Annotated in this window: 55 protein-coding genes and 2 tRNA genes (2 of these 57 cut by a window edge); 27 read left to right on the top strand and 30 right to left on the bottom strand. The window is 63.4% G+C overall.

The features are described from left to right. Positions 1-65, bottom strand: partial view of a Gfo/Idh/MocA family protein gene (locus AC07UX_RS09850; protein WP_495191712.1) — the 5' end (the start) only. The gene continues 862 nt to the left of window position 1, outside the view; the window shows 65 of its 927 coding nt (coding positions 1-65); the start codon lies at positions 63-65; its stop codon lies off the left edge, out of view. Positions 66-75: 10 nt separating this feature from the next. Next, positions 76-1,068 (bottom strand): AraD1 family protein, encoded by a 993-nt coding sequence (araD1, locus tag AC07UX_RS09845; protein ID WP_495191711.1) that lies wholly within the window; start codon positions 1,066-1,068, stop codon positions 76-78. A 204-nt stretch (positions 1,069-1,272) separates the two neighbouring features. Here araD1 and AC07UX_RS09840 point away from each other — a divergent pair, with 204 nt between their 5' ends. Further along, positions 1,273-2,043 (top strand): FadR/GntR family transcriptional regulator, encoded by a 771-nt coding sequence (locus tag AC07UX_RS09840; protein ID WP_495191710.1) that lies wholly within the window; start codon positions 1,273-1,275, stop codon positions 2,041-2,043. A gap of 58 nt (positions 2,044-2,101) precedes the next feature. Here AC07UX_RS09840 and AC07UX_RS09835 read toward each other — a convergent pair whose 3' ends face one another. Beyond that, on the bottom strand, positions 2,102-3,412 hold the full coding sequence (locus AC07UX_RS09835) for a sugar MFS transporter (protein ID WP_495191709.1): 1,311 nt from the start codon (positions 3,410-3,412) through the stop codon (positions 2,102-2,104). Positions 3,413-3,535: 123 nt separating this feature from the next. On the opposite strand from AC07UX_RS09835, the gene AC07UX_RS09830 reads away from it, so the two are divergent. Then, on the top strand, positions 3,536-4,681 hold the full coding sequence (locus AC07UX_RS09830; protein ID WP_495191708.1) for an aldose epimerase family protein: 1,146 nt from the start codon (positions 3,536-3,538) through the stop codon (positions 4,679-4,681). Then, positions 4,681-5,538, top strand: a complete 858-nt coding sequence (locus AC07UX_RS09825; RefSeq protein ID WP_495191707.1) for an SMP-30/gluconolactonase/LRE family protein — start codon at positions 4,681-4,683, stop codon at positions 5,536-5,538. Before AC07UX_RS09830 ends, AC07UX_RS09825 begins: the two co-directional genes overlap by 1 nt. Positions 5,539-5,850: 312 nt before the next feature. Here the strand turns inward: AC07UX_RS09825 and AC07UX_RS09820 are convergent, their stop codons facing one another. The 5 genes from AC07UX_RS09820 to AC07UX_RS09800 all read right to left on the bottom strand — a co-directional run bounded on the left by AC07UX_RS09820 (position 5,851) and on the right by AC07UX_RS09800 (position 11,120). After that, entirely contained in the window at positions 5,851-6,003 is a 153-nt protein-coding gene (locus AC07UX_RS09820; protein ID WP_495191706.1) for a hypothetical protein, read from the bottom strand. An 18-nt stretch (positions 6,004-6,021) separates the two neighbouring features. Beyond that, entirely contained in the window at positions 6,022-6,732 is a 711-nt protein-coding gene (locus AC07UX_RS09815; RefSeq protein ID WP_495191705.1) for a hypothetical protein, read from the bottom strand. A gap of 97 nt (positions 6,733-6,829) precedes the next feature. Beyond that, positions 6,830-8,047 carry a toxic anion resistance protein gene (locus AC07UX_RS09810; RefSeq protein ID WP_495191704.1) on the bottom strand — a complete coding sequence of 406 codons (1,218 nt, stop codon included), beginning with the start codon at positions 8,045-8,047 and terminating at the stop codon, positions 6,830-6,832. A 94-nt stretch (positions 8,048-8,141) separates the two neighbouring features. Next, the gene (locus AC07UX_RS09805) at positions 8,142-9,692 is read right to left on the bottom strand and encodes a S10 family peptidase (RefSeq protein WP_495191703.1); all 1,551 of its coding nucleotides are present in this window, start codon (positions 9,690-9,692) and stop codon (positions 8,142-8,144) included. Positions 9,693-9,884: 192 nt separating this feature from the next. Continuing rightward, the gene (locus AC07UX_RS09800) at positions 9,885-11,120 is read right to left on the bottom strand and encodes an aminotransferase class V-fold PLP-dependent enzyme (RefSeq protein ID WP_495191702.1); all 1,236 of its coding nucleotides are present in this window, start codon (positions 11,118-11,120) and stop codon (positions 9,885-9,887) included. Between the two features lie 155 nt (positions 11,121-11,275). Between AC07UX_RS09800 and typA the strand changes: the two genes are divergently transcribed. From typA to AC07UX_RS09765, 7 genes are all read left to right on the top strand, one after another. Next, on the top strand, positions 11,276-13,093 hold the full coding sequence (gene typA / locus AC07UX_RS09795) for a translational GTPase TypA (RefSeq protein ID WP_495191701.1): 1,818 nt from the start codon (positions 11,276-11,278) through the stop codon (positions 13,091-13,093). 115 nt (positions 13,094-13,208) lie between these two features. Continuing rightward, the gene (locus AC07UX_RS09790) at positions 13,209-13,376 is read left to right on the top strand and encodes a hypothetical protein (RefSeq protein WP_495191700.1); all 168 of its coding nucleotides are present in this window, start codon (positions 13,209-13,211) and stop codon (positions 13,374-13,376) included. A gap of 79 nt (positions 13,377-13,455) precedes the next feature. Next, positions 13,456-13,857 (top strand): DUF805 domain-containing protein, encoded by a 402-nt coding sequence (locus AC07UX_RS09785; protein WP_495191699.1) that lies wholly within the window; start codon positions 13,456-13,458, stop codon positions 13,855-13,857. Between the two features lie 219 nt (positions 13,858-14,076). Beyond that, the gene (locus AC07UX_RS09780; RefSeq protein WP_495191698.1) at positions 14,077-14,568 is read left to right on the top strand and encodes a LuxR C-terminal-related transcriptional regulator; all 492 of its coding nucleotides are present in this window, start codon (positions 14,077-14,079) and stop codon (positions 14,566-14,568) included. A 68-nt stretch (positions 14,569-14,636) separates the two neighbouring features. Next, positions 14,637-14,981 (top strand): hypothetical protein, encoded by a 345-nt coding sequence (locus AC07UX_RS09775; protein WP_495191697.1) that lies wholly within the window; start codon positions 14,637-14,639, stop codon positions 14,979-14,981. Between the two features lie 59 nt (positions 14,982-15,040). Beyond that, complete coding sequence (locus AC07UX_RS09770; RefSeq protein ID WP_495191696.1) at positions 15,041-15,478, top strand: hypothetical protein; 438 nt, start codon at positions 15,041-15,043, stop codon at positions 15,476-15,478. Then, positions 15,456-15,923: a MarR family transcriptional regulator gene (locus AC07UX_RS09765; protein WP_495191695.1), complete on the top strand. Its 468-nt coding sequence runs from the start codon at positions 15,456-15,458 to the stop codon at positions 15,921-15,923. Before AC07UX_RS09770 ends, AC07UX_RS09765 begins: the two co-directional genes overlap by 23 nt. A gap of 10 nt (positions 15,924-15,933) precedes the next feature. Here the strand turns inward: AC07UX_RS09765 and AC07UX_RS09760 are convergent, their stop codons facing one another. From AC07UX_RS09760 to AC07UX_RS09750, 3 genes are read right to left on the bottom strand one after another with little or no spacing between them, the layout of a single operon-like run. Then, positions 15,934-17,262 carry an ATP-binding protein gene (locus tag AC07UX_RS09760; RefSeq protein WP_495191694.1) on the bottom strand — a complete coding sequence of 443 codons (1,329 nt, stop codon included), beginning with the start codon at positions 17,260-17,262 and terminating at the stop codon, positions 15,934-15,936. Beyond that, positions 17,259-18,026, bottom strand: coding sequence for a response regulator (locus AC07UX_RS09755; protein ID WP_495191693.1), 768 nt, complete (start codon positions 18,024-18,026; stop codon positions 17,259-17,261). The genes AC07UX_RS09760 and AC07UX_RS09755 overlap by 4 nt, the downstream gene beginning before the upstream one ends. A gap of 13 nt (positions 18,027-18,039) precedes the next feature. Next, on the bottom strand, positions 18,040-18,939 hold the full coding sequence (locus tag AC07UX_RS09750) for an intradiol ring-cleavage dioxygenase (protein ID WP_495191692.1): 900 nt from the start codon (positions 18,937-18,939) through the stop codon (positions 18,040-18,042). Between the two features lie 197 nt (positions 18,940-19,136). Between AC07UX_RS09750 and AC07UX_RS09745 the strand changes: the two genes are divergently transcribed. The 3 genes from AC07UX_RS09745 (at position 19,137) to AC07UX_RS09735 (ending at position 22,399) form a co-directional block, all read left to right on the top strand. Next, positions 19,137-20,450, top strand: coding sequence for a NupC/NupG family nucleoside CNT transporter (locus tag AC07UX_RS09745; protein ID WP_495191691.1), 1,314 nt, complete (start codon positions 19,137-19,139; stop codon positions 20,448-20,450). Between the two features lie 67 nt (positions 20,451-20,517). Next, a complete protein-coding gene (locus AC07UX_RS09740) occupies positions 20,518-21,597 on the top strand; it encodes a DUF1176 domain-containing protein (protein ID WP_495191690.1) in 1,080 nt (359 codons plus the stop codon). Positions 21,598-21,691: 94 nt separating this feature from the next. Next, on the top strand, positions 21,692-22,399 hold the full coding sequence (locus AC07UX_RS09735; RefSeq protein ID WP_495191689.1) for an HAD family hydrolase: 708 nt from the start codon (positions 21,692-21,694) through the stop codon (positions 22,397-22,399). A gap of 105 nt (positions 22,400-22,504) precedes the next feature. Here the strand turns inward: AC07UX_RS09735 and egtD are convergent, their stop codons facing one another. From egtD to gluQRS, 6 genes are all read right to left on the bottom strand, one after another. Next, the gene (egtD, locus tag AC07UX_RS09730) at positions 22,505-23,464 is read right to left on the bottom strand and encodes an L-histidine N(alpha)-methyltransferase (RefSeq protein ID WP_495191688.1); all 960 of its coding nucleotides are present in this window, start codon (positions 23,462-23,464) and stop codon (positions 22,505-22,507) included. A 1-nt stretch (position 23,465) separates the two neighbouring features. Beyond that, the gene (egtB, locus tag AC07UX_RS09725; protein WP_495191687.1) at positions 23,466-24,734 is read right to left on the bottom strand and encodes an ergothioneine biosynthesis protein EgtB; all 1,269 of its coding nucleotides are present in this window, start codon (positions 24,732-24,734) and stop codon (positions 23,466-23,468) included. 84 nt (positions 24,735-24,818) lie between these two features. Then, a complete protein-coding gene (locus tag AC07UX_RS09720; protein ID WP_495191686.1) occupies positions 24,819-25,673 on the bottom strand; it encodes a GGDEF domain-containing protein in 855 nt (284 codons plus the stop codon). A gap of 143 nt (positions 25,674-25,816) precedes the next feature. Beyond that, positions 25,817-26,386: a cob(I)yrinic acid a,c-diamide adenosyltransferase gene (locus AC07UX_RS09715; protein WP_495191685.1), complete on the bottom strand. Its 570-nt coding sequence runs from the start codon at positions 26,384-26,386 to the stop codon at positions 25,817-25,819. A gap of 12 nt (positions 26,387-26,398) precedes the next feature. Continuing rightward, on the bottom strand, positions 26,399-26,632 hold the full coding sequence (locus tag AC07UX_RS09710) for a twin transmembrane helix small protein (RefSeq protein WP_311266925.1): 234 nt from the start codon (positions 26,630-26,632) through the stop codon (positions 26,399-26,401). Positions 26,633-26,643: 11 nt separating this feature from the next. After that, on the bottom strand, positions 26,644-27,558 hold the full coding sequence (gene gluQRS, locus AC07UX_RS09705; RefSeq protein WP_495191684.1) for a tRNA glutamyl-Q(34) synthetase GluQRS: 915 nt from the start codon (positions 27,556-27,558) through the stop codon (positions 26,644-26,646). 94 nt (positions 27,559-27,652) lie between these two features. On the opposite strand from gluQRS, the gene AC07UX_RS09700 reads away from it, so the two are divergent. Next, on the top strand, positions 27,653-28,219 hold the full coding sequence (locus AC07UX_RS09700; protein ID WP_495191683.1) for an HNH endonuclease: 567 nt from the start codon (positions 27,653-27,655) through the stop codon (positions 28,217-28,219). Positions 28,220-28,271: 52 nt separating this feature from the next. Here the strand turns inward: AC07UX_RS09700 and AC07UX_RS09695 are convergent, their stop codons facing one another. Next, positions 28,272-29,006: a Crp/Fnr family transcriptional regulator gene (locus AC07UX_RS09695; RefSeq protein WP_495191682.1), complete on the bottom strand. Its 735-nt coding sequence runs from the start codon at positions 29,004-29,006 to the stop codon at positions 28,272-28,274. A gap of 207 nt (positions 29,007-29,213) precedes the next feature. On the opposite strand from AC07UX_RS09695, the gene murA reads away from it, so the two are divergent. Both murA and AC07UX_RS09685 read left to right on the top strand, forming a co-directional pair. After that, positions 29,214-30,497 carry a UDP-N-acetylglucosamine 1-carboxyvinyltransferase gene (murA, locus tag AC07UX_RS09690; RefSeq protein ID WP_495191681.1) on the top strand — a complete coding sequence of 428 codons (1,284 nt, stop codon included), beginning with the start codon at positions 29,214-29,216 and terminating at the stop codon, positions 30,495-30,497. 8 nt (positions 30,498-30,505) lie between these two features. After that, complete coding sequence (locus AC07UX_RS09685) at positions 30,506-32,032, top strand: PAS domain-containing protein (RefSeq protein WP_495191680.1); 1,527 nt, start codon at positions 30,506-30,508, stop codon at positions 32,030-32,032. On the opposite strand, the gene AC07UX_RS09680 is transcribed toward AC07UX_RS09685, so the two are convergent. The 3 genes from AC07UX_RS09680 to AC07UX_RS09670 all read right to left on the bottom strand — a co-directional run bounded on the left by AC07UX_RS09680 (position 31,980) and on the right by AC07UX_RS09670 (position 33,347). Beyond that, the gene (locus AC07UX_RS09680) at positions 31,980-32,414 is read right to left on the bottom strand and encodes a response regulator (protein WP_495191679.1); all 435 of its coding nucleotides are present in this window, start codon (positions 32,412-32,414) and stop codon (positions 31,980-31,982) included. The genes AC07UX_RS09685 and AC07UX_RS09680 overlap by 53 nt on opposite strands. 75 nt (positions 32,415-32,489) lie before the next feature. Next, positions 32,490-32,726 carry a DUF2188 domain-containing protein gene (locus AC07UX_RS09675; protein ID WP_495191678.1) on the bottom strand — a complete coding sequence of 79 codons (237 nt, stop codon included), beginning with the start codon at positions 32,724-32,726 and terminating at the stop codon, positions 32,490-32,492. A gap of 3 nt (positions 32,727-32,729) precedes the next feature. Next, a complete protein-coding gene (locus AC07UX_RS09670) occupies positions 32,730-33,347 on the bottom strand; it encodes a DNA-3-methyladenine glycosylase family protein (protein ID WP_495191677.1) in 618 nt (205 codons plus the stop codon). A 72-nt stretch (positions 33,348-33,419) separates the two neighbouring features. On the opposite strand from AC07UX_RS09670, the gene AC07UX_RS09665 reads away from it, so the two are divergent. Then, positions 33,420-33,737 carry a 2Fe-2S iron-sulfur cluster-binding family protein gene (locus AC07UX_RS09665; protein WP_495191676.1) on the top strand — a complete coding sequence of 106 codons (318 nt, stop codon included), beginning with the start codon at positions 33,420-33,422 and terminating at the stop codon, positions 33,735-33,737. Positions 33,738-33,758: 21 nt separating this feature from the next. On the opposite strand, the gene AC07UX_RS09660 is transcribed toward AC07UX_RS09665, so the two are convergent. Both AC07UX_RS09660 and rlmB read right to left on the bottom strand, forming a co-directional pair. Further along, entirely contained in the window at positions 33,759-34,499 is a 741-nt protein-coding gene (locus tag AC07UX_RS09660; protein ID WP_495191675.1) for a hypothetical protein, read from the bottom strand. 30 nt (positions 34,500-34,529) lie between these two features. Next, on the bottom strand, positions 34,530-35,270 hold the full coding sequence (rlmB, locus tag AC07UX_RS09655) for a 23S rRNA (guanosine(2251)-2'-O)-methyltransferase RlmB (protein WP_495191674.1): 741 nt from the start codon (positions 35,268-35,270) through the stop codon (positions 34,530-34,532). Positions 35,271-35,372: 102 nt separating this feature from the next. Here rlmB and AC07UX_RS09650 point away from each other — a divergent pair. The 5 genes from AC07UX_RS09650 to AC07UX_RS09630 all read left to right on the top strand — a co-directional run bounded on the left by AC07UX_RS09650 (position 35,373) and on the right by AC07UX_RS09630 (position 40,920). Further along, positions 35,373-35,459: transfer RNA gene (locus AC07UX_RS09650), tRNA-Tyr, on the top strand. A gap of 56 nt (positions 35,460-35,515) precedes the next feature. Then, positions 35,516-35,591 (top strand) — tRNA-Lys (locus AC07UX_RS09645). A gap of 104 nt (positions 35,592-35,695) precedes the next feature. After that, positions 35,696-36,016: a DMT family transporter gene (locus tag AC07UX_RS09640; protein WP_495191673.1), complete on the top strand. Its 321-nt coding sequence runs from the start codon at positions 35,696-35,698 to the stop codon at positions 36,014-36,016. Positions 36,017-36,234: 218 nt separating this feature from the next. Beyond that, positions 36,235-38,631, top strand: a complete 2,397-nt coding sequence (locus tag AC07UX_RS09635) for a P-loop NTPase (protein WP_495191672.1) — start codon at positions 36,235-36,237, stop codon at positions 38,629-38,631. A 420-nt stretch (positions 38,632-39,051) separates the two neighbouring features. After that, a complete protein-coding gene (locus tag AC07UX_RS09630) occupies positions 39,052-40,920 on the top strand; it encodes an ABC-F family ATP-binding cassette domain-containing protein (protein ID WP_495191671.1) in 1,869 nt (622 codons plus the stop codon). Here the strand turns inward: AC07UX_RS09630 and AC07UX_RS09625 are convergent. From AC07UX_RS09625 to cysS, 3 genes are all read right to left on the bottom strand, one after another. Beyond that, entirely contained in the window at positions 40,917-41,414 is a 498-nt protein-coding gene (locus AC07UX_RS09625) for a GNAT family N-acetyltransferase (protein ID WP_495191670.1), read from the bottom strand. The genes AC07UX_RS09630 and AC07UX_RS09625 overlap by 4 nt on opposite strands. 76 nt (positions 41,415-41,490) lie before the next feature. Continuing rightward, a complete protein-coding gene (locus AC07UX_RS09620; protein ID WP_495191669.1) occupies positions 41,491-44,385 on the bottom strand; it encodes a CHAT domain-containing protein in 2,895 nt (964 codons plus the stop codon). A gap of 39 nt (positions 44,386-44,424) precedes the next feature. Continuing rightward, a complete protein-coding gene (gene cysS, locus AC07UX_RS09615) occupies positions 44,425-45,927 on the bottom strand; it encodes a cysteine--tRNA ligase (protein WP_495191668.1) in 1,503 nt (500 codons plus the stop codon). A 98-nt stretch (positions 45,928-46,025) separates the two neighbouring features. On the opposite strand from cysS, the gene AC07UX_RS09610 reads away from it, so the two are divergent. The 3 genes from AC07UX_RS09610 (at position 46,026) to AC07UX_RS09600 (ending at position 48,059) form a co-directional block, all read left to right on the top strand. Continuing rightward, positions 46,026-46,790 (top strand): MerR family transcriptional regulator, encoded by a 765-nt coding sequence (locus AC07UX_RS09610; RefSeq protein ID WP_495191667.1) that lies wholly within the window; start codon positions 46,026-46,028, stop codon positions 46,788-46,790. Between the two features lie 265 nt (positions 46,791-47,055). After that, positions 47,056-47,766 (top strand): Bax inhibitor-1/YccA family protein, encoded by a 711-nt coding sequence (locus AC07UX_RS09605; protein WP_495191666.1) that lies wholly within the window; start codon positions 47,056-47,058, stop codon positions 47,764-47,766. After that, the gene (locus AC07UX_RS09600) at positions 47,766-48,059 is read left to right on the top strand and encodes a TFIIB-type zinc ribbon-containing protein (protein WP_495191665.1); all 294 of its coding nucleotides are present in this window, start codon (positions 47,766-47,768) and stop codon (positions 48,057-48,059) included. The genes AC07UX_RS09605 and AC07UX_RS09600 overlap by 1 nt, the downstream gene beginning before the upstream one ends. 195 nt (positions 48,060-48,254) lie before the next feature. On the opposite strand, the gene polA is transcribed toward AC07UX_RS09600, so the two are convergent. Further along, on the bottom strand, positions 48,255-51,038 hold the full coding sequence (polA, locus tag AC07UX_RS09595) for a DNA polymerase I (protein WP_495191664.1): 2,784 nt from the start codon (positions 51,036-51,038) through the stop codon (positions 48,255-48,257). A gap of 248 nt (positions 51,039-51,286) precedes the next feature. Then, on the bottom strand, positions 51,287-52,375 hold the full coding sequence (locus AC07UX_RS09590; RefSeq protein ID WP_495191663.1) for an FUSC family protein: 1,089 nt from the start codon (positions 52,373-52,375) through the stop codon (positions 51,287-51,289). A 108-nt stretch (positions 52,376-52,483) separates the two neighbouring features. Here AC07UX_RS09590 and AC07UX_RS09585 point away from each other — a divergent pair, with 108 nt between their 5' ends. After that, positions 52,484-53,284 carry a transporter gene (locus AC07UX_RS09585; RefSeq protein WP_495191662.1) on the top strand — a complete coding sequence of 267 codons (801 nt, stop codon included), beginning with the start codon at positions 52,484-52,486 and terminating at the stop codon, positions 53,282-53,284. 1 nt (position 53,285) lies between these two features. On the opposite strand, the gene AC07UX_RS09580 is transcribed toward AC07UX_RS09585, so the two are convergent. Beyond that, complete coding sequence (locus tag AC07UX_RS09580) at positions 53,286-54,437, bottom strand: serine hydrolase (RefSeq protein WP_495191661.1); 1,152 nt, start codon at positions 54,435-54,437, stop codon at positions 53,286-53,288. 175 nt (positions 54,438-54,612) lie between these two features. Between AC07UX_RS09580 and AC07UX_RS09575 the strand changes: the two genes are divergently transcribed. Beyond that, positions 54,613-55,452: an alpha/beta fold hydrolase gene (locus AC07UX_RS09575; protein ID WP_495191660.1), complete on the top strand. Its 840-nt coding sequence runs from the start codon at positions 54,613-54,615 to the stop codon at positions 55,450-55,452. 128 nt (positions 55,453-55,580) lie between these two features. Here the strand turns inward: AC07UX_RS09575 and nadB are convergent, their stop codons facing one another. After that, on the bottom strand, positions 55,581-56,076 hold the 3' end of the coding sequence (gene nadB / locus AC07UX_RS09570; RefSeq protein ID WP_495191659.1) for an L-aspartate oxidase. It continues 1,109 nt past the right edge of the window; 496 of the gene's 1,605 nt are visible here — the last part of the coding sequence; its start codon lies off the right edge, out of view; it ends in the stop codon at positions 55,581-55,583.

Genomic DNA, 56,076 nt, shown 5'->3' with positions numbered 1-56,076 from the left:
GCGGGCACATGCTGATCGCGCGCGATCTTGCCTATGCCCACGATCGCGATGCGGATCGGGTCCATGTCGACGGGTTCAGAGCTGCTTGACGGCGACCTGAACGGGGGCAGCGCGCTTCAGCGCATTGCGCACCGGCAGGGTGAAGGGCGCCGCGATGATTTCGAACACATCGCCTTCCTGCGGCACGATGCCGTCGCTGAAAGACAGGGTCGCGGTGCCGAAGAAATGGACATGCACGTCGCCGGCACGACGGAACAGGTCATATTTGAAATGATGATGTTCCAGGTTGGCGAAGCTGTGCGACATATTGCCCTCACCCGACAGGAACGGCTTTTCCCAGATCGTTTCGCCGTCGCGGATGATGCGGCTGGCGCCTTCGATATGTTCGGGCGGGGTGCCGACCAGCAGTTCCGGGCCAAGCGCGGCCTGACGCAGCTTGCTATGGGCCAGCCACAGATAATTATGGCGCTCGGTCACATGGTCGCTGAACTCGTTGGCGAGCGCGAGGCCGAGGCGATAGGGGGTGCCGTCCTCACCGATCAGGTATATGCCGGCCAGTTCGGGTTCCTCGCCGCCATCCTTGGCGAAGGCGGGCATGGTGAGCGCGTCGGTCGGGCCGACCAGCTGAGACCCGTCGCCCTTGTAGAACCATTCGGGCTGCTGGCCGGTTTCGCCGGCTGCCGGCTTGCCGCCTTCCAGCCCTTCCAGGAACATGCGCATCGAATCCGTCTGCTTTTCGACGGCGGCGGCTTCGCGGTGCATCTTGTCACGACCTTCGGCCGAACCGAGGTGGGTGAGGCCCGTGCCGGTCAGCTGGACATGGGCGCCATCGTCATGATCGATGGGGGCGAGCAGGCGATTGGCTTTGAATTCGGCGGCGATGTCGATGGCGTCACCCTTGCCGGCGGCATCGACCGCGGCGGTAAGGTCGATGCCCTGCGCGATTGCATGCAGCGCCAGCGCGCGGATGGTGGTGAAGCCAGGCACCAACCAGGCAGCGTCGCCCTGAGCGGCGATGACCGACCGATCGCCATTGTCCGAACGGTGCTGCAACAGGCGCAATGTCATGAAAACTCTCCTCCCGCGCGCCTCAAACATGGCGCTCAATCCAACATGCAAGACGTTTCGCCGCAGGCCCGCCATCGCCATGATGACGCGGGCAGCAGCGGTGAATCCGGTAATTACTCCGACATATTACAGGATGATGGTAATGGCAATGCTTGTGTTGTAGCGAAGCTTGTGCCTCATTGGGGAGAGGCAAGAGGAGCGGAAATGGTGAAGGAAAATCCGTCTTTGCACAGGGATGAGACGGACAATGGCGGCGGAGCCAAGGCGGTCCGGGGACCGGGGCGTCGGCTGCATGGCGCGATCGCGCATAAATTGGGCATGGCGATCTTGTCCGGCCAATATGCGCCCGGCGACACGCTGTCGGGCGAGGTGGCCTTTGCCGAGGAGCTGGAAGTGTCCCGCAGCGCCTATCGCGAGGCGATCCAGGTTTTGACCGCCAAGGGGCTGGTGGAAAGCCGGCCCAAGGCGGGGACGCGCGTGCTGCCGCGCAATCGCTGGAACCTGCTCGATCCCGAAGTGCTGGCCTGGGCCTTTGCCGGGGAGCCGGACATTCAATTCGTGCGCGACCTGTTCGAACTGCGTGCGATTGTGGAACCGGCGGCCGCGCGGCTGGCGGCGCAGCGGCGCGACAAGGACGATCTCAAGATCATGAAGGATGCGCTCGCTGCGATGCGCCGCCACACGCTGGCGACCGAGGCTGGGCGCGCGGCGGACCGGGATTTCCACAATGCGATATTGAACGCGACCCGTAACGACGCGCTGCTGGTGCTGACCGCCAGCATCGGTGCGGCGGTCAACTGGACGACGCAATATAAGCAGCGCGCCCGCGCCCTGCCGCGCAATCCGATCCCCGACCATGTCCGCGTCTATGACGCGATCGCGGCGGGCGATCCGGTCGCGGCGGCCGAGGCGATGGGGGTGCTGGTCGATCTGGCGCTGGAAGATACGGCGAGTGCGATGGGAACAGGACAGTAAAAAGGCCGGAGCGGTAATCCGCTCCAGCCTTTTGCGTTCCGAAGTGCGACCCTTGGCTTTATTTCGCCGCGACCTGCTGGTCGGGCAGCGCGTTGGTCGTCTTCGACCCCCACAGGGCGTAGAAGAGGACGTAGAGTTCGCAGGCGGCGGTCAGCAGGAAGCTGGTCTGCAACCCATAATGGTCTGCCAGATAGCCCTGCACCACCACCAGCGCGCCACCGGCGATCGCCATGATGAGCAGGCCCGATCCTTCCTCGGTCAGAGGCCCAAGCCCCTTGATGCCCAGCGTGAAGATGGTCGGGAACATGATCGAGTGGAACAGGCCGACCAGGATCAGTGACCACATGGCGACCGGGCCGGTGGTAAAGACCGTGACCAGCATGACGACGAAGGCGCCGATCGAGAAGGCGGCGAGGACATGGCCGGCGTCGAACTTCTGCATGATCGCCGAACCCGCGAACCGGCCGACCATCATGCCACCCCATAGCAGCGACAGATAGTTGCCGGCCTGCTCATGCGTCAGGTTGGCGATGGTGGGCTGGCTGACGAAGTTGATGAACAGGTTGGCGACGCCGATTTCCGCGATCAGATAGATGAAGATCGCGGGGATGCCGAACACCAGGTTGCGATGGTTCCAGAGCGAATATTTCTTGCGCTCTTCCTTGTTATGGCGCTGCGTCGCGTTGCCCATGGCGGGCAGCGGGAAGCGGGCGATGACCACGGCCAGCACGGCCAGAACGATCGCGACCAGAATATAGGGCAGGACCACCGACTGGGCGTCTGCCAGCCGTTCGGCCTGTGTCAGGACCACCTCGCCCTGCGCCGTGCCACCCTTCGACCGGCCCAGGATCAGATAGGCGCCGAACATCGGGGCCAGCATCGTGCCGGCCGAGTTCATCGCCTGCACCAGATTGAGGCGCGAAGAGGCTGTTTCCGGCTTGCCGACGACCGCGACATAGGGGTTGGCGGCGACCTGGAGCAGGGTGATGCCGCTGGCGATCACGAACAGCATGACGAGGGTTACGCCGTAGGAGGGGATAGACGCCGCGACCGTCATGCCCAGCGCGCCGGCCGCCATGACGAGCAGGCCGGTGACCATCGACTTTTGATAGCCGACCCGTTCGATCAGCTTGGCCGACGGGATGGAGGCGACGAAATAGGCGATGAACCAGACCGATTCGATCAGGGTCGTCTGGGTGTAGCTCAGCTCGAACACGCTGCGCAGATGCGGCAGCAGCGTGTTGTTGATGACGGTGATGAAGCCCCACATGAAGAAGAGGCTGGCAAGTAGCGCGAGGGCAGGGCCGTAGCGTGTGCCGGGGTTATGCGTTGCGACAGGCGCAGCGCCAGACGAGATCGGTCCTGCCATTCATCCTTCTCCAGTGCAGTTCCAGTAGCAGGCCGCCCGATCAAGGGTTGCGCCTGCTTATTTTGTCGGAGTATATCTCCCTCAACCGCCCGTCAATGGGCGCAAGTCATCGGGAGGAAGTCCATGCGAAAGGTCGTCGATTTGAAAACAGCGTTGTCATACGCGCTGGCCCTTGGTCTCGCAAGCGGCTCGGCGCTTGCTGCCGAAGCCAGCCGCGCCCCCGCAGGAACGGCCAATGGTGCTGCGGTCGAGACGATTACGCTAAAGAACGGCGCGGGTGTTTCGGCCAGGATCCTGACCTATGGCGCGACGCTCCAGTCCCTGTCCGGTCCGGACAAGGATGGCAAGAGCGCGGACGTGCTGCTGGGCTATGACGACCTCAAGGACTATGTCGATCATCCCAATTTCTTCGGTGTAACCGTGGGCCGCTATGCCAACCGCATCGCCGGCGGCAAGTTCAGCCTGGACGGCAAGGCCTATCAGCTTCCCCTCAATGACAAGGTCAATACGCTGCACGGCGGCGGCAAGGGCTTCGACAAGCAGCTGTGGAAGGTGGTGTCCTTGAAGAGCGGTCCCAAGGCCAGCCTGGTGCTGGGCCTGACCAGCCCCGACGGCGATTCGGGCTATCCCGGTAAGCTCGACGTGACCGTCACCTACACGCTGGACGAGGCCGGCAACCTTGGCATCGCCTTCGACGCGAAGACCGATAAGCCGACCATCGTCAACATGACCAACCATGCCATCTTCAACCTTCAGGGCGAAGGCTCGCCCGATGGTGCGATGGGCCATCTGCTGACTATTCCCGCCAAGGCCTATACGCCGGTGGACGCGAACCTTATCCCCACAGGTGAGCTCAAGCCGGTCGAAGGCGGCGTGTTCGATTTCCGCAAGCCCCGCCGCGTGGCGGATGGCCTGCGCGATGGCCGCGATGCGCAGATCATCGCCGGTCGGGGCTATGACCATAATTGGGCGCTGGACAAGGGGCTGACCAAGACCCCGCAACTGGCCGCGCGGCTGGAAGATCCGATGTCGGGCCGCGTGCTCGAAGTGCTGACGACCGAACCGGGCGTGCAATTCTATACCGGCAACTTCCTGGACGGCACCTTCATCGGCAAGCAGAGCCATGTGTATCGCATGGGCGACGGCATCGCGCTGGAGCCGCAGAAATTCCCCGATGCGCCCAACAGGCCCAACTTCATTTCGGCCCGTGTCGATCCCGGCAAACCCTATCATCATGAGATGATCTATCGCCTGTCGGTGGCGCGCTGATGCCGGAGTGGCGGCTGATCGAGCGCGATGTCGCTGACACATTGGGGGAGGGGACGCTATGGTCGGCGCGCGGGAACGCGGTCTTTTGGGTCGATATCCTTGCGCCGGCCTTGAACCGGTTGTCGCTGGAAAGCGGCGCGGTAGAGCGTTTCACCATGCCTGAGCCGCTCGGCTGGGTGGCCGAACGGGAGGCCGGTGGCTTCATCGGCGGCTTCCAGAGCGGCTTTGCCGACATCAGCCTCGACCCGCTGACCATCACGCCTTTTGGCGATCCGGAGCCGCATTTTCCTGGCAACCGGATGAATGATGGCAAGGCGGATGCGCAGGGCCATATCTGGTGCGGTACGATGGACATGGCGGAAGAGCATGACCGCGGCGCGCTCTATCGCCTGGCGCCGAACCGCAGCTGGACCGTGGTGGACAGCGACTATCGCGTGCCCAATGGTCCCTGCTTCTCTCCCTGTGGCCAGTGGCTTTATCATAGCGATACCGCGAAGAAGCAGATGTACCGCTTCCGCCGGACCGAGGATGGCGCGCGTGAGCGCGAACCGTTCATCCAGTTCGGCGAGGAGGACGGCTATCCCGACGGCATGACCGTGGATGCGGAAGGCCATATCTGGGTCGCCCATTGGGGCGGCAGCCGGATCAGCCGTTTCACGCCGGAGGGCAAGCTGGACCGCGCCATCGCCATGCCCGCGCGGCAGGTGACGAACATCACCTTCGCCGGACCGAAGCTCGATCGCATGTTCGTCAGTTCGGCGACCGTGGGCCTCGACGATCCGACCGGATATGACGGTGGCTTCTTCGAGGTCGAGAGCGGCGTATGCGGGTTGCCGACCAACCTTTACGCGGGTTGAGGCGGCCCATCATAGGTGCCGACGGGGCGCGGCTGTCATCAGGCAGCCGCGCCCTTCGTTTATGCCATGCAAATCCGGTTGCGCAGCGATACCGAATCGGCTAGAGCGCCAGGACAACGTTGTCATGCCCTCTCCAAAGTCATGCGATGTTGCGATCCCGGACGGTCCGCTGGCGAACTGCACGCGCCATCGGTCGTCCGGGACGATTTTTCCCCACATCGCTGGTCGATTTTATCTCTGCCACGCACTTGCTTCGTGCGGGGATGGCGGCCTCGTACAGACGGAAAGGCGCATCACGGCGCCGGACTGCCCTTATCGGCGGCGCCAGCGGCGAAACAGCGACAGGCTGAGGACACCGCCGCCCACCAAGGCCGCGATCGCGCCACCGGCAGAGGCGAGCGCCCACGCGCCAGCCGCGAGCAGGCCCGTCAGAAAATCGACGATGATGAGCGTGAGGTGGATCATGATAGGAACAAGACGGCGCTAAGCCCCCAGTTCCTTGGCTTCCTGATATTTGAGTTCAAGAAAGCGGTTCTGTGTGGCCAATTTGTCAAGGTCGCCGCTGGCCAGGCTCTCGCTCATCCGGCTGATTTCGGCGTCGATCACCGACAATCCATCGACCAATTGTTTTTCGGGCACGCGGCCGTTGCGCTCCTCCCGCCGCAGCGGGGCGGGGATAGACTGATAGCCGGTCACCAGTTCAGGCAGATGATCGGCCAGCAGGCGCCGAATTTCCTGCGCGGCCGGCTCCTGCTCACCCAGCCGCTCCAGCTGCGGCGCGAGCATCTCCAGCTTCACGCCGATACTGTCGACCAGCGTGACGGCGGGGGCGGGCAGGGCCTTGCGCTGGTTTTCCAGCCAGATTTCGGTCTTGAGCGGCAGGGCGGCGAGTTCGGTCTTTGCCAGTGCCTCCGTCTTCACCCGGCCTTCCGTCGGCGCGAGGGCGATCAGCAGCACGGCCGCGATCATGACGCCCAGCACGATCATCACGCCGGTGGTGCCCAGCGGCAGGACGAAGCCCGCCACCGCGCTGGCCAGCAATATCGCCAGCACCGCCCAGAAGGCATGTTTGATCTTGCGCATCAGCCCGGCGTTGCGCCGCTGCCGCGCGCGCGCGGACAGGCTTTGGCCGCGATCGCTATGGCGGCGGAGCACGGCGTCCGCATCGGCCAATATGCGGTCGGACCGGCTCATGCCTGCTTCCCCTCCGCTCGGTTCGAGCCGGTCGAGAACCGGTGCGCATGGGTTCTCGACAGGCTCGAACCGAACGGGGTGGGGCGGCACATTCTACTCAACCCTCGATCGCGCTCAGCAACGGATTGTCGGCGCGCACGTCCTTGGCCGCCTGCGCCTGTCCTTCGGCGCGGGCGATATAGCCTTTGGACTTTTCCACTTCGCCCGACAGCGTGTTCACCGTCGTCTTCATATTCTCCAGCGCCTTCAGCTTGAAGGCGTCGATATTGTCCATCGTATCGTAGATATTCTGGAACGCGCGCTGGAGCGTCTCGATGGGGATCGTACTGCTGGCCGCCTGCTCGTGAATCTGCGCGGTCTGGCTCTTCAGCAATTCGCCGGTCCGGTCGATCATGTTCGCGGTCGTATTGTTCAATGCGCTGATCTGTTCCAGCACCAGCCGCTGCCCGGCCAACGCCTGCGCCACCGTCACCGCGGTGCGCAGCGCCGCCACGGTGGTCGTGCTGGCGCGGTCCACGCCCTTCACCAGTTCGACATTATTCTTCTTGACCAGATCCAGCGCCAGATAGCCCTGCACCGTCACCGCCATCTGCGTCAGCAGGTCCTGTGTGCGCTGGCGGATGTAGAACAGCGCGCTTTCGCGGATCGCCTTCGCCTTGGCGGGATCGGACGAATCCAGTTCCAGCGCCTTGTCTTCCAGCCGCGCGTCCATCGTCTTGCTGATATGGATCATCTGTTCCAGACGACCCATGGTGGCCCACATATTCTGCCGCTCGACGTCGATCGCGGCATTATCCTTGATCAGCACGTCCTTGCCGCTGGCCAGCGACCCCAGGATCGAATTGATATGGCCCTGCGCGCTCTTATAGCCGTCGAAATAGTCGCGCATCTTGTTGCCGAACGGAATGATGCCGAACAGCTTCTTGGACGCCAGCAGATTGCCGCGCTTGCCGGGGTCCAGATCCTCGACCGTGCGGCGCAGTTCGGCCAGATCCGCGCCGACCTTGGTATCGCTGTCCATGGCGCGCACCGGGCGATTGAGGAAGCGATTGCTGTGCCCGGCGGCCTCGGCGATCTCCTTCCGCCCCATATTGGTCAGTTGATCGACCCGCGCGCCGAACTCCGGGGAATTGGCGTCCTGTGCGACCAGGTCCGCGACGAAGGCGTCCACCTTCTCGTCCAGCTTGGACTTCTTCTCGTCCTCGATCGGGACCAGGCCGGACGCCTTTTCCGGCGCGACCACGGGCACCGGATCGGGCGGGGACAGGTTGAGGGCGTCGGCAGTGGCAGTCGTGGTGGGCGCGGTGCTGGCCATGTCGTCTCCAAGGACAAATCGCATGAGCTGTTATATGTAACTATAACAGTGGCTCTTCAATGGCGATTATGGCCCGGCCCCGCGCCCGATGCAATCAGCGCGCACCCTCTGCGTAATAACGCTCCATATCCAGCCGCATCTGGTGCAGCGCCTCCGGGTTCAGATAGACCATGTGGCCCGCCGGATAATATTTGAACTGGAGGTTCTGGCGCAGTTGCGGCTCCAGCATCATGTGCTTGAGGTCACGCTCGGTCGAAAAGAAGGGCGTCGCCATGTCGTACCAGCCGTTCAGGGACAGCACGCGCATATGCGGGTTGGTGCGCATCGCGGCAGAAAGGTCGGCGGTCACGTCCGCGACATTCTGCTTGCCGCCTTCGGGCGGGCTATGGCTCCAGTCCCATTTGAAATCGCCGCCCTCGCGCGCGCTCAGCCGATAGTCCAGGTCGGTCTTGTAGCCGATCTTGTTCGTCAGCTGATCCAGGAAGCTGCCGACATAAAGGCCGGTGATGCCGGTGCTTGAGGGGTCATATTCCGGTTCCTCGCCCGCTGCGTCGGCGTCGATCCCCTTGTAGCGGCTGTCGAAACGGCCGATCGTCTCATGCCCGTCGCGCAGCAATTCCTTGCGGAAGCGGCTGAGGCTGACGCGCAGGTTCGCGCGCTTGAGATAATCGACCGACAGGCCGGTGAAGCGGCTGAGCTGCTGGGCGATCGCGTCGCTTTCCTGCGCGCTGATGTCCGACCCTTTGAGCAATGCGGTGGCATAGGGGCCATTGGCGAAGATGCGGGCTTCCTCGACGAATGCCTCCAGGCTTTCGGGACGGCCGCCCGGCACGCGGTTATGATACCAGGCGCTCGCCGCGTAGCTGGGCAGATAGCCGACATGGATAGCATCGAAGCCCGACTGGCGGATGCCGTAATTCATGATCGACGACAGCAGCACCACGCCGTTCAGCGCCAGCCCGCGATCCTCCAGCTGATAGGCGAGCGCCCCCGACCGGGTCGTGCCATAGCTTTCGCCGAAAATATATTTGGGCGACGCCCAGCGGCCGTTCTTGGTCGTGTAGCGGATGATCGCCTTGGCAAAGGCGTCCACATCGCCATCGACGCTGTAGAAATCGGACGGCTTGGCATCGCCCAGGATGCGTGAATAGCCCGACCCGATGGTGTCGAGGAACACCATGTCGGTGCTGCCGATCAGGCTGTCATTATTGGGGCCGACATCGAAGGGGGCGGGCTTGACCGCTTCCGGGTTGCCGGTGCGCACATGTTCCGGCGCGAAGCTGCCCATGCGCAGCCACAGCGACGAGGAACCGGGACCGCCATTATAGAGGAAGGTGACGGGGCGGTTCTTACCCGCCGCCGTATAGGCGGTGTAGAACATGCTCGCGACCGGCTTGCCCTTCGCGTCACGGATGGTCAGCGTACCGGCGGTCTGGGTATAAGGGATGGCCTTGCCATCGACGCGGGCCGTGCCCTTGCTGCTCTGCGTCACTTCCTCGACCGGCGCGCTCGCCCAGTTGGCTGAGACCTGCTCGGCAATCTTGTCGGCATGTTGTTTTGCGGCGTCGGGCGCATCCTTCTGCGCAAGGGCTGGCGTGGCGAGGACGAGGATGGAGGCGAAAGCGAAGGTGGCGGCAGACCGCATCGGGAGAAGGCTCCTGGCAAGGATATGGTATATTATCGGCGACGCGCCGCACCATAGAAAGCTCGGCCTGTAGGGCAAGGAGATATTGTGCTTTTGTAAAGCAACGGGGTGGTGGGTGGAAACAAGGTCAGCCTTTCCCTCCAAAGGGTAGGAGAGCATTGCCGGTCCTGGCCAAGCCCCCCATGACCAAGCTCAACCCGCCCGCAGTCCCTCGATCACCGCTGCCACATCGTCATCGCTATTATAGACATGCGGTGAAAAGCGGATCGCGGCGCCGCCGCCGATCTTGGACGCGGCGGTGGCGATCTTCGCCTGCCACAGTTTCGTGCGCAGCGCCGGCACATCGCGGCCGGGGAAGGCGACGGTAATGACCGGACCGGTGATCGCATCCACGCCGCTGCCGAAGGGCTTGGCGCCGGGCACGGCAGCCAGCGCCAGCCGCATCGACCTCGCCCGCTGCCGGGCCGCCTGCTCGATCGCCGGCTGGCCCATGCCGTCCAGAACGTCCAGCGTCGCGGCAAAGGCCATCAGGCGCGGATCGTCGCGCTGGCCCAGTATCTCATATTTCTGCGCGGTATCCAGGTTCTTGGGGTCGGTCAGCCAATAGCCATGGCTCATCATGATCGGCTGCAATTCCGCCTGCCGCTCCCGCTTCACATAGAGCATCCCGCCCTCCAGCGGCCCCATCAGCCATTTGTGCGTGCTGCCTGAATAGCTGTCCACGCCCAGCGCGGCGAGGTCCAGCTGCATCCAGCCGAAGGTCTGCGCGCCATCGGCATGCAGCCAGATGTTCTTCGCCTTCGCCAGCTTTGCGATCTCCGCCACCGGATAGACGATGCCGGTGATGTTGCTCATATGCGACAGGAAGATCGCCTTCGTGTTCGGCGTCACGGCGGCGGCGATGCCGTCCAACAGCGCTTGTGGCGTCTTCGCCTCGACCGGCACCGGCACGACATGCAGGTCCAGCCCCTCGCGCTCCGCGCGCAGCTTCCAGCTGTCCCAGGTCGAGGGATGATTATGATCGGTCAGGATGATCCGGTCCCCGGCCTTGAGCGCCAGTCCCCGCACGGCGACGGTGTTGGCCTCGCTACTATTGCGGACCAGTGCGATTTCCTGCGCCGTGACGTTCAGCCGCGCGGCGATTCGGGCGCGCAGCGCGTCGGCGGCCCTGGGATAGAGGGCGCGCCGCTCGACCGACGGGTCGGTCTGAAAGGCGCGGGTTTCGCTCTCATGCACCGCCGCCACGCTGCGGAAGGTCGGGGCGATATTGGCTGCGTTGAAATAGCGGATGGAAGGATCGAGGATCATCGCCGCGCGCAGGGCGGGCTTGCCGGCCGCGCTCAGCATGTCGGGCGTCAACGCCAGCGGGGCGGCGATCGCTGCGGCCTGCATCAAGGTGCGGCGGCTGATGAGCGGGCTGTCGGACATGGGCGTCTCCTTATAGGGCATAGGGATTGACGGATCGGGCAGGGCGATCCGCCACCCCGCCCTTGCCGCATCGCATCATTTCCTGTAGGGGCGCGCCCGATAGTCCTGGACAGGCGTGGTGCCGGCCGGGAGAACCCGAATCCCGAAGGCACAATATGTCCCTGCGTAATATCGCGATCATCGCGCACGTCGACCATGGCAAAACCACCCTCGTCGACCAGCTTTTCCGCCAGTCCGGCACGTTCCGCGACAACCAGCGCATCGAAGAACGCGCGATGGATTCCAACGATCTGGAAAAAGAGCGCGGCATCACCATTCTGGCGAAGCCCACCTCGGTCGAATGGAACGGCACCCGCATCAACATCGTCGATACGCCCGGCCACGCCGACTTCGGCGGTGAAGTGGAGCGCATCCTCTCGATGGTCGACGGCGTGATTTTGCTGGTCGACTCGTCGGAAGGCGCGATGCCGCAGACCAAGTTCGTGACCGGCAAGGCGCTGGCGCTGGGCCTGAAGCCCATCGTCGTCGTCAACAAGGTCGATCGTCCCGACGAGCGCATCCAGGAAGTGCTGGACGAAGTGTTCGACCTGTTCGTGACGCTGGAAGCCAATGACGAACAGCTCGACTTCCCCGTCCTCTACGCATCGGGCCGCAACGGCTATGCCAGTGAAGATCCGCAGCGCCGCGAAGGCACGCTGGAGCCGCTGTTCCAGAAGATCGTCGACCATGTGCCGGCGCCCTCGCTGGATCAGGACGCGCCGTTCAGCTTCCTCGTCACGCTGCTCGACCGCGACAACTTCCTGGGTCGCATCCTGACCGGCCGCGTCCAGTCGGGCACGGTCAAGGTCAACCAGCCGATCCACGCGCTCGACATGGACGGCAACGTCATCGAAACCGGCCGCGCGTCGAAGATCATGTCGTTCCAGGGTCTGGACCGCGTGCCCGTCGATGAAGCCAAGGCGGGCGACATCATCAGCCTCGCCGGTCTGGCCGTCGCGACCGTGGCCAACACCATCTGCGACACGGCCGTCACCGAACCGATCCAGGCGCAGCCGATCGATCCGCCGACCCTGTCGATGCGCTTTGCCGTGAACGATTCGCCGATGGCGGGCCGCGAAGGCAGCAAGGTGACGAGCCGCATGATCCGCGACCGCCTGGCGCGCGAAGCCGAATCGAACGTCGCCATCAAGGTGACCGAGTCGGAAGACAAGGACAGTTTCGAAGTCGCCGGCCGCGGCGAACTCCAGCTTGGCGTCCTCATCGAAACCATGCGCCGCGAAGGCTTTGAACTGGGCATCTCGCGTCCGCGCGTGCTGTTCGGCGAAGACGAGAATGGCGGCAAGACCGAGCCTTACGAAACCGTCGTCATCGACGTGGACGATGAATTTTCCGGCACGGTCGTGGACAAGATGAACATCCGCAAGGCGGAAATGACGGACATGCGTCCGTCGGGCGGCGGCAAGACCCGCATCACCTTCTCCGCGCCGTCGCGCGGCCTGATCGGCTATCATGGGGAATTTCTGTCCGACACGCGCGGCACGGGCATAATGAACCGCCTGTTCGAAAAATACGGCCCCCACAAGGGCAAGATCGAAGGCCGCAAGAACGGCGTCCTGATCTCCAACGGCGCGGGTGAAGCCAACGCCTATGCGCTGGGTCCGCTGGAAGAACGCGGCATCCTGTTCGTGGGCGTGGGCGAAGCGCTGTACGAAGGCATGATCGTCGGCGAAAATGCGAAGCCCGAAGATCTTGAAGTCAACCCGATGAAGTCGAAGGCGCTGACCAACTTCCGCGCCAGCGGCAAGGACGACACCGTCCGCCTGACCCCGCCCAAGAAGGCGACGCTGGAACAGGCCATCGCCTATATCGACGATGATGAAATGGTCGAAGTCACGCCCAAGACCATCCGCCTGCGCAAGCGCTACCTCGATCCGAACGAGCGCAAGCGCATGAGCCGGTCGAAGGCCGCCTGATCTATCAGGTTGGCCCTGACAAAGAGGCCGCCTGATTTTTCAGCGCTGACAGGGTATGGAAGGGCCGGCGTCGCAAGGCGTCGGCCCTTTGTTTTTGAAGAAAGGAGCCATCTGGATGGCAGATCTCTACTCCAAGGCGCTCAATAGCGAGCGCAAGGCGCTCTGGGCCGAATGTCGCCTTAAAGGGCTGGCCAAGGACACGCCCCAGCGCCTGCGCATCGTAGAGATCGACGGGCTGCTCGCCGCGCACAAAGCGAAGCAGGACGGCAAGAAGAGCAGCTGACGTGCCCACAGCGGTTTTTGCAAGACAGGCGCAATAAGCCTTCCTATCCTGCCTCCCCTCACCATTCAGGGGAATGTCGATGGAATATATGCTCTTGCCGCTGAAGCGCTACGCCGACTTTTCGGGCCGGTCGCGTCGCAAGGAATATTGGATGTTCGCGCTGGGCTATATTCTGCTCGCGCTCGTCATTTCCTTGCTGGCCGTGGCCACGGGCGGTTTTGGTGATGGACGGCCTTCCGGCTTGTTCTTCTGGCTGCTTATGCTGCTGGTGGTGGCACTCATCATTCCGTCGCTCGCGGTACAGGTTCGCCGCTTCCACGATCAGGACAAGAGCGGCTGGTTCATTCTGCTGAACTTCATTCCCTATGTGGGCGGCCTGATCGTGCTGGTCTTCATGTGCCTGGACGGCACGCGCGGCGAAAACCGCTTTGGCCCCGATCCCAAGCAGACGGTGGCCGATGTCGCGGACGTGTTCAGCTAAACGCCCATTTGCGATCCCGATGGGACATTTCGTCCCGCCATGGCCGGCGCGGTGGACAACCGCGCCGGCCATCTGCATTGCGCGCCTCGCCCATATCGTGCGAATTCATGTGCAGCGTGAACCGAATCATAACGGGTGGTTCGCAAGCTAGGGAAGGCGTGGGGCCTTCAATGCCGGTCGATGTCGCAGACCGGAGGCGCCCGCAGGAGGAATGAAGACGTGGCGGAAACCCTTCCGGCCTTGAGCGAGGGGGAAAAGCAGTGCCTGCGCCTGGTGGCTCAGGGCTTCAATTCCAAGGAAATCGCGCGCCAGCTCGATGTGTCGGAACACACGGTCGATCAGCGCGTCCGCACCAGTTTGCGCAAATTCGGCGTACCATCGCGCAAGGAAGCGGCCCGCCTTTTCGTTTCGACTTTGGAACGTTCGCCCCAAAGTGACACATATCAGCCTTTGATATATCAACCGGAGCCGCTTGCGCCCGATCCCGAACCTGCGTCATCCCTTGCTCAGCCGGACAGGCCGGATGGGCATAGGGAGCCAAAAACGCTTCTGCGCCGCATCCTCGCCTTCGGCCCGCCGCTCGGGGGATCGACCAATGAACTGAGTAAAGATGGCCGCCTGTTGGCGATGATCCGCGCCGCGGTCCTGACCGGGGCTGGTGTCGTCACTTTACTGCTGCTCATTGCCGGGGCCTTTACGGTCCTGGGCTGATCCACCCAAAAATCGCTACGCCGAACAACGCACCACCTGGCTAGGGTTGGGTGCGAAGGAGAAGACTTGTGCTCAACCTCGACCCCATCAAGACCCAGGCCGTCGCCGACCAGACCCGCCAGGCTTTCGCCGCCTTCGACAGCGCGCTGGTCGACGCCGCGCAACTGACCACGGCCTTCGTCGCCGCGTCGCAGGGTTCGGGCCTGACCGCCAGCGAAAGCCAGCGCATCCTGAAGCAGATTCACGACAGCGCGACCAAGATCATCGAAGGCCGCAGCGACATGATCCGCGCCACCGCCCTGCTGACCCGCTGCCTTGAACATAGCGCCATTCCGGTCACGTCGGTCGGTTGCCCGATCGGCCTGGAACTGGAACAGCAGGAAACGGCGCGTCACCTGACCCTGGTCGCCTGACCGGGTGGAGGCCACCGCGTTTGCATGACCTTTGCCCCCCCTCTCAATCGGAAATGTGAATGTCGGTGGCTTCCTTCTTGCTGACCCTGTCCTTCTGGATGCTGACCGCGTTCGGTTGCGTCTTTGCCGCCATGTTCGGCGGCCGGGACGGGCGGTGGTTCACCATGGCGTTTCTGGGCTGTGTGCTGCTGACGATCCCGGCCCAGCTGGCCGGGTCGTGGCACGCGACCCAGATTTGGCTGATGCTGGTCGATGTCCTGCTGCTCGGCTGCCTTATCGGGCTGATGATGCGCAGCCGCCGCTATTGGCCGATCTGGGCGACGGCCAGCCAATTGATGACCGTCCTGACCCATGTGGTCACGATGATGCTGCCTGGCTTTTCCGAACGTATCTATGCGGGCCTCAGCACCGTCTGGGTGATCCCCCTGCTGCTCTTCACGATCATCGGTATCGAACTCGACCGGAAAGCGATTAATGACCGCGCATATCCCGCCTGACCGCCACCTGCCGAGCCAGGAAGCGGTGGACCTGGTGGTCGCGCTGCAACGCTGCCTGACCAATTTCCACGCCCGCAAGGAAGAACCCGCCATCCTGGACGGGGACGGGAACGACCAGCTTCCTGCCCTTGCCCGCTATCTGGAGGCCCGCCGGGTGCGGGCGATGCTGTTCGGGCAGAACCTCTTTGCCGATCCCGCCTGGGACATATTGCTGGCCCTCTATCAGGCGGAGCTGGAGGGCGGGGCGCTCACGCTGGAGCAATTGAGCGAGACGCTGCGTCTCTCGCTCAGCGTCGTGGTGGGGCAGGTCGGCACGATGGAGCGGCGCGGCTTGCTGGACGAACATCGCACATCCCCCAACAGCCGTCGCCGCCGCGCCATCCGCCTCTCGCCGCTGGCGAAGGACGCCATGGCCTCCTGGTTCTCGCTCGCGTTCGAGGAGTGAGCGGGGCGTCTTAGCCCTGCCGCTCCAACGGCAAGGTCACGCTCGCCCGCAGCCCACCCTCGGCCCGGTTGGCGAAGTCCAGTCGCCCGCCATGATCGTCCGCAATACGCCGGGCGATCGAGAGGCCCAAACCGACGCCGCCGGTTTCCCGATTGCGGGACGCTTCGCCGCGATAAAATGGCTCGCACAGCCGATCGATCGCATCCGGCGATACGCCCGGCCCGTCATCCTCCACCGCCACGGTCACGCGCCCACCGATAATCGCCACCGCGATCCGCGCCGACCCGCCATAGCGGACCGCATTTTCAACCAGATTGGCGACGCATCGCCGCAGCGCGATCGCGTCGCCGCGTATCACCGCGCGGGCACTGCGCGTCACGGTCACATCCTGTCCCATATCGGCCAGATCGTCGGCGAGCGTTTCCACGATGGCGCTCAGGTCGATGCGCACATGGGCGGCGGCATCGCCCTGGCCACGCATGAAGTCGAGCAGGTCGGTGACCATCGCCCGCATTTCCTCCACATCCGTCTGCGCCTTGGCACGCGGACCGTCGGGCAGCGCCTCCAGCCGGAAGGAGAGGCGGGTCATCGGCGTGCGCAGATCATGGGCGATCGCCACCAGCATCGCAGTCCGCTCGTTGAGATAGTCGGCGATGCGCGCGCGCATGTGATTATAGGCTGCGCCCACCGCGCGTACCTCCGGCGGGCCGGTCAGCGGCAACGGGTCGGCCCGCTCCGGCCGCTCGGTGGCCGCGCCCTCGGCCAGGCGGCGGATCGGCTGGGTGATGCGCCGCGCCACCCAATAGGCCGGCAAGAGCAGCAGGATGAAGATGCCCGCCATCAGCGACAAAGTGATGGCGTACCAGCGCAGATTGGCACCCTGCCGCGCCTGTACCACCTGCCAGCCATCGCGATTCCGGCGTGCCAGCAGCACGGCGCCATGCAGCATCATCCGATCGGGACCGGAACCGAAATTGGGCTGGGGCCAGAGTTTTCGATCGGGATCGCCCATGCGCATCGGCGGCTGTTCGCGCAGCACCCGGACGTCCGACGGATGCGCGCCGAGCAGGCCGGCAATCTGCGCCGCCATGCGCCGGTCGTCCACCTGGCCCGGTTCGGCCAGCGGCGGGGGGTCCGACCGGTAGCGCGTCACCGTCCAGCTGCCGGTCGGGACAGCGCCGCCCTGCATCAATGCGGCGGCTTCGCCCAGCATCATCGGCCGGGCATGGGGTGGTGGCCCGCGAAAGGCGACCAGCATCATCGCGCCCAGCGCCAGCAGCAATGTCCCGGCGACCAGCGCGACGATGCGCGTCAGGATGGACGGGTTGGGCGGCGTCAAACGGAGCGGACCTCGGCCGTGAACATATAGCCTTCGTTGCGGATGGTGCGGACCAGTTCGTCCGTGCCCTCCGTGCGTGCGCCGCGTTCCAGCTTGCGGCGCAGGCGGCTGACCTGGACGTCGATCGCGCGGTCGTAGCTTTCGCTCTCGCTGCCGGCCGAATAGTCGAGCAGCTGGTCGCGGCTGAGCACCCGGCGCGGATGCTCGATAAAGGCGCGCAGCAGGCGGAACTCGCCATCGGTCAGGGTCACGACGACATTGTCGGGATCGGTCAGAAGCCGCGCGCCCATATCGACCTGCCAGCCGGCAAAGCGCAGCCGCTTGCCGTTGGCTTCCGGCGTTTCGGCGACCTGGCGCCGGTGGCGGCGCAGCACGGTGCGGATGCGGGCGAGCAGTTCGCGTGGGTTGCATGGCTTGGGCAGATAATCCTCCGCCCCCATTTCCAGCCCCACGATCCGGTCGATGTCGCTGCCGATCGCCGACAGCATGATGACCGGCAGGCCGCCCCGCGCCGACAGACGGCGCAGGATCGACAGGCCATCCTCGCCCGGCATCATCACATCCAGCACAGCGATGTCGAAATCCTGCGCGGCCAGCGCTTCGTCCATGCGCGCGCCATCGGGCACCGCCGTGACGGCAAAGCCATGCTGTTCCAGAAAGTCCGACAGGAGCGTGCGGATATCCGCATCGTCGTCGACCACCAATATGCGTGAACCGTCCATGACGGCCAGCATATCGGGGGAATGCGCCTCCTGCAAAGTCATCCCGTTCCTTCCTTCAGATTGCCAAGCCGACCGTGACGGTGCCGGTAAAGCCATTGGTGATGTCGCCGGTCATCGCCGGCATCATCGCCGCGACCTGCGCGCTCGTGTTGTCGCCGAACACATTGTCGCTGCTGGTCGTGATCCTGGCGAAATTCGTCTTGCTGCTGCTGTAGCCGCTGGTGGCATACACCGTGTTGCAGGCGTCGGTCGGCATGGCGAACTGCGATGTGAGCAGGCGATTGGCATAGCTGGTCGCGCGCGCCACGCTGGGATAGACCTCGAAATGAATATGCGGGTAGCGCCCGTCATAGCAGCCGGGGAAGATGCTGGTGAAGGTGACCTGTCCGTTGGCGTCGGTCACGCCTACGCCGCGCAGATAATTTTCGCCCGGCACGGTGTAGAGCGAATAGAGGCCGTCGCGGGTGCAGTGCCAGATATAGACGGTATACCCCTCCAGCGCGGCACAACCGCTATTCACATTCACCACCGTCAGGGTCAGCGTCATGGTGATGCCGGCCGCCGTGCCGCTCGACGATCCGAAGCTCGACCGGATGTCGGTGCGCACGATGCCCGTGTCGTCCAGCACATTGACCGCGCTGCCATTGCTGCTGTTGGACCCGTCGGCCGGATAGGGGCCGTTGGTTTCCTCCGGATCGGCGACGCAGCTGCCGGTCGGGGTGGGCGTAGGCGTGGGTGTCGGCGTGGGGGTTGGCGTCGGCGTGGGCGTAGGGGTTGCGGTCGTATCGCTCGAAGAGGCCGATCCGCCGCCACAGGCGCCGATCAATGCGGCACCGCTCGCGGAAAAGAGCAGCCGCAATGTCCGCCGCCGCCCGATCTTCTCCCGCGCCATCGCGCGCATCTGTTCCAGGTCGTGCATCAACCCATGGTCGTGCGCATCATCCAGGTCTGCCATCTACCCTGATCCCTCTTGTCTTCTGTAAAGACCCTCGACGATCGTCTCTAGGCGCGGCATGTCTCCGGGCGATTGCCCAATGTAGCGGCTTTGTAGCAAGCAGGTCGGCTGGGAGAGGTGGCGGGTAAAGGGGACTGGCCTCCGGGCGTCGGGGGCCATATAGTCGCACGGTTTGTCATCTCCCGCGAAAGCGCTTCATGCATCTTCTTATCGGCCTCGCCGGCATCATATTGATTCTCGCCATCGCTTTCGCCCTCTCTTCGGATCGCCGCGCCATTCGCCCGCGGGTGGTCGGCGCGGCCTTCCTGTTGCAGGCGGGGATCGCCATATTGGTGCTCTATGTCCCGGCTGGCCGCGCCATCATCGGCGGCATGTCGCATGGGGTGGCCAATCTGCTCAGCTATGCGCAGGCGGGCACCGACTTCATCTTCGGCCCGCTGGCCAAGCCCGAAATCGGTGGTGCCAGCTTCGCCATCGCCGCGCTGCCGGTCATCATCTTCTTCGCCAGCCTGGTGTCGATTCTCTATTATTTGGGGATCATGCAGTTCATCGTCCGCTGGGTCGGCGGCGCGATCGAGAAGGTGACGGGCGTGTCGAAGGTGGAAAGCCTGTGCGCCGCCGCCAACATCTTCGTGGGGCAGAGCGAAAGCCCGCTCGTCATCCGTCCCTATCTGGCGGGCCTCACTCCGCCGCAGCTGTTCACGGTAATGACCAGCGGCATGGCCGGCGTTGCAGGTACGATCCTGGCCGCCTATGCCTCGATGGGGATCAAGATCGACTATCTGCTCGCGGCCAGCTTCATGGCGGCGCCGGGCGGCCTGCTGATGGCCAAGATCATGATGCCGGACCAGCCTGAATGTGAGCCGGAGCTGCCGCTGGAGGATGACATCCACCTGCCCGAAGCACGCCGCAGCGCGGCCGTGTCGGCGGCGCTGAACGCGGAAACCACGCCGGGCGAGCCCATGCCGGTCGCCACCCATGATGAGGAAAAGCCCGCCAACCTCATCATGGCGGCGGCGCAGGGTGCGCAAACGGGTGTCAAACTCGCTGTCGCGGTCGGCGCCATGGTGCTGGCCTTCGTCGCGCTGGTGGCGCTGGCCAACGGCATATTGAGCGGCATCGGCGCCTGGTTCGGCTATCCCGACCTCAGCTTCCAGATGCTGCTCGGCTATGTCTTCTCGCCGGTCATGTATCTGCTCAACATTCCCTGGCAGGAAGCGCAGGTGGCCGGCGGTCTGTTCGGGACGAAGGTCGTGCTGAACGAATTCGTCGCCTATATCAACCTGGGGCAGGTGCAAGGCGCGCTGTCGCCCGCGACGATCGCCATCATCACCTTCGCGCTGTGCGGCTTCGCCAACTTCAGTTCGATCGCGATCCAGATGGCGGTGACGGGCAACCTTGCCCCCAACCAGCGGCCGATGATCGCCAAGCTGGGGCTGAAGGCACTGGTCGCAGGGAGCCTTGCCAATCTGATGAGCGCGGCGCTGGCCGGGCTGATGCTCAGCCTGTAATCGCGATCGGGACGATGCCGTAACGTTGGGCCTACCCCTACCGATGCAAATCGGTTATGGTTAACCCATGGGGGCAAAGCATTATTTCCTGGCCGCGTTGGCGGCACTTGGTTCAACCGCCATGGGCGCCGCGCCGACGCCGGCATCCGGCACGGGTCACAGCGCGCAGGGGCCCAAACCCGGCGCGCTGGAAACCTACAAGGACTGGACCATCGGTTGCGACAATCGCAATCGGTGCGAAGCCGTATCCTTGTTGCCGGAGGACGGCGCGTGGCCCGACAGCCCGATCATGGTCGGCGTGGTCCGTGACGCAGGCCCGGATGCCGCGGCTGAAGTTTGGGTCAGCCGGGATGCGAAGGGCGGCGGCGAATTCAGCTTCCATGTCGATGGGCGCCGCATCGCCAGTGCCATGAGCCGCGACGGCGACGCCACATTGCGCGGGCCGCAGGCTTCGGCGCTGGCCATCGCCATGGCGCGTGGCGGCGTGCTGGAGGTCAAGGCGGGCGGGCGGTCGCTGGGTAAGCCGTCGCTGGCCGGATCGGGAGCGGCCTTGCGCCACATGGACGCGCGGCAGGGCAGGGCCGGGACCAGCACCGCGCTGGTCGCGACCGGGGCGATGGGCCCGATCGCCGTGCGCGCCGCGCCTGCCGCGCCGGTCATTCGTCGCGCGCCGTTGCCGGGCACGACTGCGCCCGCTGCACTGTGGCGGGAAGAGTTGACCGCCATCGGCAAATTCACGCGCTGCGTGGAGGAGATGAAGAATGCGGAGCCGCCGCAGCTTTATCGCCTCTCCCGCACCGAAACGCTGATCCTCGTCCCATGTGGCAGCGGCGCCTATAATTTCACGTCCATTCCCGTCATCGCGACCGGCGACGCCGGCCGTCGCACCTTCCGCCTTGCCAGTTTCGACATGAAGCCGGGCTGGAGCGAGGAAGAAGCCCGGCCGATGCTGGTCAATGCCGGCTGGACCGCGGACAAGCTGCGGCTGGACAGTTTCGCGAAGGGCAGGGGCCTTGGCGATTGCGGCGGCAGCGAAGCCTATGTCTGGGACGGCACCCGTTTCCGCCTGATAGAGGCGACCAGCATGGGCGAATGTCGCGGCGCCTGGCACTGGATCAGAACATGGTCGGCGCAGGTGACGGAATAATCTGCCCGGACGGACGCGCCATCATATTGCCGCACGCAACCGTCGCTGTGCATTTTGCAATGGAATTGAGACGCAACGCGGCCATATCGATGTCATGATCCAGCCGCTTCGCCAATCCGCCCCGTTGCTCGACCCGTCCAACCTGCCGGCTCCGGTTCGCGCAGTGATCTTCGACATGGACGGCACCCTGATCGATACGGAGGCAGCGCATCGCCGCGCCTTTGCCGAAACGGGTCGGGCGATCGGCTGGCCGATGTCGGACGCGCTGCTCCTGTCCATGGTCGGCATCCATCGCGACGAGAATGAGCGGATGTTGGCCGCGCATCTGGGGCCTGATTTTCCGCTGGCCCAATTCTACGCCGATAGCGACGCACTGTTCGAAGCGGCGGTCGATGCCGGCATCCCGCTGCGCCCCGGGGCGTTGCTGCTGCTCGATCACCTCAAGCAGATGGGCATCCCCATGGCGCTCGCCACCTCCACTGCCGCGCCCTATGCGCAGCAGCGGCTGGAGAAGAGCGGGCTGCTTCATTATTTCGACGTCATCGTAACCCGCAGCGATGTCGAACAGCCCAAGCCGCATCCCGAACCCTATCTGCTGGCGGCGCAGAAGCTGGGCATTGACCCCGCGCATATCGTCGCGGTGGAAGACAGCTATGCCGGCGTCCGCTCGGCGGTGGCGGCGGGCATGGCGACGGTGATGGTCCCCGACCTGCTCCCCCCGACAGAGGAACTGGTGCTGGCCTGCGCGCAAGTGCTGCCCAGCCTCACGCACTTGCGCGATCTGCTGCTGGCGACGGGGTAGGATTTCACCGTCATCCCGGCGCAGGCGGGGATCTCAGGCGGCCTTACGCTTCCTTTCCGGCCTTCCCAGCCTTAGCTGGGGCGACGAATCAAGGCCAGTCAACCCTTATCCAGCTTCCGCCAGCACCAGCGCGAACAGGCCTTCATCGTCCATCCATTCCGTTGCAGGCTCCCATCCGCCGGCGCGCAACAACAGCCTTTCGTCGCGCGCGCCATATTTGTGGCTGCTCTCGGTGTGGATCGTCTCGCCGGCGTCCATATGGAAACATTGGCCAGCGACATGGAAATGCAGCGGCCGTCGCGCCTCCAGATGCATTTCGATCCGCGCCTTCTCGTCATTCCAGATCGCGCGATGGGCGAAGCTTTCGACCGGCAGATCGCCTTCAAGCTCGCGATTGATCCGCTCGATCAGGTTGAGGTTGAAGGCAGCGGTTACGCCCTGTGCATCGTCATAGGCGGCGACCAGCCGATCGCGGTCCTTGATCCGGTCCATCCCGATCAGCAGCTTGGCATCGTCGCCCAGCAGGCGGCGCATGGCCCGCAGCAGATCGACCGCCGCATCAGGCTCCATATTGCCGATGGTAGAGCCGGGAAAGAAGCCAAGGCGCGGCATCCCCTCTATGGCCGCCGGCAGGGTCAATGGCCGGTTAAAATCGCCCACGACCGGCAGCACCGGCAGGTCGGGAAAGGCCTGCGCCAGTTCCGCGCTGCTCGCATGCAGAAAATCGCCGCTTATGTCGATCGGCACATAGGCGGCCGGCGCGATGGCGCGCAGCAGATGCGGCGTCTTGCGCGAACTGCCCGCGCCAAATTCCACCACCGCCCGGCCGGGACCGATGGCGGCGGCAAAGGCCGCGCCATGGCCTGCGAGCAATGCGGTTTCGGTGCGGGTGGGATAATATTCGGGCAGATCGGTGATCGCCTCGAACAGTTCGGACCCGCGCCGGTCGTAGAACCAGATAGGCGGCGTCGCCTTGGGGCTGCGTGACAGGCCGTCCATGATGTCGTGGCGAAAGGCCGGATCGATGGCGGAGGCAAAGGTCGGCGTCTGGTCGGTCAACAACATGTCAGAGATCCTTGGCCAGTCGCAGTCCGGTGAACTGCCAGCGTTGGTGGGGATAAAAGAAATTGCGATAGCTGGCCCGCGCATGGCCGCGCGGGGTGGCACAGCTGCCGCCCTTCAACACGAACTGGCCGGACATGAACTTGCCATTATATTCGCCGACAGCGCCGGGGGCCGCGCGGAAGCCGGGATGGGGGCGATAGGCGCTGCCCGTCCATTCCCACACATCGCCGAACATCTGCGTCAGGCTGGTTCCGGGTGCTGCCGGGCGGGGGCGCGGGCAACCGGGGGCGTCCAGCTGGTTGCCGCTCACCGCCGCGACATTTTGCGCTGCGCTTTCCCATTCGGCTTCGGTCGGCAGGCGAGCCCCGGCCCAGCTGGCATAGGCGTCGGCCTCATACAGGCTGATATGGGTGACGGGCGCGGCCGGATTGACCGGCTGCCGCCCGTCCAGCCCGAAGCGGGTCCAGCCCAGCTCGCCCTGTTTCCAGTAGAGCGGCGCCTCGATGCCTTCGGCCTGAACCCAGGCCCAGCCATCCGACAGCCAGTGCGCTGCCGTGCGATAGCCGCCATCTTCGATAAAGGCGATCCATTCGCCATTGCTGACGGGCCGGTGCGCCAGCGCATGGGGATGCAGCACGGCCTTGTGCCGCGGCCCCTCGCAATCGAAGGCGAAGGCGCTGCGGCCGTCCTCGCCGATTTCGACCAGTCCCTCGCGCCCCTCGATCCAATGGAGCGGGCCGGGCAGATCGACGGGGACAGCGCTCGGCGCTTCGAACAGCGCCGGCTCCAGCGGGTTGAGGGAGAAGAGGTGCAGCAGGTCGGTCAGCAGCAGTTCCTGATGCTGCTGTTCATGCTGCAAACCCAGTGCCACCAACGCACGCGCCGCCTGCGGCAACATGCCCAGCGCATCGGTCAGCGCCGCATCGACATGGGCGCGATAGGCGCGGATATCGGTCAGCGACGGGCGGGTCAGCATGCCGCGGAGCGGCCGGGCATGGCGTGCGCCCTCCGCTTCATAATAGCTGTTGAACAGAAAGGCGTAGCGCGCGTCGAACGGACGATAACCCGGCACATGGTCGCGCAGCACGAAGGTCTCGAAAAACCAGCTTGTATGTGCCAGATGCCATTTGGCGGGCGACGCATCGTCCATGGACTGGACCGTGGCATCGGCATCGGACAGCGGCGCGGTCAGCGCCTGCGTGAGCGCACGTACCGCGCGATAGCGCTCCTCCAGGTCATCCTGATGGGCCTCTGTCCAGCTTCTCGCCATGCCTGCCCTTTCCGATACGGTTGGCCGCTCTCGGACGAACAAGCGCATGAAGGCGCCATGCGGTTCCGGCCGCTGCCCGAAAGGTCATACCTCTTGCAGGATCGGTGCCGCGCGGCAGACCCGGTCGCGGCCGGATTGCTTGGCCTCGTACAGCGCATCGTCGGCGCGGCGCAGCGCGTCGTCCAGATCGCCGCCGGTCCAGCGGCATATGCCGGCGGAAAAGCTGATCGGGCGGTCGTTGACTTCGCCGATCGGGTCGCTGCGCATCCGGCTGGCGATGCGGGCCAGCGACCAGCTGGCCTCATCCTCGATACAATCCTGGAAGAAGATGGCGAATTCCTCGCCGCCCCAGCGCGACACCATGTCGACGCGGCGGACCAGTGCGGACAGGCGCGTGGCGAAACTGGCCAGCACCCGGTCGCCTTCCTCATGCCCCTTCAGGTCGTTGACCCGCTTGAAATAGTCGATGTCGATGATCGCGACGCAGCCCTTGCGCCGCTCTTCGGGCAGAGCCTCCATATGCGTCAGGAAGCCGCGCCGATTGGCGATGCCGGTCAGCGGATCTTCATGCGCGGCCTGGTGCAGATGATCCATCTGGTCGCGCGTGGCGCTCGCGACGCGCTGTACGCCGGCATAGAGAGTGTGGATGACGTCGCCGACTTCCGGCAGGGCGGGCGCGTCGCTGTCGCCCCGGTGGAGCGTTTCGGCCAGCGCATGAATGGGATTGAGCAGTGCGCCGATGCCCAGCAGGGCGATGCCGGTGCCGACCACCGTGGCCGTGGTGAGTAGGATGAATTCGGCCAGGGCGATGCGACCGCTGGCCAGCCCCCAACCCAGATAGGCAAGCAGTGGCAGATGGGTTGCGATGAAGCAGAGCGTGAAAAGGCGCAGGCGCAGCGAGCGTGGAAAGATGAAGGAGGTAGCGAGGTAGAATTGCATGGCGATCCCCGTCTATTGCGATTGATCCGCACCGTTCGGCCGTGCGTCTAAACGGGGTGTCAAGAAACAAGGTTAATCGGCTGACATACGCCAGTCCGTGGCGGCGGAGAGTCAGTTCGTGTTTCGGGATGATGTCCGTCGCTTCAGCGCGACGCGCCCGGCACCCATTTCACATCGGCCGCGCCATTGTCGTTCAAGCGCCGGGCCAGCACGAACAGCAGGTCGGACAGGCGGTTGAGATAGGCCAGTGCCTGATCGTTCAACGCATCCTCGATCGCGGCGGCGGTTGCGCTGCGTTCGGCCCGGCGGGTGATGGCGCGGGCGAGGTGGACGGCCGCGGCGGCGGCCGATCCGCCCGGCAGGACGAAGCTGTCCAGAGGCGCAAGATCGGCGTTCATAATGTCGATCTGTTGCTCCAGCCGCGTCACCTGGCTCGCCACGATGCGCAGCGCCCAGGGTTCGTCCGGACCGTCGGGAATGGGGGTCGCCAGATCGGCGCCCAGATCGAACAGGTCGTTCTGGATGACGGTCAGCCAATCGGCTTCCTGCCCCGCGCCCATGGCGACGATGGCGATGCCGATCGCGCTGTTCGCCTCATCCACATCGCCGACCGCCTGCATGCGCGGCGCATGTTTTGGCAGGCGCGATCCATCGACCAGGCCCGTGGTCCCATTATCGCCCGTGCGGGTGTAGATCTTGTTCAGCTTGACCATAAGAGCGTGGCGTCAGCCGTGACCCTTGGACAGCAGCAGGATCGCGACGATGATGATCGCCGCCGCCTGAAACAGGATGCGGTTCAGCATCATCTTGTTCTGCTTCAGGCTGGACGGCCGCACCGCGCCTTCGGGCAGGTTCAGCTCTTCCTTGGTGGTCTGGAGGAAGGCGATGATGCCCCGGATCAGCGCGAACAGCGTCGCAGCCATGGCAAGGATCAGGGCGATGACGAGGATCGTGTTCATGGGGCTGGATGCTAGGCGCTTGCGAGGTGGATGCCAATGGGAAAGCGCCCCGCCCGCAGGTCCGCGGCCAGAGCCGCCGGGTCCATGCCTTCGCGCCGCAGATCGGCCAGCGCGATCGCCCCGTCCCGCTTGGCCAGCCGCCTGCCGTCCGCGCCCATTAGCAGCGGATGGTGGATATAGGCCGGGCTTGGCAGGTCGAGCAGCGCCTGGATCAGACGATGGACATGGGTCGCGCCATAAAGGTCGTCGCCGCGCAACACATGGGTCACGCCCATGGCGGCATCATCCAGCGTGCAGGACAGATGATAGCTGGCCGGCGCATCCTTGCGCGCCAGCACCACGTCGCCATGGGCAAGCGGATTGGCGATCAGTTGCACCGTCTGCCCATCGACAGGCCCGGGCCGGACGGGAAAGGGTAGGGCCGTCCATGCCAGCGCGCCCACCTGCGCCACCGCCCGCCCCATGTCGATCCGCCAGGCATGCGGCTCATCCGCCAAGATGCGCCGGGTCCGTTCTGTGTCAGTCAACCCCCGGCACGTGCCCAGATAGACGGGCCCCTCCGGCCCATGCGGCGCGGTCAGGCTGGCCTGTATGTCCGCCCGCGTGCAGAAACAGGGGTACAGCAATCCGTCTGCCCGTAACCGGGCGAGCGCCGCATCATATTGGTCCAGCCGTCGCGACTGGAAAATGACCTCGCCATCCCAGCGGACGCCCAGCCATGCCAGGTCGGCCATGATCCCCGCAACATGCTCAGGCCGACTGCGCGTGCCGTCTATATCCTCGATCCGCAGGCGAAAGGCCCCTTGCGAGGCGCGCGCCATGTCCATCGCCATCAGCGCGGACCAGCCATGGCCGACATGCAGCAATCCGGTGGGGCTGGGGGCGAAGCGGGTCACCATATGCTGTGGTGCGATAAGATGAGTCATACAGGCTCTTGACGCGGGATATTCGTTAATGCTGTCATGTGCTTGTCACCTTGTTGGACGATCAGCATCGGCGACTGGGGGGAAGAAGGTTTTTATGTACCATCCCGACATCATACGACACCCGGAAAACTGTCCGGCGCTTGTTCTGAATGCGGATTTCACGCCGCTAAGCTACTATCCGCTCAGCCTCTGGCCCTGGCAGACGGCGATCAAGGCGGTCTTTCTGGACCGGGTGGACATCATCGCCAGCTATGAGCGGCAGGTCCACAGCCCCAGCATGGAAATGAAGATCCCTTCGGTCATCGCGCTCAAACAATATGTGCGTCCGTCCGAACATCCGGCCTTCACCCGTTTCAACCTGTTCCTGCGCGACAAGTTCGCCTGCCAATATTGCGGGACCAGCGCGGACCTGACCTTCGACCATGTCGTGCCGCGTCGCGCTGGCGGGCGCACCACCTGGGAAAATGTCGCCACCGCTTGTTCGCCCTGCAACCTCAAAAAGGGCGGGCGTACGCCCCGGCAGGCCGGCATGACCCTGCATGTGCAGCCGATCCGTCCGACCAGCTGGCAGTTGCAGGAACATGGCCGCGCCTTCCCGCCGGGCTATCTGCACGAAAGCTGGCACGACTGGCTCTATTGGGATGTCGAACTGCTGGCCTGACCCGCTGCGCGCTGGTCCTTATCCGACCGGCAACCAGTCCCCAAGGTCGGCCTCAGCCGACCGGCAGCCAGTCCAGATCCATATCCTTCAGCCGGTTGGTATAATGGCCGATTTCTTCCAGCCGGGCCATGTCGTTCAGGATGATCCGGCCATTGGTTCGGCTGATCAGGCCTTCCTGTTCCATCTGGCGGATCATGCGGTTCACATGGACCGATGTCAGGCCGATGGAATCGCCGATCTCCTCCTGGGTCAGCTTCAGGTCGAAACTGTCGGTGATGCTGTCATCCGTCACGCGCAGCCGGTCGAACATGTCGAGCAGGAACGACGCGACGCGGGCCTTGGCCGATGTCCGTCCCAGCGACGCCAGCCGGTCGGTCATCGACACCCGCTCCGCATTGGAGAGCAGGAACAGCAGCGCGGCGACGCGCGGATATTCCTCCAGCAGGCGGCGCAGCGCATGCTTGTCGAACGGACATACGATCGCATCGGACAGGGCGACCAGCGACTCGGGCGCCTTGCTGTAGATGGTGCTGGCCGATCCAATGAAATCGCCGGGGAAATAGACTCGAAGGATCTGGCGGCTGCCGTCGGGCAGGATGACATAGCTCATCACCCGCCCTTCGCGCAGCACGAACAATTCCGTCACCGTCTCGTTGACCCGCTGGATCATCGCGCCGCGCTTTACCTTGCGGGGATTTTCCTCCAACCGGGTCAATGCCTTCTTTTCCGCATCGGACAATGGCACCTGTTTTGCCAGTCGTTCCGCGAAACAACTTGTCGCCACCAAAAACACCTTTTTCCTGTTGTCGTTACGATGGCAGAACGCCCCTTTCGCCTTTTGGCTGCATTTTCAGAATGCACACTAAACTCGATCAAGGTCCGGCCGCGCTTTGCAATAATATTTCATATTGCCGCCAGCCCGGCCGGATTGCGCCATCAAATGACCCTGCAGCCGCCTTGCGCAGGGCGCATTACACGCTATTAACCCTGCCCAATGGACCGCATTCACATTCGCGGCGGCAACACGCTCAATGGCCGCCTTCCCATCTCCGGCGCGAAGAACGCCGCCCTGACGCTCCTGCCCTGCGCGTTGCTGACGGACGAGCCGGTGACGCTGCGCAATCTGCCGCGCCTGGCCGACGTCGACAGCTTTGGCCATCTGCTGAACCAGCTGGGCGTATCGACCATGATAGAGGGTGCCCGGCCGGAGGATTTCGGCCGCGTGCTTACCATGCGCGCCGGTCGCGTCACCTCGACCGAGGCGCCCTATGACATCGTGCGAAAAATGCGCGCGTCCATCCTGGTGCTGGGGCCGCTGCTCGCCCGCGTCGGCGAAGCGCGCGTGTCGCTTCCCGGCGGCTGCGCAATCGGCAACCGCCCGATCGATTTGCATCTGAAGGCGCTGGAGGCCTTCGGCGCGACGCTGGAAACCACGGCCGGCTATGTGCGCGCCAGCGTACCGGACGGCGGCCTGCCCGGCGGCATCTACACCTTCCCTGTCGTGTCGGTCGGCGCCACCGAAAATGCGGTGATGGCCGCCTCGCTCGCCAAGGGCACCTGCATCCTCGAAAATGCGGCGCGCGAACCGGAAATCGTCGATCTGTGCAATCTGCTCGTCGCCATGGGCGCGGACATCGAAGGCATCGGCACCGACAAGCTCGTCATCCACGGCCGCGAGCGGCTGCACGGCGCCACCTACAGCGTCATGCCCGACCGGATCGAGGCGGGAAGCTATGCCTGCGCGGCGGCCATCACTGGCGGGTCGATCGATCTGATCGGCGCCAATGCCGACGACATGCATGCCATCCTCGCCGCCCTGCGCGACGCGGGTGTTCAGGTCGATCCGCACAAGGACGGCATCCGCATATCGTCGGACGGCAAGCTCAAGCCCCTGACCCTGTCGACCGCACCTTTCCCGGCCTTCCCGACGGACATGCAGGCGCAGTTCATGGCGATGCTGACCAAGGCGGACGGGGCATCGGTATTGACCGAAACCATCTTCGAAAATCGCTACATGCATGTCCCCGAACTGGCCCGCATGGGCGCGGACATCGCCGTCAACGGCCGGACCGCCGTGGTGCGCGGCGTGGACAGGCTGGTCGGCGCGCCGGTGATGGCGACCGATCTGCGTGCGTCGATGAGCCTCATCCTCGCGGGCCTTGCCGCCGAAGGGGAAACGCAGGTGCAGCGCGTCTATCATCTCGATCGCGGCTATGAGCGGCTGGAGGAAAAACTGTCCGCCGTCGGTGCCGATATCGAGCGCGTCAGTGATGGCTGAGCGCCCTGATGGCTGACGGACGGGGCTTGGCGACGGATCGCGCGGCGCTGCTGGCGCTTTACGATCTGGATGTCGGCGGCTTCCGCAATCTGGACGAGATAACCGGCTTTGCGTCGGCGCTGTGCGACGTGCCGATCGCGCTGGTGAGCATCGTCGAGGACGTGCGCCAGCGCTTCCTGGCGCGCGTCGGGCTGGATGCGGAGGAAACGCCGCGCGACGTTTCCTTCTGTGCGCTGGCGATGCTGGGAGACGATATCTTCACCGTGCCGGATGCGACTCGCGATCCGCGCTTTACCGACAATGCCCTCGTCACCGGCCCGCCCCATATCCGCTTCTATGCCGGAGCCCCGCTCATCGGAGCGGATGGCGAACCGCTGGGCGCGCTCTGCGTCATCGACACCCAGCCACGCGAGGCGCTGACCCCGCTGCAACGGCAAGGGCTGATTTTGCTCGCCCGGCAGGTGATGGTGGAACTGGAGGGGCGCCGGCGCGACCGCGACATGATCGTGCGTCAGCGGATGGATGCCGCCGCCGTCGCCGAAAGCGATCGTATGTTCCGCTCGCTCGCCGACACGATGCCGCAAATGGTCTGGTCGACGCTGCCGGACGGCTATCATGATTATTACAATGCCCGCTGGTATGATTATACCGGCGTGGCGCCGGGATCGACCGATGGCGCCGGCTGGAGCGGCATGTTCCATCCCGACGATCAGGACCGGGCATGGGGGCGCTGGCGCAACAGCCTGGCGACCGGCGAGCCTTATGAGATCGAATATCGGCTGCGGCATCATGGCGGCGACTATCGCTGGACGTTGGGCCGGGCTCTGCCGATCCGCGACGCCGATGGCGTCATCATCCGCTGGATCGGCACCTGCACCGACATTCACGAACAGAAATTGATGATCGACGAGCGCGAGATGATCGCGCATGAACTGTCGCACCGGATAAAGAATATCTTCTCCGTGATCGCTGGCCTTATCGGCCTGTCGGCGCGCCAGCATCCGGCGATCGCCGATGTCGCCGACGACCTGCGCGATCGCATATTGGCGCTGGGCCGTGCCCATGACTTCGTGCGCCCGCACAGTGTCGAATCCGCGCCGCAGATCGGCGATGGGGCAGGGCGCCTTTGGGGCGTATTGGATCAGATTTTCGCCCCCTATCGTAGTGAGAGCGCGCCGCGCATCATCCTGTCGGGTGACGATGTCCCGATCGACGATCGTTCGGCGACGCCGCTGGCGTTGCTGTTCCACGAACTGGCGACCAATGCCGCCAAATATGGGGCACTGTCCGTGGCGCAGGGCGTCGTGCGACTGCATGTGGCGCTGGACGGCGATGACGTCCGCATCGACTGGCAGGAAGAAGGCGGCCCGCCCGTCTTGCCCGGCGGCGCGGCGGGTTTTGGCACCCGGCTGATGACGCTCAGCGTCGAACGGCAATTGGGCGGTCGGATGGAGCGTAACTGGGCGGCCGACGGGCTGCGGCTCAGCCTCTGGATTCCATCCCGTTCCATGAGCCGCGCGGGCGGAACGGCGTGAAGCCTGTGATTTCGGCAGCCGTCAGGTCAGGCTGTTCGGCGGCGGCCAGTTGCAATGTGGCGGTAATGCTCTGCGGGCGGAATGGCTTGGTGATGACGCCAAGCGCCGCCACAGACGCCTCACCAATCTGTGCAGGATTGGCGGTGACGTAGATGACGCGGATGCCGTAACGCGCGGCCAGTTCCATGCCGATCTGCGGTCCGGTAGGTCCGTCGCGCAGGTTCAGGTCGACCAGGGCGATGTCGCAATCGTCCGCGCTCGCCAAGGCGCTCTCACGATCGGCGGCGATCGCCCCGACCACAAACCCGGCATCCTCTACGATCTGCTCGATTTCCAGAGCGACAAAAATCTCGTCCTCGACGATCAATATCTTCTTGCGCATTCCACGATCCGTTAAATCTGGATCAAGTAAATACCGACAAGGCGGTTCGGTTCCCTGTTGAGCGCTAAAATGACTCTACGGTGCGCTAGGTTCGTCCTCGACGACGCTGGTCCACAATGTTTCGAACTGCGTCCCCTGCATCAGCAGCACGGACGCGGGGTAGCCCGCCTCGCTGGCCTTGCGCGCGGTGCCGGTGGCGCTCTCCACCGCCAGCGCCTGGGTGGGGAAGGGGCCATAATATTTATTGTCCAGATTGATCTTCCAGACGCCTTCATGGCTCAGGACGATGTAGCGGGCGTGGGGCAGGGGCATAGGTTATAGTACCTCGGTGTTATAATGGTGCCAGGCCATGATTGCCGCAGCGCCGCGATGCGGGCGCCAGGCCTGGGCGACGGCGCGGGTCAGCGTCTCGCTTGGCCGCTGCGCCATGCCCAATATCCGGCCGATCTCTATCTGTATCGCCAGATCGCCGGCCGGCCATATGTCGGGCCGTCCTTCGGCGAACAACAAATATATTTCCGCCGACCAGCGACCGATCCCCTTGATCTGGACAAGCTGCGCGATCGCGTCCTCATCGTCGGCGGGCAGCGAATGCAGGTCCAGCGCGCCCGACGCGACCAGTTCGGCGAGGCTACGGGCATAGCCTTGTTTCTGCCGCGACAGGCCGCACGCCCGCAACGCATCGAAATCCCGTGCCAGCAGCGCTTCGGGCGTGCAGCCTTCGCCCAGTTCCGCCTCCAGCTTGCGCCACACGGCGGCGGCTGATGCCACGCTGACCTGCTGCCCCACGATCGTGCGCAACAGCGTCTCATAGCCCGGCTCCCGCACGCGCGGCGCGGGATAGCCGACGCGCGCGATCGCCGCGACGAAGCCCGGCTCCAGCGCGGCGATCGCGTCCAGACTCGCGCGTAACTGATCGACACTGTTCACCATGTTGCGATAGCTGACCCTTGATTTCCCGGTCCCTGTCGGTCAGAGCGGAGAAAATTCCAGGGGATAGGGTAGATGCCGAAACTGATTGTGGTCAACCGTTCGGGTGAAGAACAGGCTGTCGATGGCGACAATGGCCTGTCGGTGATGGAAGTCATCCGCGACAATGGCTTTGATGAATTGCTGGCGCTGTGCGGCGGATGCTGCTCCTGCGCGACCTGCCATATCTATGTCGATCCCGCCTTTGCCGACGCGCTGCCCGCGATGAGCGAGGACGAAAACGACCTGCTCGACAGCAGCGACCATCGCAACGACAGCAGCCGCCTGTCCTGTCAGCTGGTGCTGAACGATGCGCTGGACGGCCTGCGCGTCACCATCGCGCCGGATGATTGATCCCGTTCGGGTGAGGTCGGGCTACTGCCTCACCCGCAACGTCGCGGCCGGCGCATCGCTGGTCAGCGGCGTGATCGCCCAGACGATCCGCTTGCCCTGTGGCGTGGTTTCCGCGCCATCTTCCTGGTTCTGGCTGACGATCTCCGCATCCGTGGTCAGCGTGAAGCTGCCGTTCAGCGCCTTTGCGGCCTCATCCCCCGCGCCGCCCATGCCCGCCGGCCCCTGGCTCTTGTCGAACCCGTTGGCAAAGCCCGGCGCCTTCACCCGCACCCGATCATCCCCGCGCATCTCCACCGCGACGAAGGGCAATATGATCTGTGCGTCGATGTTGAAGGGGAAGAGGAAGGCATGGTCCAGCCGGCCCGTGATCGCATAGTCGATCTCGAACTTGTGGTTGCCCATATAGCGGGCCGATCGGAACCCTTTCTCCTTGCCCAGCGCCGCCGCGATCGCCTGCATCTGTGCGTCATCGCCTTTGTCGCCGGCCGCGTCGCTGAAATCCTCCTCCTGCGCCGCGATCTGCATCAGCGTCGGGCTGTTCTGCGCCTCGCCCTCCGGCGCATCGTCGCCGAATGAGGCGCCGGCGCCCGTCAGCGTTTCCTTGCCCATGTCCGACGCCAATATCTCGCCCTTATAGGCGAAACTGAAACTGCGGTCGGCGCGAACATCCAGGCTGGACACGAAGGTGCCCGGGGTCACCAGGCAGGCGGAGAGCGCGAGCAGCCCCGCCAGCGCCCCCAAAGTGCGATACAGGCGGTCCATGGCTGCTCTCCCCCGTTGCAAAAGTCTCCGTCAGCCCACCGTAGCGGCGTAGAGCGCGATCGCCGCCGCGTTGGAGACGTTCAGGCTCTCCATGCGCGGGCTGATCGGCAGCTTGGCGATGATGTCGCAATGGGCGATGGTATTGTGACGCAGCCCTTCGCCCTCGGCACCCAGTACCAGAGCGACGCGCGATTCGCCGATCGCCTCGCCCAGCGTGGTGTCGGCGTCGCCATCCAGACCGATGCGCCAGTAACCCGCCTCGGCAATCTCTTCGAGCGCGCGGGCCAGGTTCACCACTCGCACCCAGGGCACATTTTCCAGCGCGCCCGACGCCGCACGCGCCAGCACCCCCGATTCGGGCGGCGCATGCCGATCCTGCGTCACGATGCACAGCGCGTCGAACGCCGCGGCGGAGCGCAGGATCGCGCCCACATTATGCGGGTCCGTCACCTGATCGAGCACCAGGATCGGCCGCTTGTCGTCCTGCCCCTGTTCCAGCACGTCGCCCAGCCACACATCGTCCAGCGGCTCGACTTCGGCGACGATGCCCTGATGCGGCGCGTCGGACGGGACCATGCGGCCCATGTCGGATACGTCGGAATAGACGATCGGCAGCACCGGCGGCAGGTCGAGGGCGCCGAGCGCCTCGCGCGTCCCCCATATCTTGCGCACGACGCGGTCGGGGTTGGCAAGGGCCGCGATGACGGCATGACGACCATAGAAGCGCGGAAAGGCGCTCTTGGGCTTGGTGGAGCGATTGGGCTTTTTCATGATTTCGCTCTTTTCACATCAGGCCATTGACAGGCAAGTCTCCATTCGCCATTAGGCCGCCTCCAGCGCGGCGGGAACGCAGTTTTCTTCGCGTAGGGCACTGGACAGGTGGCCGAGTGGTTAAAGGCAGCAGACTGTAAATCTGCCCGGGTTTCCCGTACGCTGGTTCGAATCCAGCCCTGTCCACCACTGCATCGGGCCGATGCAGTCACCCCCTTTTCGAAGGGGTGGAGGTAGGCCAGTGTGGACACATAGCTCAGTTGGTAGAGCAGCTGACTCTTAATCAGCGGGTCCTTGGTTCGAGCCCAAGTGTGTCCACCACCCTCCTTCTTCAGAAAAACGGTCCTTCGGCGCGCCGCCTCTTTCGGGTTTCCGGCCACCGCGCCGCCTTTCCGAGCCCGCCCTGTACGAAAGGGAAGCGCCCCATGGCGTGGCTCATCCTCGGAATCGCTGTATTTACTGAAATCTGCTGGGCGCTCAGCCTGAAATGGGCCGCGACGATCGGTAGCTGGCAAGCCAGCGCCGTGCCGATCGCGCTCAGCTTCCTCAACATGGGCCTGCTCGCTCTCGCGATGAAAGGCATCCCCGCCGGCACCGCCTATGCGGTCTGGACCGGCCTTGGCGCCGTGGGCGTCATCATCGGCGGCATGATATTCTTCGGCGACCGCGTGAACATGGCGCAGGCGGGCTTCATGGCGATGATCGTGGTGGGGGTCGTGGGGACTAAGGTTTGTGGGAACGGGTGAGGGGGGCAATGTGGCCTAATGCCAGTAGCCCCCGCCCTATGCCTGTTCAATAAATATCTGTTAGATCGTCAATGCGAGAACTGGCTGCGAAATAATCGGGCACGTTTTATCCCTATTGGCGCTTATTGGTAATGTTCGAAATTTGATCTTATGGGCCTTGAACGTGTGTGTCTCCAATCTCACACTGGCCCCTTGCCATTTTTCCCAAGTTTGAGAATATGTTCCAAATTTTTGGGGGAAGTGATTTGCTCAATGTATCAGAGTCAGGGCTGTTTGCAGCCGATCTTGCCGGGCCTTTAAATCTATTTACTGGAGCGGGTTTTTCGACACTCGCGCAAAACGCAAATAAGGCATTCCTCCCTGTTGGCGACGGGCTGAAGCAACTCTTAGTTAGCGAATTTTCGTTAGAATCATACAAGGATTTAGATCTCGCAAGTATCTATGCAATACTTCTTGCTGATCGCAGAAATTCTCTAAGAGATTACTTGGAAATTGTATTTACGGTTGATCGATACGACAATCGATATGATTCTCTCAGAAAGTTAGATGTAAATTTTTTGTATACTACAAATATTGATGATTTGCCGTATCACATTTTTAATGCGCGTGGCGGAGAGAATCGGCGTGTTTTACACGACTTTGGTTTTTATGGCGCCCCGCGTCAGCCGTCAGAAGTGGTACAATTTATTCCTCTGCATGGAAATGTGAGACACGACGATGACGATTTTCTCTTCACTCCAGGTCAAATTTCTTCTGCTTTTGCATCTGACCGGCAGACGTGGTATGTTTTTCAGCGAGAATTGCAGGCCAGGCCTACTTTTTTCTTAGGTTATGGAATGCGAGATGCTGGCGTTCTGCAAGCTTTACATGATGGGGCGTCGCAGTCGCAATTCAACAGATGGATACTGCTTCGTAAGAGCGATCCCGCTGCAGTTGCATTGTATACGAGCCTCGGCTTTCACATACTAATCGGAGAGACTGACGACTTTTTGGCTTCGATAGAAAATCGAAGTGTGACGCCCAACCAAGCGGCGACAGTTTCTAGTCATAAAAAATTCACCGGGCAAGTACCTGGTGTTGCGGAAGTAGCGCAGCGGCCAATCCGTAACTTCTTTCTTGGGTCGGAGCCAGAATGGTCGGATGCGTACTCTGCGCAACTGGTGCGCCGACGTATAAATTCCGCGGTCAAAAATTCGATATTCAATGGTCGACATGCTGCGATCGTTGGCTTACCTCTGTCTGGTAAAACAACAATATTGAAACAAGTCGCGTCCGAATTATCAAATAATAGGCCAGTTCTATACTTTGACAGAATTTCTAGTCCTCAGGTCGATAAAATCATAGCCGAACATCACGGAAATTCTGGGAAGGCGTTGATTTTTGTCGATAATATGATCGACTCGAGAGATACAATAGACAAAGTTGTTTCTTCAATCGGTGCTCAGGTTGTTTGTGCTGAACAAAGTATATATTTTGATTCTGTGAATTTGAGATCGATGCAAGGTAAGCTTGATGTCCATTCTAGTTCAGACATAAATAGTCAGGATCTTCAGAATATAATAGAATCGATACCTATTGATATTCGTAGGTGGCATCCTGATAGTATTGATTCTGTAACTCGAGACAGTGGTGAGTTCGGATTGTTTGAATCATTTCGACGGCATGTTTTCGATGAAAATCTCACGAATCGGTTTCGAACGAAGTTGGCTGAGTTTGAGGCAAAGGATTCGGAGGCTTTCCAGGTATACATGATGGCGTGCTACGTTGCTGCATGCAGAACTGTAGTATCTTTTGACATGATTTACGCTTTTATTTCTAAAAATAAAAAAAAATATACTGACGTTTATGATATCACGAACAGGATAAAAAGTTTTCTAGTTGAAATTGATCTTCCTGACGATCCGTATCAAGATCATTTTTCTGTTCGGTCTGGTGCGCTTGCTCACGTGGCTTTGAAGGTTTGTCAACCAAAGGCATTTGGCTTAATATATGAGCGTTTTCATAGTTCCATTCCTAGCAGACTTATCGTTGATTACGACGTTTTTAGGAAGTATGCCTACGACAACGATTATGCGAAAAAGGCATTTCCTCGCGTCGAGGATGGAGAGAATTTCTATAAGCGCTTGGTTCATTCGACTGACAACGCATATGATTACCAGCACGGCGCTATTTATCTATCTAAGATGAAAAGTTTTACGGAAGCGTTTTCTTGGATAGATACGGCATTGTCAAAAAGTAGGGGTAGAGTGTTTTCTATCAGGAATACTCATGCTCGTATTCTATTTGAAGCTAATATTGATGTCCTGAAAAGGAACACCTCTGATCTTACAGCTCAAGGTGGTATAGAAGAAAGTATGGAGGTTCTTGAAAATTGTATAAAGGATGATGCGCGTCGCTCTTATCATTTGCTGAGATATAGCGACCAAGCTCTTCAGTACGCTGAAATTATGAGCGATGTAGCGAGTGATAGATGGCTTGTTCATGCTCAAAGAAGTCTTCAACAAATGGTTGAGCAGGCGAAGGTTTCTAATAGTCGGGAGAGTTATAATCTTAGAAAATATCGAAATTTACACAGTCAAGTAAATGCTGAGCTGGTCGGGAGGGGATTCAGATGAAATAAATGCGTTAGCCTATTTTCTAAAGATTGTTTTCTTGGGGGGGGTAAATTGGTCGTCGGTTGGGTTTCACCTTCCCTATCCTACACCCCCATTCCATGCCATCCTCCCGCCGGCTCTTTCCCACCGTCGGCTTCTTCCACCCTGCGCCGCCTTCGCACCGGCGCGGGCCTGACTTTGCAGAAATTTTCCTATTGCGAAATCGACGGCACCCGTCTGCGCCCACGCTTTCGCGTTTGCCACAACGGTGTGAACTTCGCAATCCCTGACCCTGTTGCAAAACGCCGCCTCGCGCCTTTGCCACCCCGCGCGTCCATGCCAGCAGCATTTTCAAATCGACGGCAGGTCGATGACTCGGAAAATGCGATAACAAAGAAACAGAGCATTTTCGCCAAAGGCGAAATGCTCTAGGGCGCGCCCATGCTGAACCTGAATTCCATCACCGTGCGCCTGGGCGGCCGCACCATTCTCGATCGCGCTGCCGCCGCGCTGCCGCCGCGCAGCCGCGTGGGCCTCATCGGCCGCAACGGCGCGGGCAAATCGACCCTCATGAAGGTGATGATCGGCCAGCTCGACCCGGACGAGGGGTCGTGCGACATGCCCCGCGACACGCGCCTGGGCTATATCGCGCAGGAAGCCCCGTCGGGCACCGCGACCCCGTTCGACACCGTGCTGGCCGCCGACAAGGAACGCGCCGAACTGATGGCGGAGGCGGAGCATACGCAAGATCCCGATCGCCTCGGCCATATCTATGAGCGGCTGACCACGATCGACGCCTATACCGCCCCGGCCCGCGCCGCCCGCATCCTCGTGGGCCTGGGCTTCGACGAGGAAATGCAGGGGCGCCCGCTCGACAGCTATTCGGGAGGCTGGAAGATGCGCGTGGCGCTCGCCGCGTTGCTCTTCTCCAACCCGGATCTGCTGCTGCTCGACGAACCGTCGAACCACTTGGACCTCGAAGCCACGCTCTGGCTGGAGAATTTCCTCAAAGCCTATCGCGGCACCGTGGTCGTCATCAGCCATGAACGCGACCTGCTCAACAATGTCGTGGACTATATCCTCCATCTGGAAGGGGGGAAGGTCACCCTCTATCCCGGCGGCTACGATGCGTTCGAGCGGCAGCGCGCCGAACGGCTCGCCCAGCTCGAATCCGCCCGGGCCAAGCAGGCGGCGGAGCGCGAGAAGTTGCAGGACTATGTCGCCCGCAACTCCGCCCGCGCCTCGACCGCGAAACAGGCCCAGTCCCGTGCCAAGGCGCTGGCCCGGATGCAGCCCATCGCCGCCGCGATCGAGGATCCGACCCTGCATTTCGGCTTTCCCAGCCCGGCGGAACTCAAGCCCCCGCTCATCACCATGGACATGGCCTCGGTCGGCTATACCGAAACGCCGATCCTGCGGCGCATCAACCTGCGCATCGACCCGGACGACCGGCTGGCGCTGCTCGGCCGCAACGGCAACGGCAAGACGACGCTGGCCCGCCTGATCGCCGCGCAACTCGCCCCGATGGAAGGGACGATGCAAAGCTCGGCCAAGATGAATGTCGGTTATTTCACCCAATATCAGGTGGAAGAGCTGGACGTCACCGACACGCCGCTGGAGCATATGACCCGCGTGATGAAGGGCGCGACGCCCGGCGCGGTCCGCGCGCAACTCGGTCGCTTCGGCTTTTCGGGCGAGCGGGCGACGCAGAAGGTCGGCTCCATGTCGGGTGGCGAGCGCGCCCGTCTGGCGCTCGCCCTCATCACCCGCGACGCACCGCATCTCCTCATCCTCGACGAACCGACCAACCACCTCGACGTCGACAGCCGCGAGGCGCTGGTGCAGGCGCTCAACGATTATAGCGGCGCGGTGGTGATCGTGTCGCATGACCGGCACATGATCGAACTGGTCGCCGATCGTCTGGTGCTGGTCGACAATGGCACTGCCCAGCCGTTCGACGGCAGCCTTGACGATTATACCGACATCATCCTGCGCAAGGCGGACGGCAATGGCAGCAGCGGCGACGCGCCCAAGGTGGATCGCAAGGCGGACAAGAAGGCCGCCGCCGAATGGCGCGAAAAGCAGAAGGTCCTGAAAAACGCGGTGAACAGGGCGGAGCGCGAAATGACGGCGCTGGCCACCGAGCGCGGCCGGATCGACGCGGCCCTGTCGAACCCCAAGGCCGCGACCGGGCCCGAAGCCAAGATGACGAGCAGCCAGTTGATGGTGAAGCGCGCCGAAGTCGAAAAGAAGCTGGCCGCTGCCGAAGAAGTCTGGATGGAGGCCGGCGCCGCGCTGGAGGCGGGTTAAAACACCCGTTCCAGCAGCACCAGCGCCGGGTCGCCGTCAACGGCGCGGGCGCTGAAGCCCATTTCCCGTTCCAGGGCGATGGCGGCGCGATTGTCCCGGCTCTCGATCGACTGGAGCCGACGAATGCCCCAGCCGCGCGCCTCCTGCGCGACATGGTCCAGCAGGGTCCAGCCTATCCCCTTGCCCTTGTGGTCGGGCAGGATGGAGATGGCGACCTCCCCGGTGCCGCCCTCCCGGTCTGCGGCCAGCGTGGCGGCGGCGATGATCTCGTCCCCGCCCGGCGCGAAGGCCACGAACGTCTCGTGCCGGTGATAGTCGAAGGCGGTGATGTCGTGCAGCTGCCCCTGGCTGACATGGCGCACCGCCGACAGGAAACGGAAACGCCGGTCCTCGTCCGTCACGGCGGCGAAGAAATCGGACAGTGCCGGTTCGTCGGCATGGCCGGCCAGCCGAATGTCGATGCGAAAGCCATAACGGGTTTCAAGCGCGATCATGGGATAATCCTCTGCTTAAAGGTCGCCTCGACCTATCCGCCTTCCGCGCACGGAAACCTATAAGGACTATTCCCTATCACCGCCCCATCAGGATGAAGGGCGCCCATATATAGGGCTGCACCGCATTGGGCTGCTTCGACCCGATCAGCTTGAGCATCGCCCGCTGCAATGCCACCGCGCGGGGCAGGCCGCGATTGGCGCCCTTCACCGTCTCCAGCGTGACGAAGGCGCTGGCATCGTCCCGCACTGGCCAGTGCGACACCAGCAGCGATCCCGCCCCGGCATAGCGGAATGCCTGGGCCAGGCCGGAATAGGCCGGCGACTGGCTGTTGTCGCCCGCCGCCGTGTTGCAGGCGGACAGGATCACCCAGTCGGCCCCGATCCGCATGGCCGCCACCTCAGACGCCGTCAACAGGCCGTCGTCCTGGCCGTCGTCGGCAGACGGCGGGGACAGGACGAGCGCCGGCTCGGTCACCCCCTCCATCTCCCCGCTCACCAGCCCGTGGGTCGCGAACAGGATCACGCCATAGCCAGACAGGTCGCGCGTGCGCAATGCCCGCTCATTGGCGTCCGCGCCGGCCAGCAAAGTCGTGCGAGCCGGGCCGAAACGATGCGCGACCGCCCGCAACTCTGCCTGCGATCCGGGCAGTGGCGGCAGGTGCGACAGAGCCAGTGTGCCGCCGCGCGGCGGGACATCGGCCGCCTGCACGTCGCCGAACGGTTGCGGCGCACCGACGCCCAGAAAGCGCTGCTCACCCACCGCAACCTGGTGTCGCCGGCTGCCGCTGATGGAGAAGCCCGGCTGCACCTCGATCGCGAAGCGGTGGATCAGCCAAGGGGTGGCGCGTGTCACCGTTTCGACCGGCCGTTGTGGCAACATGGAGAAGGGGAGGGAGGCGAAGGCGCCTGTGGGCACGATGCGCAGGCTGCTGGCGCTGCCCAGTGTCGCGAGGATGCCGGACGTGAAGATCTGCCTGTAGAGGCTGTAAGCGCTGGCCTGATCGAAACCGGCCGGCGTCAGCGAGCCGCGCAACGTTCCCACCAGCGCCACCAGCCCGGCCCGGTCCATCCGCGCCCGTTCGACATGCACGGCATCGCGGCCGACTGCGAGCAGATAGACCCCGTCAAAGGCAGGCATCACCGCCAACAGCGCCTCGTCCTTGCCAAGGCTGGCACGCAGGGCATCGATATCCGGCCGCTCGCCACCATGCGCTTCCACCCAGCGCGGATAGTCGCGGGCGATCGCGGCACGCTCGGCCTCCACTGCCGCCGACAGCTTGGCGCGTTCCGCCCGTGCCTCGGTCACGCCGCTGTCGATGGCCAGTGCCTTGAGCAATCGGCTGTCGGCGGCCTGCAACGTCTTGGTCCGGTCCTGAAGGCTGCGCACGCGCGCGGCCAGCGCCGGATCGGCAACCAGCCGCTGGGCGACCAGCCGATTGGCCTGGGCAATGCGCGATCCGGCCAATATGGCCATGGCGTCGAGCGCCAATGCCCCATCCTGCGTCTGCGCCGCGATCGTCAGGATCGTGTCGAGCGCGGCGCGCTGCTCCTCGTTCAACTCGCCATCGTCATTGACGCTGGCATTGTCGCGGAGCAGGCCTACCAGCTGACGCGCCGTTGGCGTCAGCGCGCCTTCATCCTGCCGGGTCCAGGCGACCAGCATCGCCGCCTGCGCCAGCGGGATGGCGGGGGCATTGTCGAGTTGCCGGGTTTCTGCGGCGAAGGCATTGGCGGCAGCGCGGGCCGCATCCTTGCGGTTGGTCGCCATCAGCGCGGGGATCAGATAGGGATAGACGCGCTGGCCGATGTCCCGGTCCTTGTCCGACGCGGCATGGACTCGCGCCAATGCGTCATCCATACGCCTGATCGCCTGATCGCGGTGCCCCTCCGCCAGGGCGGCCGAGGCGGCGAAGGCGAGGGCGCGGGCGGATTGCGGGCTATTGTCTCCCTCCAGTCCGCGGAAACCCCGCTCGGCTTCCATGAAAAGCGTTTCCGCGTCGGCATAGCGTTCCAGCGGCAGCATCACCGTGCCCAGATTTTGCAGGCCGAACTGGAAATAGAGGCTGCTGGTGCCCACCGTCTCCCGCTTGATCGCGATGGCGCGTTGCAGATAGTCGAGGCTCTCTGTCCGCCGGCCGGTGCGCGACAGGAGCAGGCCCAGCGCCTCCAGTGCGCGGGCGTAGCTGGGATGTTTGCGATCGACATGGTCGGTGGCGATCTCGACCGCCATGCGCGCATATTTTTCTGCTTCCACGTCGCGGTCGGCGCGCGCGAGCATCTGGGCATAGCTGTAATAGGAGCCGATCGTGTCGGGGCTGTTCGGCCCGGCCGCCAGGATCCGGGCTTCCATGCTGGCCTTTTGCGCCTCCGCGGCCTCATCATTGCGGCCGAGGCGGGTCAGGGCCTGCGCATGGGAAAACGCGATATTCGACCGCAGCATCTGGGTCGATTCATCCTGCTGGTCGGGTGGTGTGCGGGCGATATAGCCATCCATATAGGCGCTGGCCTGCGCCAGCGTCTCCGCCGCGCCCGTCACATCGCCCAGCGCGGCCTGTACGAACCCCTTGATCGACAGGCCCTGCATCCAGGCCACCGGATAGGCGTCGGCAAAGGGCGCCAACAGGGTAAGGCCCTGGTTCGACCGGGTCAGCGCGTCGCCATTCTTGCCGTCAATCTGGTCCATGGACGAAAGATTGATGAGCGCGACCCCGGCGAGCGGGTGCGGATTGCCGCCGATTTTGACCCGGAGGGCGGCGGCGTGGAGGCGGCTCCAAGCGTCGCGGGTTTTTTGCGACATGGACAGGGCATAGTCGTCGCTGTTGAACAGGTCCGATGCCTGATGCTCCAGGGCGTAGAGCCGGGCATGGCGGGGGTCGGTCGCGGAAAAGCTGCCGGATGCCGCAGCAAAAGCCCATGGTGCCGGCAGAGCCAGCATCAACAGAAAAGGCGCGACACGACCGGAAAGCCTCATCTACCCCACCCTGTCTCGACCTGCGCGCGTCTTCACGGGTCAGGCCATTGCCAGCCGCCAGTCCCAGCGCAGCGGATCGCCATCCATTACCTCGACCCCACGCGCGATCAGGGAATCGCGGATGTCATCCGACAGGGCAAAATCCTTTCCGGCGCGGGCAACGGTGCGGCGCTCCAGTTCCGCCTCGATTTCGTCCGGCGTGATCTGCGCATCCTTGGGCCGAACGCGCAGATCGGCGCGGCTGAGCGTCATCAGATTGAGGCCCAGCGCAAAATCGAAAGCCGCGACCAGGCAGAGCTTCTCGTCCACCGGCACCTTCTTCATTCCAATGGCTTCCTCCAGCAGGGGCAGCGCACGAGGCGTCATAAGATCATCGGCGATCGCGGCGTCGAATTGCTCAAGCAACGGGGCCAGTTTCGGGTGCAGATTGGCGCGCAGATAATCGATGCGCGGCGATTGCCACGTGACGCCTTCGGCGCGCGCCTTGAGGCCTTCGACGCCCATGACCAGCCGCTTGAGCCGGGTGAGGGCCGCCGCCAGATTGTCGGCGCTGAATTCCAGTTCGCTGCGATAATGGGCGCCAAGGCAAAGCAGGCGATAGGCGATCGGATGCACGCCCGCATCGATCAGGCTGAACAGGGTGGTAAAGCCGCCCTTCGACTTGCTCATCTTGCCCTGACGGTCCACCAGGAAATTATTGTGCATCCACCAGCGCGACCCCGTAAAGCCGGGCTGCGCATCGGTGCAACCGCAATAGGCCTGATTCTGCGCGATCTCGTTGGGATGATGGATTTCGCGATGGTCGATGCCGCCGGTATGGATGTCGAACGGCTGGCCAAGCCGCGCCTGCGACATGACCGAACATTCCAGATGCCAGCCCGGCGCGCCTTTGCCCCACGGGCTGTCCCACTCCATCTGCCGCTGCTCGCCAGGCGGCGATTTGCGCCAGATGGCGAAGTCCGATGCGTTGCGCTTGCCCGCGACCGGGTCGATCCGGGCGTGCGCGGCGTCATCGCGGCCACCGGCCAGCGCGCCATAATCGGGCACGCTACTGCTGTCGAAATAGAGGCCGCTCTCCAACTCATAGCAATGATCCGGTGCGATCTTTTCGGCAAAGGCGATCATCTGCGGCACATAGTCGGTCGCGACCGTCCATTCGCTGGGCGCGATGATGTTGAGCGCGGCGATGTTGGACTTGAACGCCTCGGTATAATGGGCCGCGATGTCCCATATGCTCCTGGCGCTGGCGCGGGCGGCCGCTTCCATCTTGTCGTCGCCCGCATCGGCGTCGCTGGTCAGATGGCCGACATCGGTGATGTTGATGATGTGGGTGACATTCAACCCCTTCCACAACAAGGTCCGGCGCAGCGTGTCGGTAAAGACGTAGGCGCGCAGGTTGCCGATATGGGCGTAGTTATAGACGGTCGGGCCGCAGCTATAGACACGCGCGTGGTTCTCCTCGATCGGCGCGAACGGCTCGATCGTGCGGGTCAGGCTGTTGAACAGGCGCAGCGGCGCGGGGATATGCTGGTCGTCGGACATGCGCCAAGCCATGTCGCGAAGCGGGGCGGGCGTCAACGGGTCAGGGCAAGCAAAAAAGCGCTTGAACTTGACCCTGCGTCAACCGCTATCCCGGCTGCATGACCGATCTCATGGATATCGCCGCCGTCGCCCGCGCCACCGGCCTCACCAGCCGGGCGCTGCGCTTCTATGAAGGGCGCGGTCTCGTGGCGCCATTGCGCACGGCGTCGGGTCGACGAATGTTCGGGCGGGCCGATCTTTTGCGGCTGCACCGTATCATCATGTTGAAGCGCGCGGGCTTTAGTCTGGGCCAGATCGAAAAATTATTGAACGATCGCCCGATCGACCTGGCGCCGCTTCTGCGTGCGCAGATCGCCGCGCTCGATGACCAGGCGGAAGGGCTGGCCGAAGCGCGCACCCATCTCGCCACAGCCTTGTCCCGCATCGACCGTGGCGAGCCGCTAGATGCCGCGACCCTTTGCTCGCTGATCCGAACCGGAGAGACGATTATGAATCAGGAAAATTGGAAAAGCGTGACCGGCCTCTACATCAGCGCGCAGGCGGAAGCCGACTTTGCCGATGCGCAGGTGGCCTTGCCCGCGGATTTCGATCAGGTTGCCTATGGCGCGCAATGGTCGGAACTGACTACGCGGATTGCCGCGGCGCTGCCACTTGATCCCTCGTCCGCGCAAGCGAGCGCATTATATGAAGAATGGCAAAAATTGCTTGCCCCGTTCACGGCCGTGGCGACGCCGGCGATGACGCAAGGGGTTACGCATCTCTATGACAATATCGGCGAATGGGAAGCGGATCAGGCCCCGCCTTTCTCCGCCGATGTCTGGGCCTTCATCACTGCGGTGGGGGCGGTCCGCAAGGCACGCTGACATGGGGGGCGAACGTTTGTAATAAAATGTTGCAGAGGGACCGATCCCTTGCAGCCAGGCATTGGGCATCCGATATTGATGATGCGGGCCGGGCCCCTCTGGCGACATGGATTTCCCCCTGATTCCTGTCGCGATGTCGGACCGCATCGGGTGTGCCCGGTGCTGGTTTTTGCGGCGATTTGCCCCCTCTCGTTGCCGCAGGAGACCGCACCGGGCCACTCGAACCACATTTTGATGGCCATTTTTTATGGAGCGAGTGTTTCCGATGAATAATCCCGTTCGCATGCCGGGCTATGGTGCCAGCCAGACGGCGCAGACCGACGCCGGCCTGCGCGCGCACATGCTGGGCGTCTTCCGCAACATGGGTATCGGCCTGGTCATTACCGGGCTGGTCGCTGCCCTTGTCGGCAATACCCCGGCGCTGGCCGCCGCCATTTATGGCACGCCCCTGAAATGGGTGGCGATTTTCGCGCCGTTGGCCTTTGTCTTCTTCTTCAGCTTCCGCATGGAAAAGATGACGATAGCGGGCGCCCGCACCGCCTTTTACGCTTTCGCCGCCGTCATGGGCGTGTCGTTGGGCAGCGTGTTCCTGGTCTTCACCGGCGGCAGCATCGCGCAGGCCTTCTTCTCGGCCGCGGTCATGTTCCTCGCCATGGCGCTGTGGGGCTACACAACCCAGCGTGACCTGACGAAGATGGGCAGTTTCCTGATGATGGGCCTGATCGGCATCATCGTCGCCAGCCTCATCAACATCTTCATCGGCTCTTCCGCGATGGCGATGGTCATATCGATCATCGGAGTGGTGGTCTTTACCGGCCTTACCGCATGGGACGTGCAGCGCATCAAGTCGGAATATTTCTATTATGCCGGCCACGAGGTTGCCGGGAAGATGCAGGTCATGGGTGCGCTGTCGCTCTATCTCAACTTCGTCAACCTGTTCCAGATGCTGCTCAGCCTGACGGGCGAGCGCGAATAATGCGCGATCCTGCTGCCGTGTCGGCGATGCTCTGCCCGGTCTGTCATGTCGGATTGGCGATGACGGACCGGCAGGGGGTCGAGATCGACTATTGCCCGCAATGCCGGGGCGTCTGGCTGGACCGGGGCGAACTGGACAAGATCATCGAACGGAGCGGGCAGACAGGCGCTCACACGCCGCAGCCCGCGCCCTTTGCCCAGCAAAGCTATCGCCCGGACCGCGACTATCGTGACGAGGGACGCGGCTATCCGAAGAAGCGCAAGAAGAGCTTCCTGGAAGAGTTGTTCGATTGAAAAAAGGCCGGTCCTCATGGGGCCGGCCTTTTGTCGTTTTACTGTCCTATCGCCCGACGAAATTCTATGATGATCGCCCTGTTCACCGATGCAGACAGTCTCGACCACCGTTTGCAATAATTTCAAGAATTTGTAATTAAATGTCGAAATTGGCGGGAAAGATGCGAAGTTAAGGGTAGGATTTCCTATTCCGCGTCAATGCGCCGCGCCCCAACTCGGCCCGGTGCCGATCTCCACGCCCAGCGGGACGCTCAGCTTCACGATCGGTTCGGCCGCGCTCTCCATCACCTGCCTGATCACGGCGCTCGCCGCTTCCACATCGCCCTGCGGCAGTTCGAATACCAGTTCGTCATGCACCTGGAGCAGCATCTTTACATGGGGTAGGCCTGCTGCCTCCAGCGCCGGTCCCATGCGGACCATGGCCCGCTTGATGATGTCGGCGCTGGTGCCCTGGATGGGCGCGTTGATCGCGGCGCGCTCGGCGCCTTGCCGTTCATGCTGGATCGGCGCCTTGATGCGCGGGAACCAGGTCCTCCGGCCAAACAGCGTTTCGGTGTAGCCGCGTTCCCGCGCCTTCTCGATCGTGTCGTTGATATAGATGCTGATGCCGGGGAAGCGCTCATAATAGCGGCTGATCATGTCCTGCGCCTCGTCCGCGCTGATCTCCAGCCGCCCGGCCAGCCCCCAACGCGAAATGCCGTAGAGGATGGCGAAGTTGATCGTCTTGGCCCGCCCGCGGGTATCGCGATTGACCTCCCCGAACAATTCCTGCGCGGTGCGATTGTGGATGTCCTCGCCCGCTTCGAACGCTTCCTTGAGCGCGGGAACGTCGGCCATATGGGCGGCCAGCCGCAATTCGATCTGACTATAGTCCGCCGCCAGGATGACATTGCCCGGCTCGGCGATGAAGGCATGGCGGATCTGGCGGCCCACTTCGGTGCGGATCGGGATATTCTGGAGGTTGGGGTCGGTCGAGGACAGGCGACCGGTCTGCGCGCCGGTCAGCGAGTAGCTGGTATGGACGCGGCCGCTATCCTTGTTGATCTGTGCCTGAAGCGCATCGGTATAGGTGGACTTGAGTTTCGACAGTTGTCGCCATTCCAGCACCTTGTCGGCGATCGGGGCGCCCTGCGCCCTCAACTGCTCCAGGATGGTGACATCGGTGGAATAGGCGCCCGACTTGCCCTTCTTGCCGCCCTTATACCCCATCTTGTCGAACAGGATCGCGCCCAATTGCTGGGTGGAACCGATCGCGAAAGGCTGGCCGGCAATCTGGTGAATCTCGGTTTCCAGCGCCGCGATGCCGGCAGTGAATTCGGCCGAAAGGCGGGACAGATGCTCGCGATCGACCTTGATCCCGCGATGCTCCATCTGCGCGACCACGCTGACCAGAGGACGATCGACCAATTCGTAAACGCGGTTCGCGCCCTCGTTGGCGACGCGCGTCTTGAACCGTTTCCACAGGCGCAGCGTGACGTCGGCATCCTCGGCGGCATATTCGGTCGCGCGGGGCAGGGGGACTTCGGCGAAGCTGATCTGGCTCTTGCCGGTGCCGACCACCTCCTTGAAGCTGATGCAGACATGGTTGAGGTGGGTCCTCGCCGCCTCGTCCATGCCGTGGCCGGCCAGACTCTGCCCGGCGTCAAGGTCGAAGCTCATGACGATCGTGTCGTCATAGGGGGCGATCTCGATACCATGACGGCGCAGCACGGTCAGATCATATTTCAGATTCTGGCCGATCTTGAGGATGCTGTCATCCTCCAGCAGCGGCTTCAGCTTCGCGATGACCAGCGCCTTGTCCAACTGCTCCGGGCGCTCGGCGAACATGTCGGTGCCGCCATGGCCGACCGGAATATAGCAGGCCTTGTTCGGGCCGGTGGCCAGGCTGATGCCGACCAACTGGCACGACACGGCGTCCAGCATGTCGGTTTCCGTGTCGATCGCGACCAGCCCTTCGGCATGGGCGGCGGCGATCCAGCGATCGAGCGCCTCCTGCGTTACCACTGTTTCATAAAGGCTCCGGTCGATCGCCGGTTCTTCTACCGGCGTCGGGGCGGTGGAGGCGAACTCTATGGCGACCGCGCTGGTCGCCGCCACCGCCACGGCGGCGGCCGGCGCGCCGAGGCGGTTGAGCAGCGTCTTGAAACCGTGATGCGACAGGAAGGCCTGCAAGGGTTCCTTGGGAATGCCCTTCAAGGTGAGGTCGTCCAGCGGTTCGGGCAGATCCATGCTGTCGTGGAGCGCGACCAGCCGGCGAGACAGCCGGGCCATGTCCGCATGGGCGACGAGGTTTTCCTGCATCTTCGATTTCTTCATCGAAGGCGCAGCGTCCAGCGCGGCTTCCAGCGACCCATATTCCGTGATCAGCTTGGCCGCCGTCTTGGGGCCGATGCCGGGAATGCCGGGAACGTTATCCACGCTGTCGCCCATCAGCGCCAGCACATCGCCCAGTTGTTCGGGCTGCACGCCGAACTTGCCGACCACATAGTCTGCGCCGCGCCGTTCATTCTTCATCGTGTCGTACATGTCGACGCCGGGCTGGATCAACTGCATCAGATCCTTGTCGGAGCTGACGATGGTGACATGCCATCCCGCCGCCACGGCTGCCTTGGTGTAGGTGGCGATGATGTCATCGGCCTCGAACCCCGCTTCCTCGATGCAGGGCAGGGAAAAGGCGCGGGTGGCATCGCGGATCATGGGGAATTGCGGGACGAGATCTTCGGGGGCAGGCGGACGGTTGGCCTTGTACTGATCGTACATGTCGTTGCGGAAAGTGTGGGACCCCTTGTCCAGCACGACGGCCATATGCGTCGGCCCCTCCGCCTTGCCCAGCTCCTCGGTCAGCTTCCACAGCATCGTCGTATAGCCATAGACCGCGCCTACAGGCTGGCCATGCTGGTTGGTGAGCGGGGGAAGCTGATGATAGGCGCGGAAGATATAGCCGCTGCCATCGACGAGATAGAGGTGATTCTGGGTCATGGGTGGAGGGATAGAGCATCGCACAGAAAAGTGGGAACCGGTTTTCTGTCCAGACGGTGCGACACCTCATGTCGCGCCGTCCGCCTTTCAGGACCGGTCGCGCGTTCATGCCTCTGCCGTGGCGTCCCAGCGACGATCAGCGGAGGGCCGCCGGATGCGACCGGACGGATCGCCGCGACCGTGAAGGCTGTCGGGGCAAGGAAAGGGCGTTCATGCCCCACATCGGGTATCGCGTGACGATTATTCCATCACAGGCCGCCGGCTTCATCACTGGATGGTGCGACGGAGGCAGCGGGTCGGCGCACGCCAAAAGCATGGCCGACCAGAAGGACGGGCAACAATACCGCCATGCCGACGAAGATGGCGGTCAGGCGTTCCAGTGCGGGCAGGAGCTGCACAGCATCATAGCGATCGGGCACCAGCGTCACCAGCACGGACAAAGTGAACTGCGTCCCGACATAGCGATGGGCGGGATCGCCATTTTCAAGATGTCGCCCCAATGCCACGCCGATGGCAGTGCCGACCAGCAGCGGCAGGGCCGATCCGGCGGCGCTGAACAGGAAGGCGGCGGAGAAAAGCGCGCCGACGCCGCAGCCCAAAATGCGTTGAAGGATGCGACGGCTGACCGGGGCAAGGCCGCTTTGACCGATGCTTGTCGCAGGCAGTATCATGACCGCCATGATCATGATCGCGCCTTGCGCTAAAGCCGGAATGGGAAAGACGATGCTTAACGCCACCAACATGGCGAGAGCCAACCCGGCCTGGCAGGCATGGCGGAAGGCGTCACGATGCCAGCGCGCGCCGACCGCTGGCGGCGTGGGCACTGCGGGCCAGCGTCGGCGCATCGTCAGTGTGCTGACCAGGCTGACCGCGAGGCAGGCGGCTATGCCCGCCACCGTTTCCAGGATGCGGGTTTCTACGAAGGTTGCGAGCGCAATGTCCGGATGCTCCAGTTTGTCGAGCATGACCATGGCGAAGGTCAGGCCGAAAAAGAGCCAGGCATAAGATCGGCGTGAAGTTATGGCGGCATAGAGGCTGGCGGTGCCCACCAGCATCATGGCCATCGCCGCGATCGGCCAATGGGGCAGGACGAGGGGTGCGGCGCCCAAGGCGAGCAGGCCGCCCGCCAGCGTACCCACGATGCGCAGTGCCCCACGCAGCAGCGTTTCGGCGGCATGACCGCGCATCACCATATAGCCGGCAAAGGCCGCCCAGGAGATATGGGTCGCGCCGAGCAGATGCGCGATCAGGATCGCCAGCAGGACCGACGCGACGCATTCGCCTTCGTCGATGGTGCGCGTAGTCACCCGCTTCGACAGATATCCGCCCCATGCCATCGTCGGTTCATGCCGCAGCCGCAGAGATTTGGCCAGAATGGATGGCGGAACTCGATCATGTCCGGTCGGTTTCCTGCTATGTCATCGGCAACAAAGGGGGGAGTGGTAATGAAGCGCATATGGATGTCGCTGTTCGCGCTGATGCCGATGGCGGCACTGGCCCAAACCCAAGAGCCGCGGGAACTATGTGCCGACAGGCCGGGACTGGGCACGCCGGCCTGTACGGTCGATAAGGGGCGTGTCGTGGTGGAAGTGGGGCTGGGCGATTGGACGCGGGAGCAGGATGGGGAGAGCCGGACGGACACGATCCAGACCGGCGACATGCTGGTGCGGCTGGGCCTGGCCGACCATCTGGAGGCGCAGGTCGGCTGGACCGCTTATGGTCATGCGCGCACGCGCGACAGGCTGAGCGGTGCCGTTGAGAAGGATGGCGGCGTCGGCGATATCCGGGTAGCGCTGCGGCGCAATCTGCATAACCCCGATGGATCGGGCTTGTCCGTGGCGCTGATGCCTTACGCATCGTTGCCGGTCGGGGGATCGGCCATCGGTGATGGAGATTGGGGCGCCGGGCTGTTGCTGCCGGTCAGTTTCGACATCGGGCATGGCCTGTCGCTGGAGCTGGTGCCGGAGATCGACGCGGCGGTCGATGAGGACCGGTCCGGGCGGCATGTCGCCTATGGCAGCGTTGCCGGGCTGGGCTTTGACCTGAGCGGCAGCCTTTCCGGCACGATCGAGGCGTCGCTGATGCGAGACGACGATCCGACCGGCCATGCTACCGAGGCATTGGCCGGCCTGTCCATTGGCTGGCAACCCAATGACGACATGCAGTTCGACATCGGCGTCAATGCCGGGCTGAATGCGGACAGCCCGGACGGGGAAGTCTATTTCGGCGTCGTGCGCCGCTTTTGATTCAACGCGGTTCGTGGTTCGCCACGACCGCCTTGGCGACGGCCTGCATCAACGCCCAGCGTTCGGGGATGCCGACCGTGGTCGATCCGATCATCACCGCGACGGCATAGCTGGTGCCGTCCGGCGCGGTCATGATGCCGATATCGTTGAAGCCGGTGGAACGGGGGGGCAGATCCTGACCGGTGCCGGTCTTGTGCAGATAGGACCAACTATGGGGGACGCCCCCTTTTATCCGCTGCGGTCCGGTCCTGGCTTCCGACATGATCGAGAGCAGCAGGCGCGAGGAGGCAGGCGACAACATGTCGTTCTGCTTCAGCTTTGCCAGCGCCTTCACGATCGATGCGGGCGCTGCCCCGTCAGGCGGGCTGGCGAGATAATTGTCGAGCGCTTTCTGGCGCACGGCCATCGGCAGTTTCGCGCGGGCAGCGTAGAAATTGCGACCGATCGCATAATCCTGTCGCCAGTCCAGGCCGGCGGTGGCCGATTGCAACAGCCGCTCGCCCGGACCGAAGCGGATATCCTTGATCATCCGCCGCGCCAGGAAGCTGCGGACGGCATCCGGCCCGCCGACGGCGCGCAGCAGCGTGTCGTTGGCGGTATTGTCGCTCTGCGTCATCGCGCGGCGCATCAGGTCGGAATAGCTAGTCGTCCAGCCGCCATTCTGGGCCACCAAAGCGGCGGATGGCTGGTGGAACAGGGTGAGGTCGTTGCGGGTGATGGTGGTCGTGTCGGTAATGCGCAGCTTGCCGCGATCCACCGCGTCGAGAAAGGTCATCGACACCCAGAGTTTCGACACGCTCTGCTGCGGAAACAGCGATGTGCCGTTCCACGCCACGGTCCAGTCCGCACCGATCCGGCGGACGGCTATGCCGACCTTGCCCCGGAAGCTTTGGCCAAGGTTGCGCACGACGCTGACCAGTGCGGGGGGAGGCGTCTCATTCTGGTCGATGTCGCGATAGGGCAAAGGCGGATTGGCGACGGGGCGAATCGGCCATGTGTTGGTGGTCGGCTGCGGCCGGCCAGGAATAGGTTTTTGCGCTATGGCGGCGGCGGCCTGCGCACGGGGCGGCTCCGGTGCGCCTACACAGGCAGACAGTGCCGCAACCAACAGGACCAGACGCGCCGAAGCCGCCCGGTTTTCATTCGATCTCATTAGCGTCCCCGCACTCTCTCAAGGCGCAATAGGGGCGGCCCACCGATCATCCGGCAAGACCCATGCGACGAATGATTCCACAAATGCGATGTAAGGAGGATGAACGACGCAACCTCTTGATGAGAGGCGGGATCGTTCCGTTGCGGTTCACCGGCAGGTGGGCAATAGCAAGACCATGACGAACGGACTGGACAGGCGGGCGCTGCTGCTGGGCGCCATGGCGGCGGGCATGATGGCGCAGGGGGGCACGGCATGGGCGGCGCCCTTTGCTTCCCGGCGCATCGCCATGAATGTGCGCGGCACGGGGCGCGACGTCATCCTGATTCCCGGCTTGGCCAGCGGGCCGGGCATATGGAACGGGGTGCTGGGCGGGGTGGCGGGCTATCGCTATCATCTGGTGCATGTGCGCGGCTTTGCGGGGCTCGCGCCGGAAGCTAATGACAGCGGCGCGCTGCTTCAGCCGATAGCGGACGAGATTGCCCGTTATGTCACCGTGGCCGGCCTGAAGCGCCCGGCGATCGTGGGGCACAGCATGGGCGGCATGCTGGCGATGTTGCTGGGCCTTAAGGGGCTGGCAAGCCGGGTGATGGTGGTCGATATGTTGCCGGCCGGCGCGGGGATGGTCGGCGGGACGGCGAGCGGCATGGGCTATCTGGCCGACCAGTTGAGCGGCTATTTTACCGGGACACAGGCGGGGCGCCGCTATCTGGCGCAAATCGTGGCGCAGGCGCCGGGGGCCAAGGGCAGCGATCCCGCCGTTATCGCCAACGCCCTGCGCGATCTGGCCAACACCGATCTTGGCCCGCAGCTGCCACGGCTGACCGTGCCGCTGGAAGTGGTCTATGCGGTCGGCAGCGATGCGCAGCAGGCAGCGTCGATCACACGCAGTTTCCAGGGCGCCTATGCAGGCAAGAAGAGCGCGGTGCTCAAACCTCTGGGGCCGAGCGGCCATATGGTGATGGCCGATCAGCCTGCCCGCTTCAACGCGGTGCTGAAGGATTTTCTGACCCTTTGACACGGATCAAACCGTGGCGGGGAAAGGGCAAGTAGGACGGCATTTCCGGAAGCGCTTCCAGCGCGTCCCTCCCCAACCTCATGGCGCGGCATCCCCCCGGACGGCCGCGCTATTTTTTACCCTGACCTTCATGGCGCCAGCACCGTGTCGATCGCGTCCGGCAATGTATCGGGATAGTCGAGCGTGTAGTGGAGGCCGCGGCTTTCCTTGCGGTGGAGGGCGGAGCGGACGACGAGGCGCGCGACTTCCAGCAGGTTGCGCAGTTCGATGAGGTCGGGCGTGACGCGGAAATTGCCGTAATAGTCATCGACTTCCCTGGAAAGGAGGTCGATGCGGTGCTGGGCGCGCTCCAGCCGCTTTGTGGTGCGCACGATGCCCACATAATCCCACATGAAGCGACGGATTTCCTTCCAGTTATGCTGGACGATCACTTCCTCGTCACCGTTGGTGACGCGGCTTTCGTCCCATGGCCGGATCGGCGGTGGAGCGGGGAGGTCGTCCCAATGGCTGCGGATATGCTTGGCCGCTGCCTCGCCGAAGACGAAACATTCGAGCAGCGAGTTGGACGCCAGGCGATTGGCGCCATGCAGGCCGCTTTCGCTGACTTCGCCGGCGGCATAGAGG

It is taken from the genome of Sphingobium sp. GW821-FHT02B05 (assembly GCF_059421905.1).
This window is presented reverse-complemented; position numbering and strand designations above follow the sequence as displayed.

Coding starts and splice junctions, on each gene's coding strand:
- araD1 (WP_495191711.1), bottom strand. CDS start 1,068: ATGACATTGCGCCTGTTGCAGCACCGTTCGGACAATGGCGATCGGTCG.
- AC07UX_RS09840 (WP_495191710.1), top strand. CDS start 1,273: ATGGTGAAGGAAAATCCGTCTTTGCACAGGGATGAGACGGACAATGGC.
- AC07UX_RS09835 (WP_495191709.1), bottom strand. CDS start 3,412: ATGGCAGGACCGATCTCGTCTGGCGCTGCGCCTGTCGCAACGCATAAC.
- AC07UX_RS09830 (WP_495191708.1), top strand. CDS start 3,536: ATGCGAAAGGTCGTCGATTTGAAAACAGCGTTGTCATACGCGCTGGCC.
- AC07UX_RS09825 (WP_495191707.1), top strand. CDS start 4,681: ATGCCGGAGTGGCGGCTGATCGAGCGCGATGTCGCTGACACATTGGGG.
- AC07UX_RS09820 (WP_495191706.1), bottom strand. CDS start 6,003: ATGATCCACCTCACGCTCATCATCGTCGATTTTCTGACGGGCCTGCTC.
- AC07UX_RS09815 (WP_495191705.1), bottom strand. CDS start 6,732: ATGAGCCGGTCCGACCGCATATTGGCCGATGCGGACGCCGTGCTCCGC.
- AC07UX_RS09810 (WP_495191704.1), bottom strand. CDS start 8,047: ATGGCCAGCACCGCGCCCACCACGACTGCCACTGCCGACGCCCTCAAC.
- AC07UX_RS09805 (WP_495191703.1), bottom strand. CDS start 9,692: ATGCGGTCTGCCGCCACCTTCGCTTTCGCCTCCATCCTCGTCCTCGCC.
- AC07UX_RS09800 (WP_495191702.1), bottom strand. CDS start 11,120: ATGTCCGACAGCCCGCTCATCAGCCGCCGCACCTTGATGCAGGCCGCA.
- typA (WP_495191701.1), top strand. CDS start 11,276: ATGTCCCTGCGTAATATCGCGATCATCGCGCACGTCGACCATGGCAAA.
- AC07UX_RS09790 (WP_495191700.1), top strand. CDS start 13,209: ATGGCAGATCTCTACTCCAAGGCGCTCAATAGCGAGCGCAAGGCGCTC.
- AC07UX_RS09785 (WP_495191699.1), top strand. CDS start 13,456: ATGGAATATATGCTCTTGCCGCTGAAGCGCTACGCCGACTTTTCGGGC.
- AC07UX_RS09770 (WP_495191696.1), top strand. CDS start 15,041: ATGTCGGTGGCTTCCTTCTTGCTGACCCTGTCCTTCTGGATGCTGACC.
- AC07UX_RS09765 (WP_495191695.1), top strand. CDS start 15,456: ATGACCGCGCATATCCCGCCTGACCGCCACCTGCCGAGCCAGGAAGCG.
- AC07UX_RS09755 (WP_495191693.1), bottom strand. CDS start 18,026: ATGACTTTGCAGGAGGCGCATTCCCCCGATATGCTGGCCGTCATGGAC.
- AC07UX_RS09750 (WP_495191692.1), bottom strand. CDS start 18,939: ATGGCAGACCTGGATGATGCGCACGACCATGGGTTGATGCACGACCTG.
- AC07UX_RS09745 (WP_495191691.1), top strand. CDS start 19,137: ATGCATCTTCTTATCGGCCTCGCCGGCATCATATTGATTCTCGCCATC.
- AC07UX_RS09740 (WP_495191690.1), top strand. CDS start 20,518: ATGGGGGCAAAGCATTATTTCCTGGCCGCGTTGGCGGCACTTGGTTCA.
- AC07UX_RS09735 (WP_495191689.1), top strand. CDS start 21,692: ATGATCCAGCCGCTTCGCCAATCCGCCCCGTTGCTCGACCCGTCCAAC.
- egtD (WP_495191688.1), bottom strand. CDS start 23,464: ATGTTGTTGACCGACCAGACGCCGACCTTTGCCTCCGCCATCGATCCG.
- egtB (WP_495191687.1), bottom strand. CDS start 24,734: ATGGCGAGAAGCTGGACAGAGGCCCATCAGGATGACCTGGAGGAGCGC.
- AC07UX_RS09720 (WP_495191686.1), bottom strand. CDS start 25,673: ATGCAATTCTACCTCGCTACCTCCTTCATCTTTCCACGCTCGCTGCGC.
- AC07UX_RS09715 (WP_495191685.1), bottom strand. CDS start 26,386: ATGGTCAAGCTGAACAAGATCTACACCCGCACGGGCGATAATGGGACC.
- AC07UX_RS09710 (WP_311266925.1), bottom strand. CDS start 26,632: ATGAACACGATCCTCGTCATCGCCCTGATCCTTGCCATGGCTGCGACG.
- gluQRS (WP_495191684.1), bottom strand. CDS start 27,558: ATGACTCATCTTATCGCACCACAGCATATGGTGACCCGCTTCGCCCCC.
- AC07UX_RS09700 (WP_495191683.1), top strand. CDS start 27,653: ATGTACCATCCCGACATCATACGACACCCGGAAAACTGTCCGGCGCTT.
- murA (WP_495191681.1), top strand. CDS start 29,214: ATGGACCGCATTCACATTCGCGGCGGCAACACGCTCAATGGCCGCCTT.
- AC07UX_RS09685 (WP_495191680.1), top strand. CDS start 30,506: ATGGCTGACGGACGGGGCTTGGCGACGGATCGCGCGGCGCTGCTGGCG.
- AC07UX_RS09680 (WP_495191679.1), bottom strand. CDS start 32,414: ATGCGCAAGAAGATATTGATCGTCGAGGACGAGATTTTTGTCGCTCTG.
- AC07UX_RS09675 (WP_495191678.1), bottom strand. CDS start 32,726: ATGCCCCTGCCCCACGCCCGCTACATCGTCCTGAGCCATGAAGGCGTC.
- AC07UX_RS09670 (WP_495191677.1), bottom strand. CDS start 33,347: ATGGTGAACAGTGTCGATCAGTTACGCGCGAGTCTGGACGCGATCGCC.
- AC07UX_RS09665 (WP_495191676.1), top strand. CDS start 33,420: ATGCCGAAACTGATTGTGGTCAACCGTTCGGGTGAAGAACAGGCTGTC.
- AC07UX_RS09660 (WP_495191675.1), bottom strand. CDS start 34,499: ATGGACCGCCTGTATCGCACTTTGGGGGCGCTGGCGGGGCTGCTCGCG.
- rlmB (WP_495191674.1), bottom strand. CDS start 35,270: ATGAAAAAGCCCAATCGCTCCACCAAGCCCAAGAGCGCCTTTCCGCGC.
- AC07UX_RS09640 (WP_495191673.1), top strand. CDS start 35,696: ATGGCGTGGCTCATCCTCGGAATCGCTGTATTTACTGAAATCTGCTGG.
- AC07UX_RS09635 (WP_495191672.1), top strand. CDS start 36,235: ATGTTCCAAATTTTTGGGGGAAGTGATTTGCTCAATGTATCAGAGTCA.
- AC07UX_RS09630 (WP_495191671.1), top strand. CDS start 39,052: ATGCTGAACCTGAATTCCATCACCGTGCGCCTGGGCGGCCGCACCATT.
- AC07UX_RS09625 (WP_495191670.1), bottom strand. CDS start 41,414: ATGATCGCGCTTGAAACCCGTTATGGCTTTCGCATCGACATTCGGCTG.
- AC07UX_RS09620 (WP_495191669.1), bottom strand. CDS start 44,385: ATGAGGCTTTCCGGTCGTGTCGCGCCTTTTCTGTTGATGCTGGCTCTG.
- cysS (WP_495191668.1), bottom strand. CDS start 45,927: ATGTCCGACGACCAGCATATCCCCGCGCCGCTGCGCCTGTTCAACAGC.
- AC07UX_RS09610 (WP_495191667.1), top strand. CDS start 46,026: ATGACCGATCTCATGGATATCGCCGCCGTCGCCCGCGCCACCGGCCTC.
- AC07UX_RS09605 (WP_495191666.1), top strand. CDS start 47,056: ATGAATAATCCCGTTCGCATGCCGGGCTATGGTGCCAGCCAGACGGCG.
- AC07UX_RS09600 (WP_495191665.1), top strand. CDS start 47,766: ATGCGCGATCCTGCTGCCGTGTCGGCGATGCTCTGCCCGGTCTGTCAT.
- polA (WP_495191664.1), bottom strand. CDS start 51,038: ATGACCCAGAATCACCTCTATCTCGTCGATGGCAGCGGCTATATCTTC.
- AC07UX_RS09590 (WP_495191663.1), bottom strand. CDS start 52,375: ATGGCATGGGGCGGATATCTGTCGAAGCGGGTGACTACGCGCACCATC.
- AC07UX_RS09585 (WP_495191662.1), top strand. CDS start 52,484: ATGAAGCGCATATGGATGTCGCTGTTCGCGCTGATGCCGATGGCGGCA.
- AC07UX_RS09580 (WP_495191661.1), bottom strand. CDS start 54,437: ATGAGATCGAATGAAAACCGGGCGGCTTCGGCGCGTCTGGTCCTGTTG.
- AC07UX_RS09575 (WP_495191660.1), top strand. CDS start 54,613: ATGACGAACGGACTGGACAGGCGGGCGCTGCTGCTGGGCGCCATGGCG.